Origin of the sequence: Vibrio gigantis, assembly GCF_024347515.1 — a bacterium.
Lineage (GTDB): Bacteria > Pseudomonadota > Gammaproteobacteria > Enterobacterales > Vibrionaceae > Vibrio > Vibrio gigantis.
The window spans coordinates 922,740-980,410 of record NZ_AP025493.1 but is presented as its reverse complement, the minus strand read 5'-3'; the positions used below and the strand labels follow the sequence as shown (position 1 = coordinate 980,410).

51 protein-coding genes, 6 tRNA genes, 3 rRNA genes, 1 pseudogene and 1 riboswitch (2 of these 62 cut by a window edge) are annotated in these 57,671 nt (G+C 44.1%); of the genes and pseudogenes, 37 read left to right on the top strand and 24 right to left on the bottom strand.

Annotated elements, in window-relative coordinates; all coding sequences use genetic code 11:
- From OCV56_RS20515 to phnE (OCV56_RS20445), 15 genes are all read left to right on the top strand, one after another.
- Positions 1–935, top strand: partial view of a TRAP transporter large permease gene (locus OCV56_RS20515; RefSeq protein WP_060981080.1) — the 3' portion only. Its footprint begins 355 nt before the window's first position; 935 of the gene's 1,290 nt are visible here — the last part of the coding sequence; the start codon falls outside the window, past its left edge; the stop codon is at positions 933–935.
- A gap of 103 nt (positions 936–1,038) precedes the next feature.
- Positions 1,039–2,088 carry a TRAP transporter substrate-binding protein gene (locus OCV56_RS20510; RefSeq protein ID WP_086714309.1) on the top strand — a complete coding sequence of 350 codons (1,050 nt, stop codon included), beginning with the start codon at positions 1,039–1,041 and terminating at the stop codon, positions 2,086–2,088.
- A 95-nt stretch (positions 2,089–2,183) separates the two neighbouring features.
- A complete protein-coding gene (locus tag OCV56_RS20505) occupies positions 2,184–2,450 on the top strand; it encodes a PTS transporter subunit EIIB (protein WP_060981082.1) in 267 nt (88 codons plus the stop codon).
- A 130-nt stretch (positions 2,451–2,580) separates the two neighbouring features.
- A complete protein-coding gene (locus OCV56_RS20500; RefSeq protein WP_086714308.1) occupies positions 2,581–3,543 on the top strand; it encodes an aldo/keto reductase in 963 nt (320 codons plus the stop codon).
- A 10-nt stretch (positions 3,544–3,553) separates the two neighbouring features.
- Positions 3,554–4,528: a TauD/TfdA family dioxygenase gene (locus tag OCV56_RS20495; RefSeq protein WP_086714307.1), complete on the top strand. Its 975-nt coding sequence runs from the start codon at positions 3,554–3,556 to the stop codon at positions 4,526–4,528.
- A gap of 154 nt (positions 4,529–4,682) precedes the next feature.
- Positions 4,683–5,588 carry a LysR family transcriptional regulator gene (locus OCV56_RS20490; protein WP_086714306.1) on the top strand — a complete coding sequence of 302 codons (906 nt, stop codon included), beginning with the start codon at positions 4,683–4,685 and terminating at the stop codon, positions 5,586–5,588.
- Between the two features lie 91 nt (positions 5,589–5,679).
- Positions 5,680–6,687: an N-acetyltransferase DgcN gene (gene dgcN, locus OCV56_RS20485; RefSeq protein ID WP_086714305.1), complete on the top strand. Its 1,008-nt coding sequence runs from the start codon at positions 5,680–5,682 to the stop codon at positions 6,685–6,687.
- A gap of 57 nt (positions 6,688–6,744) precedes the next feature.
- Positions 6,745–7,731 (top strand): N-acetyl-D-Glu racemase DgcA, encoded by a 987-nt coding sequence (gene dgcA / locus OCV56_RS20480; RefSeq protein WP_086714304.1) that lies wholly within the window; start codon positions 6,745–6,747, stop codon positions 7,729–7,731.
- Positions 7,732–8,113: 382 nt separating this feature from the next.
- Positions 8,114–10,087, top strand: coding sequence for an ATP-binding protein (locus OCV56_RS20475; protein ID WP_086714303.1), 1,974 nt, complete (start codon positions 8,114–8,116; stop codon positions 10,085–10,087).
- Positions 10,084–11,436 carry a sigma-54-dependent transcriptional regulator gene (locus OCV56_RS20470; RefSeq protein ID WP_086714302.1) on the top strand — a complete coding sequence of 451 codons (1,353 nt, stop codon included), beginning with the start codon at positions 10,084–10,086 and terminating at the stop codon, positions 11,434–11,436. Before OCV56_RS20475 ends, OCV56_RS20470 begins: the two co-directional genes overlap by 4 nt.
- A gap of 263 nt (positions 11,437–11,699) precedes the next feature.
- Entirely contained in the window at positions 11,700–12,920 is a 1,221-nt protein-coding gene (locus OCV56_RS20465) for a glycerophosphodiester phosphodiesterase family protein (protein ID WP_086714301.1), read from the top strand.
- Positions 12,921–13,220: 300 nt separating this feature from the next.
- The gene (gene phnD, locus OCV56_RS20460) at positions 13,221–14,261 is read left to right on the top strand and encodes a phosphate/phosphite/phosphonate ABC transporter substrate-binding protein (RefSeq protein ID WP_008216587.1); all 1,041 of its coding nucleotides are present in this window, start codon (positions 13,221–13,223) and stop codon (positions 14,259–14,261) included.
- Between the two features lie 130 nt (positions 14,262–14,391).
- Positions 14,392–15,162, top strand: coding sequence for a phosphonate ABC transporter ATP-binding protein (gene phnC / locus OCV56_RS20455; RefSeq protein ID WP_086714300.1), 771 nt, complete (start codon positions 14,392–14,394; stop codon positions 15,160–15,162).
- On the top strand, positions 15,150–15,974 hold the full coding sequence (phnE, locus tag OCV56_RS20450) for a phosphonate ABC transporter, permease protein PhnE (RefSeq protein ID WP_086714299.1): 825 nt from the start codon (positions 15,150–15,152) through the stop codon (positions 15,972–15,974). The genes phnC and phnE (OCV56_RS20450) overlap by 13 nt, the downstream gene beginning before the upstream one ends.
- Entirely contained in the window at positions 15,974–16,777 is an 804-nt protein-coding gene (phnE, locus tag OCV56_RS20445; protein WP_086714298.1) for a phosphonate ABC transporter, permease protein PhnE, read from the top strand. Before phnE (OCV56_RS20450) ends, phnE (OCV56_RS20445) begins: the two co-directional genes overlap by 1 nt.
- Before the next feature lie 151 nt (positions 16,778–16,928).
- On the opposite strand, the gene OCV56_RS20440 is transcribed toward phnE (OCV56_RS20445), so the two are convergent.
- The 7 genes from OCV56_RS20440 to OCV56_RS20410 all read right to left on the bottom strand — a co-directional run bounded on the left by OCV56_RS20440 (position 16,929) and on the right by OCV56_RS20410 (position 20,296).
- On the bottom strand, positions 16,929–17,084 hold the full coding sequence (locus OCV56_RS20440; RefSeq protein ID WP_086714297.1) for a DUF3012 domain-containing protein: 156 nt from the start codon (positions 17,082–17,084) through the stop codon (positions 16,929–16,931).
- A 235-nt stretch (positions 17,085–17,319) separates the two neighbouring features.
- Positions 17,320–17,676, bottom strand: a complete 357-nt coding sequence (hpf, locus tag OCV56_RS20435; RefSeq protein WP_086714296.1) for a ribosome hibernation-promoting factor, HPF/YfiA family — start codon at positions 17,674–17,676, stop codon at positions 17,320–17,322.
- 318 nt (positions 17,677–17,994) lie between these two features.
- Positions 17,995–18,462 carry a hypothetical protein gene (locus OCV56_RS20430; protein ID WP_228761168.1) on the bottom strand — a complete coding sequence of 156 codons (468 nt, stop codon included), beginning with the start codon at positions 18,460–18,462 and terminating at the stop codon, positions 17,995–17,997.
- A 1-nt stretch (position 18,463) separates the two neighbouring features.
- Positions 18,464–18,871: a hypothetical protein gene (locus OCV56_RS20425; protein ID WP_086714295.1), complete on the bottom strand. Its 408-nt coding sequence runs from the start codon at positions 18,869–18,871 to the stop codon at positions 18,464–18,466.
- A 59-nt stretch (positions 18,872–18,930) separates the two neighbouring features.
- Positions 18,931–19,437, bottom strand: a complete 507-nt coding sequence (locus OCV56_RS20420; protein ID WP_086714294.1) for a hypothetical protein — start codon at positions 19,435–19,437, stop codon at positions 18,931–18,933.
- A gap of 3 nt (positions 19,438–19,440) precedes the next feature.
- Entirely contained in the window at positions 19,441–19,926 is a 486-nt protein-coding gene (locus OCV56_RS20415) for a hypothetical protein (RefSeq protein ID WP_086714293.1), read from the bottom strand.
- A gap of 22 nt (positions 19,927–19,948) precedes the next feature.
- Positions 19,949–20,296, bottom strand: a complete 348-nt coding sequence (locus tag OCV56_RS20410; protein ID WP_086714292.1) for a hypothetical protein — start codon at positions 20,294–20,296, stop codon at positions 19,949–19,951.
- Positions 20,297–20,543: 247 nt separating this feature from the next.
- Between OCV56_RS20410 and OCV56_RS20405 the strand changes: the two genes are divergently transcribed.
- Positions 20,544–21,128, top strand: a complete 585-nt coding sequence (locus OCV56_RS20405) for a hypothetical protein (RefSeq protein WP_086714291.1) — start codon at positions 20,544–20,546, stop codon at positions 21,126–21,128.
- Positions 21,129–21,551: 423 nt separating this feature from the next.
- Positions 21,552–22,982, top strand: coding sequence for a YfcC family protein (locus OCV56_RS20400; RefSeq protein WP_086714290.1), 1,431 nt, complete (start codon positions 21,552–21,554; stop codon positions 22,980–22,982).
- A 109-nt stretch (positions 22,983–23,091) separates the two neighbouring features.
- On the opposite strand, the gene glgC is transcribed toward OCV56_RS20400, so the two are convergent.
- Positions 23,092–24,312 (bottom strand): glucose-1-phosphate adenylyltransferase, encoded by a 1,221-nt coding sequence (gene glgC, locus OCV56_RS20395; RefSeq protein ID WP_086714289.1) that lies wholly within the window; start codon positions 24,310–24,312, stop codon positions 23,092–23,094.
- A 351-nt stretch (positions 24,313–24,663) separates the two neighbouring features.
- Here glgC and ompW point away from each other — a divergent pair, with 351 nt between their 5' ends.
- The gene (gene ompW, locus OCV56_RS20390; RefSeq protein ID WP_086714288.1) at positions 24,664–25,353 is read left to right on the top strand and encodes an outer membrane protein OmpW; all 690 of its coding nucleotides are present in this window, start codon (positions 24,664–24,666) and stop codon (positions 25,351–25,353) included.
- 201 nt (positions 25,354–25,554) lie between these two features.
- Positions 25,555–27,366 (top strand): choice-of-anchor I family protein, encoded by a 1,812-nt coding sequence (locus tag OCV56_RS20385; protein WP_086714287.1) that lies wholly within the window; start codon positions 25,555–25,557, stop codon positions 27,364–27,366.
- Between the two features lie 110 nt (positions 27,367–27,476).
- On the opposite strand, the gene OCV56_RS20380 is transcribed toward OCV56_RS20385, so the two are convergent.
- Positions 27,477–28,196, bottom strand: a complete 720-nt coding sequence (locus OCV56_RS20380) for an SDR family oxidoreductase (RefSeq protein ID WP_008216572.1) — start codon at positions 28,194–28,196, stop codon at positions 27,477–27,479.
- 226 nt (positions 28,197–28,422) lie between these two features.
- Here OCV56_RS20380 and OCV56_RS20375 point away from each other — a divergent pair, with 226 nt between their 5' ends.
- Positions 28,423–29,328 carry a LysR family transcriptional regulator gene (locus tag OCV56_RS20375; RefSeq protein ID WP_086714286.1) on the top strand — a complete coding sequence of 302 codons (906 nt, stop codon included), beginning with the start codon at positions 28,423–28,425 and terminating at the stop codon, positions 29,326–29,328.
- A gap of 42 nt (positions 29,329–29,370) precedes the next feature.
- On the opposite strand, the gene OCV56_RS20370 is transcribed toward OCV56_RS20375, so the two are convergent.
- Positions 29,371–29,709 carry a winged helix-turn-helix transcriptional regulator gene (locus tag OCV56_RS20370; RefSeq protein ID WP_086714285.1) on the bottom strand — a complete coding sequence of 113 codons (339 nt, stop codon included), beginning with the start codon at positions 29,707–29,709 and terminating at the stop codon, positions 29,371–29,373.
- Between the two features lie 105 nt (positions 29,710–29,814).
- On the opposite strand from OCV56_RS20370, the gene OCV56_RS20365 reads away from it, so the two are divergent.
- Together OCV56_RS20365 and OCV56_RS20360 are read left to right on the top strand one after the other, a co-directional pair.
- Positions 29,815–30,582, top strand: a complete 768-nt coding sequence (locus OCV56_RS20365; RefSeq protein WP_086714284.1) for an SDR family NAD(P)-dependent oxidoreductase — start codon at positions 29,815–29,817, stop codon at positions 30,580–30,582.
- Between the two features lie 132 nt (positions 30,583–30,714).
- Positions 30,715–31,368, top strand: coding sequence for a cupin domain-containing protein (locus OCV56_RS20360; RefSeq protein ID WP_086714283.1), 654 nt, complete (start codon positions 30,715–30,717; stop codon positions 31,366–31,368).
- A 97-nt stretch (positions 31,369–31,465) separates the two neighbouring features.
- On the opposite strand, the gene OCV56_RS20355 is transcribed toward OCV56_RS20360, so the two are convergent.
- Positions 31,466–32,104 (bottom strand): NAD(P)-dependent oxidoreductase, encoded by a 639-nt coding sequence (locus tag OCV56_RS20355; RefSeq protein WP_086714282.1) that lies wholly within the window; start codon positions 32,102–32,104, stop codon positions 31,466–31,468.
- Positions 32,105–32,261: 157 nt separating this feature from the next.
- Here OCV56_RS20355 and OCV56_RS20350 point away from each other — a divergent pair, with 157 nt between their 5' ends.
- Entirely contained in the window at positions 32,262–33,158 is an 897-nt protein-coding gene (locus OCV56_RS20350) for a LysR family transcriptional regulator (RefSeq protein WP_086714281.1), read from the top strand.
- Positions 33,159–33,289: 131 nt separating this feature from the next.
- Here OCV56_RS20350 and OCV56_RS20345 read toward each other — a convergent pair whose 3' ends face one another.
- A complete protein-coding gene (locus tag OCV56_RS20345; protein WP_086714280.1) occupies positions 33,290–34,153 on the bottom strand; it encodes a hypothetical protein in 864 nt (287 codons plus the stop codon).
- A 354-nt stretch (positions 34,154–34,507) separates the two neighbouring features.
- Complete coding sequence (gene ribB / locus OCV56_RS20340; protein WP_008216559.1) at positions 34,508–35,164, bottom strand: 3,4-dihydroxy-2-butanone-4-phosphate synthase; 657 nt, start codon at positions 35,162–35,164, stop codon at positions 34,508–34,510.
- A gap of 186 nt (positions 35,165–35,350) precedes the next feature.
- Positions 35,351–35,501: riboswitch (FMN riboswitch) on the bottom strand.
- A gap of 371 nt (positions 35,502–35,872) precedes the next feature.
- Here ribB and OCV56_RS20335 point away from each other — a divergent pair.
- Positions 35,873–36,616, top strand: a complete 744-nt coding sequence (locus OCV56_RS20335; protein ID WP_086714279.1) for a phosphatase PAP2 family protein — start codon at positions 35,873–35,875, stop codon at positions 36,614–36,616.
- A gap of 92 nt (positions 36,617–36,708) precedes the next feature.
- Here the strand turns inward: OCV56_RS20335 and OCV56_RS20330 are convergent, their stop codons facing one another.
- The 3 genes from OCV56_RS20330 to OCV56_RS20320 form a co-directional block, all read right to left on the bottom strand.
- Positions 36,709–37,071, bottom strand: coding sequence for an MmcQ/YjbR family DNA-binding protein (locus tag OCV56_RS20330; RefSeq protein WP_086714278.1), 363 nt, complete (start codon positions 37,069–37,071; stop codon positions 36,709–36,711).
- 68 nt (positions 37,072–37,139) lie between these two features.
- Positions 37,140–37,865: a sulfite exporter TauE/SafE family protein gene (locus tag OCV56_RS20325; RefSeq protein WP_167373184.1), complete on the bottom strand. Its 726-nt coding sequence runs from the start codon at positions 37,863–37,865 to the stop codon at positions 37,140–37,142.
- Positions 37,866–38,088: 223 nt separating this feature from the next.
- Positions 38,089–39,300 (bottom strand): MFS transporter, encoded by a 1,212-nt coding sequence (locus tag OCV56_RS20320; RefSeq protein ID WP_086714277.1) that lies wholly within the window; start codon positions 39,298–39,300, stop codon positions 38,089–38,091.
- 29 nt (positions 39,301–39,329) lie between these two features.
- On the opposite strand from OCV56_RS20320, the gene OCV56_RS26170 reads away from it, so the two are divergent.
- Entirely contained in the window at positions 39,330–39,479 is a 150-nt protein-coding gene (locus tag OCV56_RS26170) for a hypothetical protein (protein WP_190960444.1), read from the top strand.
- A 461-nt stretch (positions 39,480–39,940) separates the two neighbouring features.
- Complete coding sequence (locus tag OCV56_RS20310; RefSeq protein ID WP_086714276.1) at positions 39,941–40,555, top strand: YitT family protein; 615 nt, start codon at positions 39,941–39,943, stop codon at positions 40,553–40,555.
- 117 nt (positions 40,556–40,672) lie between these two features.
- On the opposite strand, the gene sigZ is transcribed toward OCV56_RS20310, so the two are convergent.
- Together sigZ and OCV56_RS20300 are read right to left on the bottom strand one after the other, a co-directional pair.
- Positions 40,673–41,272, bottom strand: a complete 600-nt coding sequence (gene sigZ, locus OCV56_RS20305) for an RNA polymerase sigma factor SigZ (protein ID WP_086714275.1) — start codon at positions 41,270–41,272, stop codon at positions 40,673–40,675.
- Entirely contained in the window at positions 41,256–41,552 is a 297-nt protein-coding gene (locus OCV56_RS20300) for an ArsR/SmtB family transcription factor (protein ID WP_086714274.1), read from the bottom strand. The genes sigZ and OCV56_RS20300 overlap by 17 nt, the downstream gene beginning before the upstream one ends.
- 234 nt (positions 41,553–41,786) lie before the next feature.
- Here OCV56_RS20300 and OCV56_RS20295 point away from each other — a divergent pair, with 234 nt between their 5' ends.
- Positions 41,787–42,836 (top strand): permease, encoded by a 1,050-nt coding sequence (locus OCV56_RS20295; protein WP_086714273.1) that lies wholly within the window; start codon positions 41,787–41,789, stop codon positions 42,834–42,836.
- 78 nt (positions 42,837–42,914) lie between these two features.
- On the opposite strand, the gene OCV56_RS20290 is transcribed toward OCV56_RS20295, so the two are convergent.
- The 3 genes from OCV56_RS20290 to trmY all read right to left on the bottom strand — a co-directional run bounded on the left by OCV56_RS20290 (position 42,915) and on the right by trmY (position 46,303).
- Positions 42,915–44,119, bottom strand: a protein-coding gene (locus OCV56_RS20290; protein ID WP_102514112.1) for an IS3 family transposase whose coding sequence is annotated in 2 segments (ribosomal slippage) — positions 42,915–43,732 and positions 43,732–44,119 — 1,206 coding nt in all. Because the reading frame shifts where the segments join, the coding sequence is not laid out codon by codon here.
- A gap of 137 nt (positions 44,120–44,256) precedes the next feature.
- A complete protein-coding gene (locus OCV56_RS20285; RefSeq protein ID WP_086715402.1) occupies positions 44,257–45,459 on the bottom strand; it encodes a hypothetical protein in 1,203 nt (400 codons plus the stop codon).
- 244 nt (positions 45,460–45,703) lie between these two features.
- Positions 45,704–46,303 carry a tRNA (pseudouridine(54)-N(1))-methyltransferase TrmY gene (gene trmY / locus OCV56_RS20280; protein WP_086715401.1) on the bottom strand — a complete coding sequence of 200 codons (600 nt, stop codon included), beginning with the start codon at positions 46,301–46,303 and terminating at the stop codon, positions 45,704–45,706.
- 256 nt (positions 46,304–46,559) lie between these two features.
- Here trmY and OCV56_RS20275 point away from each other — a divergent pair, with 256 nt between their 5' ends.
- The 10 genes from OCV56_RS20275 to OCV56_RS20230 all read left to right on the top strand — a co-directional run bounded on the left by OCV56_RS20275 (position 46,560) and on the right by OCV56_RS20230 (position 53,649).
- Positions 46,560–47,084 (top strand): DUF3087 family protein, encoded by a 525-nt coding sequence (locus OCV56_RS20275; RefSeq protein ID WP_086715399.1) that lies wholly within the window; start codon positions 46,560–46,562, stop codon positions 47,082–47,084.
- Between the two features lie 619 nt (positions 47,085–47,703).
- A 16S ribosomal RNA gene (locus OCV56_RS20270) occupies positions 47,704–49,258 on the top strand.
- Positions 49,259–49,347: 89 nt separating this feature from the next.
- Positions 49,348–49,423, top strand: a tRNA-Glu gene (locus OCV56_RS20265).
- 2 nt (positions 49,424–49,425) lie between these two features.
- A tRNA-Lys gene (locus OCV56_RS20260) sits at positions 49,426–49,501 on the top strand.
- Positions 49,502–49,526: 25 nt separating this feature from the next.
- A tRNA-Val gene (locus tag OCV56_RS20255) sits at positions 49,527–49,602 on the top strand.
- A gap of 25 nt (positions 49,603–49,627) precedes the next feature.
- A tRNA-Ala gene (locus tag OCV56_RS20250) sits at positions 49,628–49,703 on the top strand.
- Positions 49,704–49,767: 64 nt separating this feature from the next.
- Positions 49,768–49,843, top strand: a tRNA-Val gene (locus OCV56_RS20245).
- A 442-nt stretch (positions 49,844–50,285) separates the two neighbouring features.
- A 23S ribosomal RNA gene (locus OCV56_RS20240) occupies positions 50,286–53,179 on the top strand.
- Positions 53,180–53,344: 165 nt separating this feature from the next.
- A 5S ribosomal RNA gene (gene rrf, locus OCV56_RS20235) occupies positions 53,345–53,460 on the top strand.
- Together the 16S, 23S and 5S rRNA genes with 6 tRNA genes alongside form the textbook arrangement of a ribosomal RNA operon.
- Positions 53,461–53,558: 98 nt before the next feature.
- Positions 53,559–53,649: transfer RNA gene (locus OCV56_RS20230), tRNA-Ser, on the top strand.
- A 641-nt stretch (positions 53,650–54,290) separates the two neighbouring features.
- Here OCV56_RS20230 and OCV56_RS20225 read toward each other — a convergent pair.
- From OCV56_RS20225 to OCV56_RS20215, 3 genes and pseudogenes are all read right to left on the bottom strand, one after another.
- Positions 54,291–56,324, bottom strand: a complete 2,034-nt coding sequence (locus OCV56_RS20225; RefSeq protein ID WP_086712470.1) for a hypothetical protein — start codon at positions 56,322–56,324, stop codon at positions 54,291–54,293.
- 336 nt (positions 56,325–56,660) lie between these two features.
- A pseudogene (locus OCV56_RS20220) lies at positions 56,661–57,183 on the bottom strand (CoA-disulfide reductase); the annotation flags it as partial.
- Between the two features lie 237 nt (positions 57,184–57,420).
- Positions 57,421–57,671: the 3' end of a sulfatase-like hydrolase/transferase gene (locus OCV56_RS20215; protein ID WP_086712471.1), read on the bottom strand. The gene runs 1,162 nt beyond the window's last position; 251 of the gene's 1,413 nt are visible here — the last part of the coding sequence; its start codon lies beyond the right edge, outside the window; its stop codon occupies positions 57,421–57,423.

The window sequence follows — 57,671 nt, the reverse complement described above, 5'->3', positions numbered from 1 at the left end:
TTGGCGGAATGCTAATTCCAGAAATGAAAAAATATAACTACGACACCGGCTATTCAGCAGCGCTGACTGCGGCAGCAACTGTGTTAGGCAATATCATCCCACCTTCTGGCATCATGCTTATTTACGCGTTTGTGATGAACACATCGGTTGCTGCAATGTTCCTAGCGGGTGTGACTCCAGGCATCATTTTCTGTATTGGTTTGATGCTGATGAATCGCTACCAGATTCGCAAGTACCCGGCGGTACAGCCAATGGAGCGTGCACCGGCAATGGAGCGTCACCAAGCGTTCAAACTCGCGATTCTTCCATTGATGACACCGGTTATTATTTTAGGCGGTATTTATGGAGGCATATTCACTCCAACAGAAGCGGCAGCAGTTGCAGTGGCTTATGCAATCTGTGTGTCTTTGTTTATCATTCGAGTAACCAATGTAAAAGCAACATACGCACTGTTTGCCAAAGTCGCGGTAAACGCAGCGTCTATCTTAATTATTGTTGCGGCCGCGAGTGGCTTTGCTTCACTCATCAGCTTGTCTGGTGTATCGAACATGGTCGCCGATTTTATGAACGGTATTACGGACAATCCGTACTTACTCTTCGCAATTATTAACGTTCTATTGTTCGCTATCGGTATGTTCTTAGATGCGGGCCCTGCAATTCTAATTTTCGCTCCGATATTTGCGCCAATTATGATCAGTGCGGGTATCGACCCAGTTCACTTTGGTGTTGTGATGTGTGCAAACCTGTCAATCGGTTTAGCGACACCACCAATGGGCTTGGTTTTGTTTGTCGCATCTGGCGTTTCAAAAGTTTCAGTTTCTGAAATTTCTAAGAAGATAATTCCATTCCTAGTTGTAGAGATGGCTCTTATTTTTGTTATCTCATGCTTCCCTCAATTAGTAATAGGTCTCCCTCAATTATTTGGGATTATGTGATAGCCGAGAATAGAATAAATATTTTTAATAAAATCACTAACCAATAACAATATAAATGCAGCACTTACTGATGCTGTAAATAAACCCTACACTGGTACATATTATGAAGAAAACAATAATCAACTTAGCAACTGCTGCTGCATTATTAACATCTGGTGCAGTATATTCAGCAACTGAATTTAATGTGGTTCATCTAACTTCACCTGAAAGTTATAACCACCAATCATTATTGGTACTTAAAAATCACCTAGAGACACGTTCAAATGGTGAAATTAAAGTTAAAATTTATGGGTCAGGTCAATTATGTGGTTCAGGTAAAGAGTGTATTGCGGGCGTACAAGCTGGCATGTTTGACTACTTCCCGACGACAGTTTCTGAGATTGCTTATTACTGGAAACCGGCTGAGTCATTTGACCTTCCATACCTACTACCGAATGACCGCGTGGCTGAGTGTGTTTACGGTAATGATAAGTTCATCTCTGACGTTCGCGCTAACGTTCTTAAAAAGGCTCCAAACGTACGCCTAATGATGGTTGCGAACTCTGGTGGCTGGCGTAACTTTGCGACAACGAAGAAGCCAATCAAAACCCCTGAAGATGTAAAAGGCATGAAGATTCGTACGGTTCCTGCAAAAGTACAGCAAGATTTGGTTAAGCAGCTTGACGGCTCACCAACACCAATCGCATGGCCAGAGGTATACACAGCGCTATCTACAGGTGTTGTAGAAGGTACTAAGAATGGTATTGTTGATATTATTCAAAGTCGATTCCATGAAAGCCTAGATTACCTAACATTGGACGGTCACGCCTACATGGGCGGTGCATGGCTAATGTCAGATATGAAGTTTAAATCACTTTCTCCTGAATTAAAGAAAGTTGTACTTGATGGTATTCAAGCACAGCAGCAATACCTGATGTCTTACCCTAAACATAATGAATACACGTCTTACGAAGAGTTCAAGAAAGCGGACGGCGAGATCTATAACCCAACTGCTGCGGAAAAACAGGCGTTCAAAGACGCGACTCAACCGGTTGTTGATAACTGGGCAAACAATGCAGATGCTGAAGGCAAGCAGTGGCTAGAACGTTTCCAATCTGAAATCCAGACTTGTGAAGCTCAGATCAATGCTTCTTATGAAGTTTCGATGAAGTAACCCCAGTTTAATTTAATAAATATCTTATAGAGCGATACTTGGCTTCTATGTGAAGTATTGATCTTAAATCATGTCGTTTTAACTGTGAGATTAATATGATCAGAGATAAAGGTAACCTGACAGCCAAAGCAAATAAGATAATTTCAGGCCTTGGTGGTGTCGATAATATCGTTGAAGGGCATATTGATAATTGTGCTACTCGATTACGTATACAAGTGAAAGATATTGAAACAGTTAATGAAAGCTTATTGCGACGACAAGGTGCTCTCGGTTTTATCCGACTACCAGATAATCATATCCAAGTTGTATTTTTGAATGTTCATGTTATTGCCGATGAAATAAGAAAAATATCAGGGCAGTAACACATTAACTAGTTAATAAAAACAAAACAAATAGACAGGCGGTAGTTTAATGCTTAAGCCTGGCAGTAAAGTCATATCTAAAATAAGCTCAAAAATAAAAATAGAGCGCCATAAGTAAAAAGGAAGAACAATGAGCGACAACTACGGAATCCCTAAAGTAGGTTTAGGGTTGTGGAAGATTGAAAAAGATCAATGTGCCGAAACGGTTTATAACGCGATTAAAATTGGTTATCGATTACTTGATAGCGCATGTGACTATGGTAACGAGAAAGAAGTGGGCCTGGGTATTAAGCGCGCGATTGAAGATGGCATAGTGAAGCGTGAGGATCTTTGGATAACGTCAAAGCTTTGGAATACCTACCATAAGAAAGAACACGTGCGTCCAGCTTTAGAGCGCACACTTCAAGACCTTGGAGTGGATTACTTAGATTCTTATCTTGTGCATTTTCCAATCGCACAGCCCTATGTTCCATTTGAAACTCGTTACCCGCCAGAGTGGATCTTTGATCCTCAAGCGGATGAGCCGAAGATGATGATTGAGCCAGTGCCTTTGTTCGAAACTTGGCAAGCAATGGAAGAACTGGCTGAAGCCGGGCTAGTAAAGAACATTGGCGTATGTAACTACAATTCAGGTTTGCTGAATGACTTAATGGCTTACGCAAAGATTAAGCCTAGTGAATTACAAATTGAGTCTCACCCATACTTAACGCAAGAGCGTTTGATTAAGCTTACGAAAGGCTATGGTATCTCGGTAACAACCTTCTCTCCACTTGGCGCTTTATCGTACCTAGAGCTCAATATGGCAGACAAACTGGAATCTGTTTTGGAGCAAGAAGTTGTAGTAAATGCGGCGAAAGAGCATGGAAAAACACCCGCTCAGGTTGCGTTGCGTTGGGGAGTGCAGCGTGGTTGCACCATCATACCTAAAAGCTCAAAAGTGGAGCGTTTGAAAGAGAATCTTTCTATTTTCGATTTCGAGCTAACAGAGCGCGAAATGGAGTCAATTTCAGCTTTGAACATTAACCGCCGATTCAATGATCCTGGCGATTTCTGCGAAGCTGCGTTCAACCACTTTTCACCAATTTACGATTAAGGGACTAATCATGGGTGTATTAAATAAAATCACAGAAACACTAGAGTTCGAAGTAAGCAATTTTCCAACGATCATTGAAAACGATGGCTCAGTGACAACACTAGCAGAAGCGAAAGCATGGATTGAAGAGCACCGTGAGCACTTGGAAGCAGAGCTACTGTGCACAGGGGCTATTCTGTTTCGTGGTTTCCCTGTTGTTGATGCTGAAAGCTATGATGCATTTTTTGCATCGTTCGGTTATGAGAACTTTACGTATAAAGAGTCATTGTCGAATGCAGTGCGTATCAACTTTACCGAGCTAGTCTTCACAGCCAATGAAGGACCTAAAGAAGTTGCGATTAACTTGCACAACGAAATGGCACAAACACCTATTTATCCAAACCGTATTTCATTATTTTGTGAGAGTCCGGCAGAGCAGGGCGGAGCAACCGTATTATGTCGTTCAGATATGATCTACAACGAGCTAATCAAAGTTGAGCCTGAACTAACAAATAAGCTAGAAGAAGTTGGAATTAAGTACACAACGACTATGCAGGGTGGTGACAGTGCTGAGTCAGCACAAGGTCGTAGTTGGCTAAGTACCCTAAGCGTGGAAAACGAGCAACAAGCTGAAGCTAAATTGAAAGAGCTAGGTTACACGTGGACATGGCAAGACAATGGTGATTTGCTGGCTCAAACGGGGGCTTTAGCTGGGATCAAAACGGTCGCTGACGGTCGTAAAGTGTTCTTCAACCAAATTATCGCCGCATTTGAGGGGTGGGAAGGCGTTAAAGAAAACCCTGTAAAAGCACTGTGCTTTGGAGATGATTCTGAAATTCCTAAATCATTTTTAGAGACGATTTCTAAGATCTCCGAAGAGTTGTCATTCGACCTTAACTGGCAGGCTGGCGATGTAGCGCTAGTTGACAATAACCTTGCTATGCATGGTCGTCGTCCTTTCTCTGGAGATAAAAAACGTAAAGTGATGGTTGTTTTGGGGAAGTAACCCTTACTTTACTGAGAGGATTTTAAATAAAAATCGCATGGGTGGGGGCCTATGCGATTTTTTGTATTTGGTGTCATTCTATCTGGATGCATACTTGCTATATGCTAGTATCTCTAGCTGCTTAATCTAGCTTGTGAATCCAAAGGATACTGATTTGAACCTAAGACAACTGGAAGTCTTTTACGCCATTATGCAGACAGGCACGGTATCTGGTGCTGCACGTAATCTGCATGTTTCTCAGCCCAACGTTACTCGTATTCTAGCTCATACTGAGCAGCAGCTTGGGTTTGGATTATTCGAACGGGTGAAAGGGCGTTTAGTTCCTACCATTGAAGCCAAAGCGCTACTGCCAGAAGCCGAGAAGGTGTATCAGCAATTGGGGCAATTTCGCTCTCTGACCAATAAAGTCAAACAAGGGCAACAGCACTTACGTATTGGCGCGCCTCCTATCCTTGCCACCAAATTGCTGACTCCGGTAGTAGCTCAGATGTCACGGGATCAACAGTCCGGCACACAAAGGCTTTCGTTTGAATTGCTGACCGCAAACCGAGATGAGTTGTGTGAAGGTTTACTCAAGCATGAACTTGATATTGCGATTGCTTTTGGCGATGAAACGCCGCCTGCGATATTAAGTGAAGTGTTGTTGGTTCAATCTCTTAGAGTGTTAATTCCGGCAGGCATGGCTGAATCGTTATCTGAAGCGCCGACCTTCGAAGAGCTTATCGAACACCCTTTACCGATCATTGGACTTGATAGCCGAGACCCTATTGGCTTGCTTCTCCATCAGAATCTTTCTGCTCGTGATAGCCGTTATCATCATCCTATTACAGTTCGTAGCTATAGCGCAGCGGCAGAGCTCGTCAAGCATCAAGCGGGGTTTGCGATTGTCGACCCTTGGACTGCGGAGCACTGTCAAAACGATGAGTCGATTTGTGTGTTGCCATTGCAACCTGATATTCAATTCTCGGTTTCGATGCTTTGCGCAGAGCACACTCCTCAGTCTATTTCTGTTAAGCAGTTCATCACTTCATTGAAGAGCAATATTCACCCTATAACCTAAGGTTATAGGGTGTCGATAAATAGGTATTCGGCAGCCTTTAACTTCTTAATTAAAGTAATTCCATACAAGGACTTATTAATTAGGAATGCTCATGTCTATCGCTCAACCTTACCTTCTTTTTCTTGGGGATGTTACTGACCCATTGGCCGCAAAAACAGCCCGTGGTATTCACCAATGGCGACCAGAAATCTGTCTAGGCCAACTGCGTTTAACAGACGAAACGGTTTCTCTTGGCTTAACCGATATGACTTTGCAAGAGGCACAAACGCAGGGTGCTAAAACTCTAGTGATTGGTACTGCGAACCCTGGCGGTGTTATTCCTGATTCGTGGCAGCCAACCATATTGGCAGCAGCAGAAATGGGATTTGAGATTGCATCTGGAATGCACCAACGGCTGAGTGAATTTTCACCGCTTGCTGACATGCAACAGCGAGGATTGACTAAGCTTCATGATGTACGCCATTTTGATGGTGACCTGAACGTGGGTAATGGTAAACCTCGTCAAGGTAAGCGTCTTCTAACGGTAGGAACGGATTGCTCGGTCGGGAAAATGTTTTCGGCGTTGGCCATTGAGAAGTCGCTTAAAGAAGCGGGCACATCAGCTCAGTTTAAAGCGACAGGCCAGACAGGTATCTTGATTGAAGGCAGCGGAATTTCGATTGATGCTGTGGTTGCGGATTTTATTTCCGGCGCGGTCGAAGCGATTAGCCCCGATTTTGCCGACCACGAGTGGGACATCATTGAAGGGCAAGGCTCTTTGTTTAATCCGTCTTTTGCTGGAGTGAGTTTGGGTTTGTTGCATGGTGCACAAGCTGATGCTTTGGTGTTGTGTCACGAAGTAGGGCGACCACATATTCGCAACCTTCCTCACGCGCAATTGCCAACGATTGAACAGACCATTGAAGCTAACTTACAAGCCGCGAGACTGACAAATCCAGATGTGAAGCTGGTGGGTATCTGCCTGAACACATCGGCGATTAGCATTGAAGAGGCTGAAATATTGTGCCAAGAATGGACCACACTTTATCAAGTACCAGTGACGGATTCTGTTCGTTTTGGTGTACAACATATTACTGATCATTTGCGACATTCACTTTAACGGTTTCATCAATTCTACGTTTCCATTTGTTAAAGCGAACATCAACCGAGTGAAATTATGAAGATTACAGCAGAATCCATTACTATCGCGATGCAAACGCCTTTCCGAATATCTCGAGGCAGCCGTACTGAGTGTCACGTTGTTCGTGTTTACATTGAACATGACGGCAAACAAGCGCAAGGCGAGTGTACGCCTTACCCACGCTATGGCGAGTCATCGGAGTCTGTACTAGCGCAAATCCAACAGGCGTCTAGCGCACTTGAAGCCATGTTTGAGCGAGGCATGACCGATCCCGCAGAGCTAAGAGAGCACCTTCTGTCTTTATTACCTGGAGGGGCGGCGCGTAATGCTGTCGATTGTGCGCTTTGGGAATTTGAAGCGAAGCAAAATGATCAGTTATTCCCAAATAGCTTGTTTGAGTTGCCAGAGCAAATGGTTACCGCAATGACGGTCTCTATTGGCACGCCAGAAGCAATGGCAATACAAGCGCATGACTATGTGGAGAATGGCGCGAAATTACTGAAAGTAAAGCTGGATGGCGAGCAGGTGATTGAACGTGTTCGTGCGGTACGAGAAGCTGCCGAAGGTGTTCAAATTGTACTGGATGCCAATGAAGCGTGGACAGGGCTCAACCTTGAAGAGCTGTTTAATCAACTGGCTGAGTTTGACATTGCGATGATCGAACAGCCTTTACCACAGCAGCATGATGCCTCGCTGGCACACATCAAGCATCCGATTCCACTGTGTGCTGATGAAAGCTGCCATACTACTTCACAACTTTCATCTTTGTTAGGCAAGTATGAAATGGTCAACATCAAACTAGATAAAACCGGTGGTTTAACAGAGGCATTAGCACTCGCCGAAGAAGCGCAAAGGCTCGGATTTACTCTGATGTCGGGTTGTATGCTCGGTACTTCATTGGCGATGCGTGCAGCGCTGCCTATCGCGGTTCAATCTGAAATTGTCGACCTCGACGGTCCTGTATTACTTGGGCAAGATGTTTCGCCAGCACTGACTTATCGAGATGGGATGATCATTCTCTGAGATGGTTTAGCACTGTCTAGTTGGAGCAACAATCTAAATGAAATCGCATGAGTGAAAGCTTGTGCGATTTTTTTTGCGTCAATAAGCCTTAACTGACTAATTACATGAGAGTTTTATTATTTGATCGAGAGTTATTAATTCTCCTCTACTGGTTAGTATTGATAGAGTAATCACGTTTCTGTCGGTGAGGTCACTTTCTATTATCGCAAAACAGGCAGCTCAAGCTTTATAAAATAATTGTTATGGTGTTTTATGTGAAATGTTAATGATTACTCTTGTTTTCATAGTTTCTCTAAAACTATTTGAAGTGGCTTTAAGTCAGGTTGACCACCTAACTGATTGAATCATTGACCTTTCCTGTTGGTTTTTTGATGAGAATAAGGTGGGGCGAGTGAGTAGTCGTGTCTCAGAGGTGATAGATAGTAAGGTTCGTTTTGAACGTCCATTTCCGATCAAAATTCCCCGTCGTAGGTGGTTTGGTTGGAAAGGCATTGAACTGCGCTTGGTGTTGGCATTGGCCATGTTATCGATGACCACCATCTTCCTTTCGGTTGTTTCCAGCTTCACCTTTGACAACCTAAATCAAAGGCTTGTCGAATTAAAAGAGAGTGAAATCCCTGCCTTAGATAACGCTGCACGCTTGAACGACATGGTGCGAGTGATTATCACCACCTCATCACAACTCAGTGACGCAGACTCCAATTTAGAGCGCAAACAGGCGATGCTTAAAATTGAAGAGGCTATATCAGTAATGAATAGTGTTATGGTTCAATTCCCTGATTATCACGCCTACTTTAAAGATCTTATCGCCCAAGTTAATAATAGCCTGAGCCTGTTGTATCAAAGTGAGATTGAGTCAGAACAACTCAATCAAGAACTTCGTAATTTGCTTGAAGGCTTTTATCCTCTATTGCAGCAAGCCAGTGATTCACTCGATAGCTTACCTGAATCAGCCAAAGACCAGATCCAATACACGCAGTTAAAATCCCTGCTGTATTACCAATTAGGCTTGGTCGAAAAGCTGTATAACGACTCTAGCTTTAATGAGTTGGATTACACCAGCTTACGACTAGGGCAGGTTGGAGAAGAGTGGTGGCAGCTTTGGGTAAATGGTGATTTAAGAAGCAAGTTTCCCCAATTAGATCACCAACTCACCGTAATTTACAACCTAGCTTCAAGTGATAGCAGCTTGTATGGGCTGAAAAACAAAGCGCTCGATCATCTTTATCAAGAGCAGTATTTCCTGCAAAACAGCCGTGAGCATCTTAACCAATTAACTGTGCAGATCGAGCGTAATACTAGCCAAGTGAACCGCAATATTGATCAGTCGATTCAGCAGGCTCAGCTGTCGTTACAATCGAACCAACAACTCTCTCTTTTCCTTTCTTTGTTCAGCGTACTGGCTGCAGCGGCTATTTCATGGTTCTACGTGCGTAAGAGCATTTTGGAAAGGCTTTTACAGCTTAAAGACAACATGTTTGCAATTTCTACCGGCCATTTAGATACCGAAGTTTCGATTCGTGGCAAAGACGAAGTGACACAAATGGCCAAGTACCTAAAGGTATTCCAGACAACGGCCAAAGTCGTGAAACAAACCAATCGAAAATTAGAGGCCGAAGTAGAAGAGCGAACCCTAGCCGAAGCCAAACTGCGTGTTACTCAAGATGAGTTAATCCAAGCAGGGAAACTGGCAGCGTTGGGGCAATTAAGTGTTGGAATCACTCACGAGATCAATCAACCACTAACTGCGGTAAACAGCCATGTTCGAAGCGCTCAATTGTGGTTAGGTAAGCAAAGACCAGATAGAGCCGAAGAGAATCTTCAAAAGATTGAAGTGCTGCTAGATAAGGTGGCGGCCATCACCCGTCACTTGAAAGCTTTCTCACGTAAGAGCGACGGCAAGATTGATAACGTAAAACTGGTAAAGGTGATTGGTGATGCTATCGACTTGTTTGAAACTAGGCAAAGTAGGGTCTCGATTCAGTATTCCCCACAGAGTGACCAAATGGTTCGTGCCAACAGCATTCGTTTGGAGCAGGTACTGGTGAATTTGATCAGCAATGCTTTAGACGCCGTTGAACATAGGGAGCAGCCTCTGCTCAGCATCTCCACTCAAGAGCATTCGAACACGATTCAAATTGCAGTGAAGGATAATGGGTTAGGGATACCCGAAGAGGACATCCCTTATCTGTTCGACCCATTTTATACCCGTAAGACAACAGGTAAGGGGCTTGGGCTCGGTTTGTCTATCGCATACAACATAATTAAAGACTTTGGCGGCTCGATTCACGTGGAATCAGTTGAACACCAAGGCACCACCTTTATCGTCACTCTACCAAAAGGCACAGACTCATGACTTCAGAAAAACACATAGTTCTTATCGACGATGAAACAGACGTTGTTGAAGCAGTGAGTGAAATGTTGGAGCTCGAAGGGTTTAGCGTCACTAGCTTTACCGACCCAAACCTTGGTCTTAAATCACTCAAGGCAAACAGTCAGTCGGTGGTGTTGTGTGATGTGAGAATGCCACAAGTAGACGGCTTGACTCTACTTAGCTCAATCCAACATAGGGCAGCTAACGTTCCTGTGTTACTGATGAGTGGGCATGGTGATATCCCCATGGCGATAGAGGCGATGAAGTTGGGTGCTTTCGATTTTCTGGAAAAGCCGCTTAATGCCAGTGAGTTGGTGGAGAAGTTAGATTTGGCGTTGACACAATGTCAGCACAACAGCCCTGCAACGTTAGACGACGATCAGGATACGGAACTACCCATTGAATCTGTGGTTATCGGCCAATCCCAAGCGATGGACACCATACGTAAGCAGGTGCTCGCGCTGTCTCATACTGGGGTTGATACCATTATTAATGGTGAGACTGGAACTGGAAAAGAGGTAATTGCTCGCGCGTTGCATCAATTTAGCCGTCGTAAGGCAAAGCCGTTTGTCGCGATAAACTGCGGTGGCATGACCGAGAGTATTATTGAGAGTGAACTGTTTGGTCACGAAGCGGGTTCGTTTACCAGTGCCAACAAAAAACGCATCGGCAAAATAGAACAAGCCAATGGCGGGACTCTGTTTCTCGATGAAATTGAAAGCATGCCGATTGCCGTGCAAATTAAGCTGTTGCGCGTCATTCAAGAGCGAATGATTGAGCGCGTTGGTGGTAACGAGTTAATCCCGGTTGATATCCTGGTGGTAGCCGCCAGCAAAGCTGATCTCGCGAGCTTGAGTGAATCGGGTGAGTTCAGGGCCGATCTCTTCTATCGCCTTAATATTGCTAGCTTAAACCTTCCCGCATTGCGTCAACGTAAAGAAGACATTCAGGTGTTGTTCCGTCATTTTGTGATTCAAGCGAGCCACAAATACAAGACACGCCCATCAACGATTTACCCTGAGCAGATTCAGCAACTATGTCGACACGAATGGCCCGGTAACGTGCGTGAATTACGTAATGTCGCCGACCGATTTGTACTTGGCATTGTCGGTGATGGCTTCGATCTCCAATCACCAATTTGTGAATCAATAGGAGAAGACTTCGCCTTTGAAAAACAGATGGAGCAGTACGAAAGGAATGTACTGACTGAAGCGTTGATAGAGAGTGCAGGCAATATCAATGAGGTCTCGAGCAAGCTGAATCTACCACGCAAAACGCTTTATCGAAAAATGAAGAAGCATCAATTGGATAAAGAGAGTTTCAAGGCTTAACTCGCGAAGTTGGTTACCAAGTAGCAAACCAAAGCCAAAAGAGAAAACCGAAAAAAAAGCACAAGACAACAATGACCCATTTATCATTTAGTTGAATGACTAACGGTTTCAAGTGATTGTAATAAAAGAGTTTTAATATTTGGCACAAAGCGTGCAATCCCTACATTGTGGCATCAGCCCACATGAGGTCATCTTAGAGAAGATCGGAATGACCGAATTAAGGAAGTTAGAAAAATAATTGCTTGTTGCAAGGAGATACAAACATGAAGCAAATACTGAAAGGCTCGATTGCTCTGATTATTGGCGTTAGCTCAATGACAGCATGGGCAGCTACAGAGTCAGCAAACCTAGGACCTCGTCCCCTCTTTTTAGTCAACAATATGGATGAGAGCCCTTTGAAAACCAAGCTGCTGAGTTGTAGCGAAGGGCCTTTTCATCGTAGCGATTTTTCTATTGGGCACCGCGGAGCTGCAATGCAGTTTCCTGAGCACACTAAGGAATCCTACTTAGCTGCCATTCAGATGGGGGCGGGTGTCGTTGAGTGTGATGTCACTTTTACTAAAGATAAAGCGTTGGTATGCCGTCACTCGCAAAGTGATCTGCACACCACAACAGATGTCTTGGCACACCCTGATCTTGCTAAGAAATGTTCAGTTCCATTTAAACCTGCGAACCCAGCGACAGGTGAAGATGCTCAGGTTGAGTGTCGTACTTCTGATTTCACGTTGGCAGAGTTTAAGACGCTTAAAGGGAAAATGGATGGCGCGAATCCGAAAGCGACTACTGTCGAAGAGTACATGAATGGCACACCGGGTTGGAGAACTGACCTTTACAGCCAAACAGGGACACTGATGACGCACGCAGAAAGTGCAGCACTATTTAAAGAGCACGGCGTGAAGGTAACGCCTGAGCTGAAATCTGCGGCGGTCGAAATGCCTTTCAATGGTTTCAGCCAAGAAATGTACGCGCAAAAGCTGGTGGACGAACTGAAAGAGGCAGGTTTTGAGCCTTCAGAGACTTATCTGCAGTCATTCAACTTGGATGATGTGAAGTATTGGATCAAAGAAACACCGAAGTTCGGAAAACAAGCCGTTTATCTTGATGACCGTGTTTATGAGCTAGCGGACTTTGTTGCGTCTGTGGAGAACATGAAAGAGCTGCACGATGCGGGTGTGAATATCATCGCGCCACCTCTGTTTGCTTTGGTTGAGCTAGACAAGAATAACGAATTGGTTGCGTCAAACTACGCGAAGCTTGCTAAGGATGCAGATCTTGAGATTATCGCATGGACACTTGAGCGTTCAGGCCCACTCGCGCAAGGCGGCGGTTGGTACTACAAGAGTGTGAAAGATGGCATAAACAATGATGGCGATATGATGAAAATGCTCGATGTACTGGCGCAAGATGTGGGTGTAATGGGCGTATTCAGTGACTGGCCTGCAACGGTAACCTACTACGCTAACTGCATGGACAGCGACGCTTAGGCTATTCTGAGAGAACTGTTACATCGCTAATGATAGTGTTTGTATAGATGGCTATTGGCCAAAGAATAATAAGAGAAAAAGCAGTGAACCAAAGAGCCTTCGGGCTCTTTTTTTACCACTGAAATTGGTGGGACATAAATGACCCAAATGCCGACTTCTAGGTTGGACATTAATGACTCAAAACTTATTGTTGAATTTGGTTTTTTATTTAAGTTATTGAAATTATTTGAATAAAAACCTGGCACAAAGACTGCAATAGTGAAGGTGACTTTCAACAATAAGTAAAAGTAAGGTTTGAATATGAAAATCAGTGTTAAAGGACTGTTAATCGCTAGCTCATTACTACTTCCTTCAATGGCTATGGCAAGCGACTGCTCTAGCCGTGGTGTGTTAGACGATCGATACTGTGATGAAAACCAAGATTTGGTGGCAGATTCACCAAAGAACCCAGATGAGTGGAATGATCCAAGCACACTTGTGTTTACCTACACACCGGTAGAAGATCCTGCGTTATACAAAGATGCGTTTGCCGACTTCCAAGCTCACTTAAGCAAGATCACGGGTAAGCGAGTGATCTACTACACCGTGCACTCGAACTCTGCACAAGTAGAAGCGATGCGTTCTGGTCGATTGCATGTTGCTGGTTTCTCTACTGGCCCAACTGGTTACGCAGTTAACCTAGCAGGTTACGTTCCTATTGCTGTGAAGGGCGATGAGTCTGGCTTCCAAGGCTACAACCTGATCACCATTGTGCGCAAAGACAGCGGTATCAATACTATGGCTGATCTAAAAGGCAAAAAGGTTGCACACACTTCTGCATCATCAAACTCTGGTAACCTAGCTCCTCGTGCACTATTCCCTGCTAAAGGGTTAGTGCCAGATGAAGACTACAAAGTACTTTACTCAGGTAAGCATGACCAGTCGATTCTCGGTGTATTCAACGGAGACTATGATGCAGCACCTGTGGCATCTGATGTATACGATCGTATGGTGGCTGCTGGCCGTGTCGACGATTCTGAACTGAAGATCATCTACCGTAGCCCACGTTTCCCAACGTCTGCTTTCGGTTACGCTTATAATTTAAAGCCAGAGCTAGTAGAGAAGATCAACGAAGCCTTCTTTAGCTACCGCTTTACTCCAGAGATGAGTGCATCATTCAAAGGTGCAGACCGTTTCTCGCCAATCAGCTACAAAGAAGAGTGGGACGTGATTCGTGACATTGCCCATGCGACAGGTACGGCTTATACCAAAGCAGGTCTGAAAAAACTGGCTGAAAAAGACGCCGCTAAACGCGCAAAGAAAAAAGCCGCTGAGCTAGCGAAGCAAGCAAACAACGGTTAATTCTTAGCTCCAAAGAAGACTTAGGCTTCATATTAAGCCTAGGTCTCCCAGAACACTTACTTCAATTAAATATCTATGCCCTCGCGGGTAGGGCATAGATCATTCTAAAATTCGCACAAGGAAATGCAGTATGGCCGTAGCAAGCTATGACGGAATAAAGATAAACAACCTTTTCCACGAGTATGTGGCAGGCAAGCCAATCCTTAAAGGCATTAATATAGATATCGATGAGCCGGGTATTATCGCGATTATTGGCCCATCGGGTACCGGTAAAAGCACACTTCTACGCTGTATTAATCGCCTTAACGACCCAAGCCAAGGGGAGATTATTTTTGATGGCGCAGACCTGACTCAACTAAAAGGCCAAGCACTTCGTAAACAGCGCCGTCATATTGGCATGGTATTTCAAGAGTACAACTTGGTAGAGCGTTTAACGGTTATCGAGAACGTGTTAAGTGGCCGTTTAGGGTATATGACCGCTTGGAATGCGTGGCGCCGTAACTACTCCGCTGAGGACTTAGCGAAGGCTTTTGAGTTACTGGAATTTGTTGGACTGCAAGACTTTGCAAACCAACGTGCAGACAGCTTGTCGGGCGGTCAAAGACAGCGTGTTGGCATTGCGCGCGCAGTTATGCAAGACCCTTATATTTTATTGGCAGATGAACCAACGTCTTCTTTAGATCCAAAAACTGCTGTGGAAATCATGGAGTTGATGGAGACATTCGCAGAACAGAAAAACATTCCTGTATTGGTGAATATCCACGATGTGAACCTAGCCAAGCGTTATGCTAAACGTATCATTGGCATGTGTAATGGTAAGGTACATTATGACGGTAGCCCTGAAGGTATTTCTGAGGAAGATCTAAAAATTATCTATGGGGGTGAGTCATGGCTGGATTAAACCCAAGTTCATCGCCAAGCGTACCGTCAAACCAGTCGCCAGCGAAGCACGAAAACCCATTTAAGGTGTCATGGGCCAATCGAGCGATCATCGCCGGGATCGTGGCTTATCTGTTTTACAGCTTCTCAACGCTAGGACTGACGTTTGATCGTCTAATTATAGGTTTCGGTGAAAGTGAGCGGTTACTTTCAAGAATGTTCCCGCCTGATTTCTCCCGGACGAGCCTGCTATTGAGTGGCTTAGCAGAAAGCTTACAGATTGCGATTATTTCGAGCTTTTTTGGCATCGTCATCTCACTGTTTTTAGGCCTACTTGCCGCTAGAAATATGATGCCTTCTATTGTATCAACCCCGATTCGTGGCTTTATCGCATTGTGCCGTTCTTTTCATCCGGTGATCATCGCAATCCTATTCGTGAAAGCGGTAGGCTTTGGTGCTCTGGCTGGGATCTTGACCTTGGTATTCGCATCAATCGGCTTCATTGCCAAGTTGTTTGCAGAAGCGATTGAAGAGATCTCTTTTAAACCGGTTGAAGCAATTAAAGCGACCGGTGCTAGCTTCATCAGTGTGATTCTGTATGCGGTAATGCCGCAGGTGTTTACTCGTTTTATTGGCTTCGCTAGCTACCAGTTGGACTCGAATTTACGTAACTCAACCATGGTGGGCATCGTTGGTGCGGGCGGCCTTGGTGGAACGTTATTCTCTGCATTCCAACGCTTCGACTACGACTTTGTCGCTGCTATTTTGATAACGATCATCGCACTGATTCTTGTCGGCGAATTCCTTTCCAACATTGTTAGGAGAATCTTCTAATGACAACTGCATCTATTGATAGAGAGTGGCAGCGTTTTACACCCAACGAACGTGTGGCTCGATTTGCCGTTTACCTTAGCCTTGTATGCGCCATCGTGTGGTCTTGGCAGACGGTGGAAGTGATCCCTGAGTTCCTATATGACGCACCAGCTCAGTTTGCGGACATGTTTGAACGCATGGTGCCAATGGATTACGGATTCTATCCAGAGTCGATCCATGCGGCGATGATTGAGACGCTGCACATCGCTACATTAGGTACCTTATTTACCTTGGTGTTTGCGATTCCTTTGGCGTTATTGAATGCGCCAAATATTACCCCGAATAAAGCGTTGAACTGGGTTGCTCAATTCTTTCTGGTGTCTTCTCGTTCAGTGAATTCATTGGTTTGGGCACTGCTGTTTATCGCACTGTTTGGCCCCGGTGTTCTCGCAGGCATCATGGCGATTGCTATCCGTAGTATCGGCTTTGTAGGGAAGCTGTTAGCGGAAGCCATTGCCGAAGTGAACATGGGGCCTATTGAAGCACTGCGCGCAACCGGTGCTTCATGGATGAGCATCTTGCTTAAAGGTTATTGGCCACAAGTGATGCCAGCATTTTACTCAATTGTATTGTTCCGTTGGGACATCAACGTTCGTGAATCTGCGGTATTGGGTTTGGTGGGTGCTGGTGGTATTGGTGTGGTGCTAAACGATGCACAGAACCTTTTTGAGTGGCAAAAAGTTTCGATGGTATTGGTGAGTATTTTTGCTGTGGTTATCGTTGCAGAAGCTGTGGTGATCCACATCCGTAACAAACTGATCTAATGAGAGTGTTGCGAGCACTATGTTTTTTTGTGACATGTGTTTTGTGTGAAAGTTGAGAGCTTATCTAGCACTTTGAAGCTCAAACGACCCTAGGTACTTCGGTCTACCTAGCGGTCGTTTTTTTATGCTGTCTAAATTAGCAATGGAGTACTTAGAATATACAGTGTTTAGCAAAATCACCGGCTTCATTAGCCGTCCAGTCGCCTTTAGGCTTATCTTTCATATCCGCACACCAAGCTTCACTGCCAACTTCGGTACAAGCCATTAACTGAGTGGCTAGGAATAGGATCAACGCGACTTTCTTCATAATAAACATTCCGTTGTGGTCTAAATTTCTGCCTATAACTGTATCAAATACAACAGGTGATTGTTATAGCTGCTAGGAACTTAAAGGAGTTAAAAATGATGTGGGTTTGAGCTGAGTTCGAGAGGCGGTTAAAGAAGGAAGGGCGGCTTTTAGATCGAAAAAGCCAGCAACATGTACTGGCTTTGAAATTCTTAATAAGCTTCTATTAGTTAGTTCGCTTCAACTATTTGAGGAATTATACCAGTTTCATCTCTTGGATGATGTCCGAAGCAATTTCTGGCTTCGTGCTTGTTGGTTTCTCGTGTAGATCGGCTTTCAGTTGTCCCTTACGGTTACTTAGGCCTGCTTCAAGTTTCTTAAGTGCTGAAGCGATAGCTGGATACATAACGTCATCTGTAGCTTTTGCGTTTACTCGTACACCTTCGTAGTTAGTGAATACTTCAACCTGATGTTGACCGTGCTCTTTAGTAATGATGATGTCGCAGCTAATCAGTGATGGGAAATGGTTAGATATCTTCTCGAATTTACCTTCGATGTCTTTACGTGAGTCGTCGTTAATTGATACGTGATGTGTTTGAACGTTTATTTTCATAAATCATACCTTTCCAATGACTGTGTCATTTAAACGTAGCAAACATCGGATAGATTCACCAATAGAGAAAGTACACATGTGTGATTCACTTCAGTGTTATCAAATAATCTCTTGTTCCTCCCTTGAAAGTCCGAATAACTGATCGCATATTATGTTTCGTGTTTTCGATAGATGTCCAAAAAAACTCCATCCCTGATGATTTGCTCTAGTCTAGAGTTAAATTCTAGTGAATCTCTCTTTCTCCGTTTTATAATTCCGAACTTGTCACTTGGTTAACTTCTTTCGTTTTTGATAAATAAGTTACCGCTAGACTTTAATTTATAGACACTCAACAGCCCATTCCATATTGAAGTGAAACTCACCGGCCGTGAGTTGTGACTCCGGGATGGTAATGCGCGCCTTAATTGAAATTTCACTATTGGACGCGAGTTGCTCACTAGGAAATTCCACGCCTTGGCGCCAGTAATTAATATCTCCTTCGTACCTAACGGGCGTTTCAACTTTGAACCTTACAAGTTCTGAAATGCGAGATTCATCGATTGACCCTAAGTCAATGTGCTGCAACTTGAGCAACAATCGTGAATCTTTTCGATTGGATTCCAGCTTTAGTGTGATCGCTCGGCCATCGTAGTCTTGGCCAAAACTCATCTCACCTTGGTAATTAATCACTTCTAGCCCACAGCGCTCTCTCACGTGTTTCTTAAAGCTCAATGTAGAGTGATTATTAGATGCAAATGTGCAGCTAGAGAGGCTCAGTAAAATAAACGCGACAATAAAGCGTAGCATGTTAGTTCACCATAACGCGGACTATAAAATCCGTGACCGCTTGTTCTGTAATGGCTACATTGCTGATGGTTTGCTTGTCTTTGAGGGATACCTGATAACTTGAGCTCAGTACGATATCGGTATGGTGATATTTGTACTCAACAATCAGATCACAGGTGACACGATCGGCCTGTTTCACTGCTGTGGTGGTATCGGTGTAGTTAACACGACTTTCAGTGTCGATGAGTTCGATACTCGACCAGTCGATGTATTCTGAATTTGAAAGTGCATCAAAAATTCGACGCTCATGATTCTCAGAGCCATCGACACATATTTGATTGAACTGCTCAACCTCTTGTCTATCGAAGCCAGTGCTCACAGCGTAGGGCGCGATAAATAAGATCGATAAGAATAATAGTAAGGTTTTCATAAAGCCTCTGAGTCAGTAAGCCCTCTCGAGTAGAGGGCTTTCTGTGGGAGAGATGATGGTTAGTTACACTCGACTGTCCATGTGGTTTTGACTTGATAGTCGATGCCGGACTGTAGGTCACCTTCATCAACATCCACTCGAGCATATAAATTCAAATTGTCTTCGTTTTCTATTTCGCTACGCTTGATATCAACACCTCTCTCCCAATGGTCTAAGCTCTTGTCTTCATCAATGGTACCGGCAGATTGTATATGGATATCCTTATTATCTATTTGCTCTCCAAATGATGAGATATCAATGTCTGTGGCAGAAAGCTTAACTTTTTCATCTGTGTTGCTTATGAGTTTCACAGTTGCGTGGGATTCGTTGTAGTCTTCCCCAAAAGCTAGGTCGGCTCTATCTTGTGTCGCATAAACACCGCATTGAGAATCAACACTGCCTGAAAATATGACTTCTCCAGTAACGGGTTGATGGCTCACTTCATCATCATTTGCGGACGCCACGCTGATATTGGTCGCCAAAATCGACATGGCAGCAAGGCCAAGTAATGGTTTTTTATTAAGCATTTTTTACTCCGAAAAAGTGGTATTGCTTTGTTTCATCTTCAGCAGGCGATATTTCTCTGCTTCGATTTGTAATAGCTTTAGCTCATGTTCCGCTTGAGCCAGCTCTTCTAAACGTTCTCGCTCACGGAGCTCGAACTCATAGAGTCGACGACAGTCAACTCTATCCTCACCACCAAATTGCAGTGTGACAGCCGCGTATATGCCGGCCTCATCCTGATTCTGGTAGTAATAATTGTTGTAATAGCTGTCGCTATCTTCATTACCCGTTGAGCCATAGGTTCCGAACTGAACGGTTTTGCCCGTAGAAATCGCTTGTTCGCAAGAAGCCCCCTCAGACGTACGAATTCGGTCAGTTCCCGATGGGTTAGATACACTCGGTATCGGGTTTGCCAATGCAGGGCTTGTTAGAGAAAGACTGGTCAATGAAGCGATAGCCAGTGCTACGACAGTCAATAAAGCCCTGCGCAGCGTTGTTATGATTTTTTGCATCGTTAGTACCGTTTGAATTGGGTTAATAGCGCTTGAATTTAAGATTGGTGCACACTTCGTAGCTGTTTGGAGAATCCGTCACCATGCGCGTGCAGATCTTCTTCTTGGTTGTTTGAGCTGCCGGTGTTTTTACGTTGATATCGAGCTCGATCTCTTGATTCGCATCGAGTTGGATTTTGTTTGGGAATTCTTTGTCATCAATCCGCAGGTAATAATCTGCTTGTTTGGTGTAACGATTTACCAGTAAAAACCTCACCTGAGTCTTGTCGGAGTAGGTCTGAAATTCGGTATTTTTCCATTTGTGCACGTTTGCATGTGCTAAAGAACTGCTCAGCAATAACGCAGCAGTAATGATGTAAATAGCCTTCATGAAAGCCTCAAAATGATGATCAAAGTCTCATTTTATTTGGCTTCTAAGCTCAGGCTTACCATTTTACGCCACTGACATAAGGCTGACAGTACGGTAAAGTTGGGGGGAGTTTGGAGAGTTTAAAAAACGACTAATTTATGATTTCGTCACTCAATATCACAATTACTAATATAGGCTGCAGTGGTTAATTGAGGTATCTGTTAGTACGGGATACTCTAACGCATTCGTTAAACTTGGATTCGTTACCATGAAAATGCCTGTTAAATTTGCTGCGTTCGCGGCTTCACTTTCTTTTGCCTTTAATGCTTTTGCTGCACCTGTTGAGTTTCAGAAAATTCCGGAAATCATGCAGCAATTCGATACCGCAGAACTGTACGTTAAGAAGTCTGTGACTCTAGGTCGTTTGCCTGCTGAATCTGAAATCGGTACTGACTTTCCTACCTACGTTTCTGACGGAAAGGGCGGTTATAGCTTAGAAACTAACAACGTAATGACGGGCGATGTGGTTATTGCAAGCATGCCTAAAGCGATTGTTGATGATGTTTTCAACCAATGGTTGGTTCCAAAAGAGACGTGGATCAGTAGCTATGGTTCACTACCAACGTCGACCACTGAATTCAAGCCGTTTAAGCGAATTAAAACCATCAAAGCCATTAAGATTGATGCTGAAATGCTAGAGCTAATGGGGAGTGAAGATGGCAAAACCGCGGTAATTAAAGTGAGCTGGGATGAGAAAGGAATGAAGGTTTATAAGGACGGTTACTTAGCGGATTATGAGTATGGGATTGCCCCTCATGAGATGCAAGAGAACTACGAGCTAGCGCCTAAGTAAGCTGCTGGTTCTGTCTTTCTGTATATTTTACAAAGCGCTCTGTTTTGCAGGGCGCTTTTTTGTTGTCCATCAAAATATGACATAACTCACACTTTTCTGACATTTTACCGCTCGTTGTGCTAGTATGCGCCGCTTGTCTTTGTAATTGATAAAAAACGCATTACCAAAACAGAGTTTCCTGTTTATCTGCTTGTAATGACCTCATTCAGTTTTGCCTGATTTGGCTGAACATCTGCATTTTGCTCGGACGCAAAGAGAGTAGTTCTCACTACTTCACTATGTACATTTGAGAGCACCATCTATCAAAGGCCTTTTAGAAACTGCCTAGTTAGCGCGAACTTAGTTCTGCGTGAAGGGTTTCGTTTTTCCGAAAATCCCCCCAGCGCCAAGTATTGCTTGGTTGCTGACAAGTAAGGAGTCTATATGACGTCTACGGTATCTACATCCGTACCTACATCTCCAGCTGGTAATACAGCTTCGACAGAGAAAGAAGTAAACCATCCATTTCTTTCTTTGGTCATCATGGTAATCGTTGCAGCAATCGCAACCTACTTTATCCCTGCAGGTGAGTTTGAGCGAGTGGTTATGAATGGCCGCACGGTGATCGACCCAGACAGCTATACACTATTGGCTAGCAACCCAACAACATTAGCCTCTTTTTTCGAATCATTTTTTAAAGGCTTCAAATCCGCTTCTGGCGTGATGGGTGTTGTGGTGTTTGTTGGTGGTGCTTTCGGTATCATCAAACACATGGGGCTGCTAGACGCTTCGGTCGTCGCGCTTACCACTAAGCTAAAAAAACAAGGCTTGTATGTGATCGCGCCAGTGATCATGACGGCTATCTTCTTTAACGTGACCTTCACCGGTATGCGTGAACTGGATGTTATTTTCATCTCGTTGATGATCCCTATCTGTATCAAGCTTGGATACGATGCAATCACAGCACTTGGCGTTGTTTTACTGGCTAGTTGTGCGGGCTTCGCCGCTGCATTAGCAAACCCATTCTTCACGGGTATCGCACACACTATCGCTGAATTGCCAATGTATTCGGGTATGTGGTACCGCTTTATTGTTGGTATGTTCATGCTGTTGACGGGTGCTTGGTATGTGTTGAGTTACGCACGCAAAGTAAAGCAAGACCCAACCAAAGGCTTGTTACACGGCACGGGTTACCACTACGAATCTAATGTTGAAGCGAAAACACTGACAACACGTGAGAAGCTAGCGGGCATAGCGTTCTTGGGCGTATTTGCCTACATGATTTTTGGTACGCTGACGATGGGCTTCGGTTTCACCGAGATCGCTGGTGCATTCGTTGCTATGGCGATCATTCCGGGTTTGGTTGCAGGTTTATCTCCGAACAAGATTTGTGAATATTGGACCAAAGGTGTCAGCGATGTATTGGTTGCAGTGTTGATCATCTTCTTTGCGCGCTCAGTGTTGACCATTATGGAAGATGCCAAGATTGTCGATTCGATCATCTACTATCTTGCGCAAATCATTTCTGGAAGTTCTAAGCTTGTTGCTGCGGCGGGTATCTACTTCTCGCAAGCGGCAATTAACCTGTTTATCCCGTCGGGCAGTGGTCAAGCGGTTATCACCATGCCAATCATTATTCCGTTAGCGGATATTGGTGAAGTCACTCGTCAAGTTGCAGCGTTGGCATCTCAACTGGGTGATGGTATCTCGAATTACATTTATCCAACCAATGGTGGTTTACTGGCGGTACTGGCTATCGCAAAAGTGCCTTATACAAAGTGGGTTCGTTTCTTCTTACCGCTATTCTTGTTCTGGTCGGTCGGCGCTCTGATTTCAGTCGTGATTGCTCAAATGATTGAGTTAGGTCCATTCTAAGGCTTGGGCTTTTAATCGGATAAGCTTTGCTTGAAACCATCCAACTAAATACAAAGGCAGCGAATTCGCTGCCTTTTTCGTTCAGGGAGAAGCTACGCTAGGTGGAGTATCATTCTTCAAACTGATAAGAAGAGGGCACCACAATCACGCCTTGTTTTGATATGTGGAAGCGTTTTGCGTCAGCTAGTCTATCAAGACCAATCTGGGTTCCGTCTGGCACTTTCACGTTCTTATCTATGATGCAGTTTTGAATGTGGCAGTTTCGTCCAATCTCAACATCTTCAAATAAGATACTATCAATCACGATCGCCGCGTTGCTCACTTTTACTTTAGGGAAGAAGATAGAGTTTTGCGCCGAGCCCCCTTCTATCACTACACCATTAGCAATCATCGAGTTAATGAATATCCCTTGATTTCCCTCTACCGAAGCAATGGTGCGTGCTGGTGGTAGTTGCGGTTCATAGGTACGAATTGCCCAATCTGGCTGATACAAATCGATTGGCGAAGTTGGCTTTAGCAAATCCATGTTCGATTGGTAATAAGAGTCGATGGTACCCACGTCTCTCCAATAGGCGTCTTGGGTTACGCGCCCCTCTTCGTCGCCAAACTTGTATGCGTAAACACTGTTGTTCTCGACTAGCTTAGGAATGATGTCTTTACCAAAATCATGGCTTGAATCTGGATCTTCTGCGTCTGTCAATAATGCCTGTGTCAGTACTTCTTTATCAAAGATGTAAATCCCCATTGAAGCCATGCTTCGTGTTGGCCTACCAGGTACACATGCAGGGTAACGTGGTTTTTCGGTAAAGTTATTAATCTGATGCGATTCGTTAATTTCCATCACACCAAACTCTTTGGCTTCATCAATCGACACCTCCATACACGCAACAGTTAGGTCGGATTCATTCTTCTTGTGCTGCTTTAGCATTGGGGCGTAATCCATGCGATAGATATGATCGCCCGATAACACCACGACATGCTTCGCTTCACTGCGTGACAATAGATATAAGTTTTGATAAATCGCGTCAGCAGTGCCGCTATACCAACTGTCACCTGTGCGCATTTGTGGGGGAACATTGGTGATGTATTCGCCGAGCTCGGGGTTAAGCACCGACCAACCGTCACGTAAGTGTTTTTGCAAAGAGTGAGACTTGTACTGAGTTAACACCAGAATTTGGCGAAGCCCCGAGTGCAGGCAGTTCGCGAGCGTGAAATCGATGATTCGATATTTGCCACCAAAGGGAACCGCAGGTTTTGCACGGTTATCAGTGAGGGGAGAAAGCCGAGAGCCAACACCGCCGGCTAGAACGATTGTTAGAGTGTCTTGCATAGTCAGAACCTCAATGTATTTATGATTATGAACATAGACTTGCAAGCACCACGCCAAATGTAACTCATTGAATATTAACCGAGGTGACAATGAACTCTGCGAGACTGCACCAAATTGATGCGTACGGGATGTTGGATTGCTCTATTTTGATCCAAAGAGATCCGAGCAAAGTGAAAAGGCAGAGTTAACAAAATGATGCACGGAAAAGTTGCATTACAAAACTGTCAATAAAATGAAAGAATAAAGTGATCGGGTCGATATAAATTTACACAAATAATCATAACCTTTCACAAATTGATTTCCATCAATAAAGTAGGGTTATTGTATGTTACCTTGCACGCAAAATAAGAAATGATTACTCATTCACCAATAAAGAATAAGCCCTCAAAAGGAAATAATAATGAAAAAACAGTATGTGGTATTGCGGTTATTGCGGCTCTTATGTCAACAAATGTTCTTGCTCATAAAGAAGGTGATTTCATCATCCGTGCAGGCGCAGCAACGGTATCTCCAAATGATAGTAGCGGTGCTGTGTTAAATGATCCGAATACAGAGTTTTCTGTAGACTCAAACACTCAGCTTGGTTTGACTTTCGGTTACATGTTTACTGACAACATCAGCCTTGAAGTACTAGCGGCAAGCCCATTTTCTCACAACATTTCTGCTACTGGCCTAGGTGAAATTGCTGATACAAAACACCTACCACCAACGTTCATGGTTCAGTACTATTTTGGTCAAGCAAATAGTGACTTCCGCCCTTACGTAGGCGCAGGTATCAACTACACTGTTTTCTTCGATGAGTCACTAAACCAAGGAGCGAAAGATCTAGGCTTAAGTGATTTATCTCTTGATGATTCTTGGGGCTTAGCGGCAAACATTGGTATGGACTACATGATCAATGAAGACTGGTTCCTAAACGCATCAGTTTGGTATGCAGACATTGGAACGACAGCAAAATATAAGTTTAATGGTCAACAGTTCTCAACAGACGTTGATATCGACCCATGGGTATTCATGATCGGTGGTGGTTACAACTTCTAACCCACCTATTCAGTTTACTAAAGGCGCTCAAGCACCAGCCAGCTTGGGTGCTTTTTTTGCTTGCTTGTTAATGAAACGCTCACTCCAACTTGCTGTTGTTATAGGTAAGTGGAACCGATTGTCGTCACCTATTGTTAACAAAAGGGAAAGATAACTGTCATAAGCGGCCTCTATGATCGCGATTCAAATTATGGAGGATATATGAATCGTAAATTTAATAAGCTGACTTTATTACTACCTATCGCAGTGAGTTCTGCTCTGGCCGGGTGTTCTCAGTCAACATCATCTACCGCTAGTACGCTATCTCAAACCTCACTTGATGCTTTGAGCCTCCAATGCCAATCCAGCCAACAGCCAATCGCAAGTGATGCTGAAGTTACCGAGCTTACTCTGGTTGGCCGTTCCATTGCCGAAGCTCCCTTTGCAACTTCCGCAGCAGAAATTGTCAGCTACGATTCATGTACCGATAAATTGTATGTCGTAAACGCTCAAGCAAAGAAAGTTGATGTGCTATCGATGAATGTCGATAGCTCGCCAAACTCGGAAGGCTCTATTGTTCTTCAATCTGCCGCTTTAGCTTCTGGTATTAATATCGGCGCTGCAAATAGCGTTTCGACACATCAAGGATTAGTCGCTGTCGCGATTGAAAACGCCGACAAACAACAAAATGGCATTATTGCGCTTTATCGTTCAGACACATTAGAGCTGATCACTACATACGAAGCCGGTGCACTGCCAGACATGGTGAGCTTTTCTAAAGACGGCCGTTACATCGCTTCGGCAAATGAAGGTGAGCCGAATTCGGATTACAGCATTGACCCTGAAGGCTCTGTGACATTGGTAGATTTAGCGAATGGGCCGATGCAAGCGAAAGTCACGCAGATTGATTTCAAGGCATTCAATCAAGGTCAGCCTCGTCATAAAGAACTGACCGGCAAGGTTCGAATCTCAGCTCCGAATGCGACCGTTGCTCAAGACTTAGAGCCTGAATACCTAACGTTTGCAGATAACGGCAAACTCTATGTGGCCTTGCAAGAGAACAATGCATTGGCAGCAATTGACGTGGCAACTGCACAAGTCGATGCGATTCTCGGATTAGGCGGTAAACCTTGGGATACCGCTCAGTTGGATGCATCGAACAAAGACAAAAACATCGGCAACCTACAAAGCTACGCAATGTTAGAAGGGCTTTACATGCCTGATAGCATTACTAGCTACAGTGTCGATGGCAATACCTACATCGTAACTGCGAACGAAGGTGATGGCCGCGAGTATGGCATCAAGACAACGCAAAAAGTGTGTGATGATAAAGGCTTTGAGTGGGATGGTGATGACTATAAAGGCACCGAAAACTACACCACAGAAAAAGACTTTTGTATCGCTTATGTTGATGAAGTACGTGGCAAGAAGCTAGATGTTGATGCTAACCACCCATTGGCTGGTGCATTGAAAGACAACAAACAACTGGCTCGTCTTAAGGTGATTAAGCCACAAGGAACACTTGCTGCTGACCAAAAAGTTCAAGCATTCGGTAGCCGTTCTTTCTCTATTTGGGATGAATCTGGCGAGTTAGTGTTTGATAGCGGCGATGATTTCGCTCGAATCGTTCTTGATCAAGATCCTGCAAACTTCAACAGCACCAATGATAACAACCAAAGTGGTGACGCTCGCAGCGATGACAAAGGGGTTGAACCTGAGGCTATCGAAGTGGCTGAGATTAACGGTAAGCAGTATGCCTTTATTGGTCTTGAGCGCCAAGGTGGCATCATGGTTTACGACGTAACACAGCCTAAAAACGCGAGTTTCATCAGTTACTTGAACAACCGAGACTTTACACAACCAGTGTGTACCAAAGTTGATGAAGACGGTGATTGCGACAACGATACTTACAACTCAAAAGCGGGTGACCTAGGCCCAGAGTCAATCAAGTATTTCACTCGCTCTGGTAACCACTTTATTGCGGTTGGCAACGAAGTGAGTGGTAGCACATCAGTTTACCGCGTTGAGTTCTAATCTCGCTTATTGCAAGCAATTAGATTGAATCAAAACAAAAGCGCCACTACTGAATCAGTAGTGGCGCTTTCTATTTAATATTCACGAATATATGCGTGATAGATTAGCTTCTATGGCTGTTGCTTAGTTGGAGCTAGAGCGATCTCACGGATACATACGTTCTGTGGTTGTTGGTAAGCGAATGATACAGCGCGAGCAATATCGTCAGCTGCCAATACACCGCCCATGTCTTCTTTCCAAGAATCGTAACCGTCTTTGATCTCTTGAGATGTTGTGTGAGACAGAAGTTCAGTCTCTACAGCACCCGGTGCGATAGTGGTAACACGAACATTTGAAGCCGCAACTTCTTCACGAACGTTTTCAGAGATAGCGTGTACCGCGAACTTAGTACCACAGTAAGCAGCATGGCTTGGGAATGTTTTCTTACCCGCAATTGAGCTGATGTTGATGATAGTACCTGTGTTGCGTTCCATCATCGGTGCAAGTACAGATTGCATGCCGTTTAGAAGACCGATTACGTTTACATCGAACATTGTCTTCCACTCTTGAGCGTCTTGAGTATCGATTTGACCAAGAAGCATTGCACCAGCGTTATTGATAAGCGCATCTACAGGGCCGAATTTCTCTTCACCTTGTGCGATAGCTGCATCAAAAGATGCTTTGTCTGTTACGTCTACTTTCACAGATAGTGAGTTTGGTAGGTTAAGAGCTTCAAGGCGATCAATACGACGAGCTAGAAGTAGCAGAGGGTGACCTTCATCGCTAAGACGACGAGCGATTGCTTCACCAATACCAGAGCTTGCACCTGTAATTACGATTAGTTTTTTCATTTTATTTCCTCTGTACTTTAATTGCGTCGGTTGGCTACGACGTATTGTTTAAGTGCATTCGAATCAAGTGCTTGTTGCCTTGCTTCGTTGCGATGGAGGTATATTAAGGAAAATAGCATTGTTGATATATAGCGCTTTACTTGAAACACTGTTGCTGTAGTGCAACAATAAGTGAGTTCACTTTATTACGTCATTATCTTTAAATTTCACAAGTAAGCTGGCGGCCATGCTCAATCAAATTAACCTATCTGATATTCGTTCTTTCGTGCTTATCGCTCGTTTAGGTAACTTCACTAAAGCGGCGGAGGAGCTTGATGTGTCGCGCTCCCACGTTTCACGCCAAGTAAGTAGCTTAGAAAAACAGATGGGCGTGACATTGTTTATCCGCACCACACGAACCTTGAGGCTGACTCACGCAGGGCAAGATCTGTACGCGAGATGTGAACAAGCTTTAGATAATATAGACCAAGCACTGATTGCTGCCGTCGATGATGTCGAAGAAGTACGCGGTGACATCAAAGTCAACTGTGTCGGTGGTTATTTGGGGGAGGTGATCATTGCTGATCTGGTCAATGAGTTTATGCAGCTCTATCCTGATATCAGCATAAGCCTGGATTTCAGTAGTAACCGAGTCGACTTGATTGAAGACGCTTTCGATATCGCTTTTCGCATGGGAAGCCTTGAAGACGCGGGCTTTATTGCAAGGAAGCTATTGGACATAGAGATGGGAACACTCGCGAGCCCTGAGTATTTTGCTCGTAAAGGAAAGCCCAATCACCCTAAAGAGTTGATCCATCATGACTGCTTAACCGGTTCGGTGCGTAAATGGAGTTTTCAAGCGTTGGATGACACCAAGAAAACGCTCGATGTGCATGTGACTGGCAGATTGCAATGCAAAAATGGTCGAGTGCTAGTACAAGGCGCGAAGTCGGGTAACGGGATTATTCGTGTACCTACTATCTATTGCTTACAAGAACTGAATGATGGGCAATTAGTGCAGGTGTTTGATGACTGGGTGGTGCCTAAAGTGGACTTTTCAGCGATCTACCATCGAGACCGCTATCAACCAAGCCGAATTCGAACCTTCATTGATTTCGTAAAAGGTCGCTTTGAACAAATGCCAGTCAGCTAAGTATGTCTTCCGTCTTTTGACAATAGTTAGGCTGGTTTGTGCTTACATCTCGTCGATTTCGTTTTGCAGGCTTTCCAGTTGATCCAGAATCAGTAAAAACTTCTCACCAAAAGGCGTTACTTGATACTCAACTCTAGGTGGCAGTTCGTTGAACATTTGCTTGTTTAAAATCCCGAACTCAACATTTCGCTTCAAACACTCATTCAGTACCTTGGTCGATAACCCTTCGACCGAGCGCACCATCTCACCGGGGCGATTAATGCCATTTGCCAATAATTGGTAAACCGTTAGCGACCATTTACAGCCGTAGATGGTTTCGACCATACGAGCGGAACGCTCCGGTGCTGATTTTCTTGAAAAAAAGTTTTCCTGATTTTTCATAAAGATGTACCAATAAGTACCTACCTAACCGATTTGTACTTACTATTCATAGTGTTAGTTCAAAGCCTAAGATTACCACGTTCACATGACTTAGGAGATAACAAAATGAACTTCACTAAAAATGGTATTGCAGTCGTAATCGGTGGCACAAGCGGCATGGGCTTTGAAACAGCGAAGCAGTTAGTCGCTCAAAACATCCATGTGTTGGTTGTCGGCAATAACCCAGCTAAGTTAGATAAAGCGGTGTCAGAACTTCAATCACTAGGCCACGCTTCTGGTTGGCAAGCTAACCTTTATGATGATGCTAGTGTGTCGAACCTTATTGCGCATCTAGAGTCGCTTGAAGAGGGTATTGGTTACCTTGTTAATGCGGCTGGCTACTTCAACCCTAAAGCGTTTATTGAGCACCAAGAATCTGATTACGAGCAATACATGCAGCTTAATAAAGCAACCTTCTTCATCACTCAAGCGATAAGCAAGTTGATGATTAAGAACGGCGGCGGCAGTGTGGTTAACGTTGGTTCTATGTGGGGTAAGCAAGCAATCAAAGCGACACCATCTTCTGCGTACTCAATGGCTAAAGCTGGACTACACGCTTTAACACAGCATATGGCGATGGAGCTTGCGGATCACAACATTCGTGTGAATGCGGTGTCTCCAGCCGTAGTTAAAACGCCAATTTACGAATCTTTCATTAAGCCGGAAGAAGTAGATCAAGCGCTAGAAGGCTTCAATGCTTTCCATCCAATTGGTCGAGTAGGTTTGCCGAAAGACATCGCAAACAGCATCTCTTTCTTACTATCAGACAGTGCCGATTGGGTAACGGGCGCAATCTGGGATGTTGATGGTGGCGTGATCGCTGGCCGCAATTAATCAGGATTTTTGTTAGGTGGCTGTCGCGCAGGCAAAATGACAGCGAGATGGCCTCCTTGATGAGTATTCGCGTAGAATAGACATTAGCAAGACAATAATAATTAAAACAATAGTTAGAGTAAGGTCGTCATTATGTTCAACATGGACTTTTCAAAGAGACTGGTTATCGAAACCGATAAACTAGATTGGGTGGCAAGCCCTGCCAAAGGGGTATGGCGTAAGCCCCTAGAAAGAGAAGAGAGAGAATCGGGTCACACGACTAGCGTGGTGAAATACGATCCTCAATCTTCATTCTCCGAACACCCACACCCCCAAGGAGAAGAGATCTTCGTATTAGACGGTGTGTTCTCAGATGAAACCGGCGATTTTCCTGCAGGTACCTATATTCGAAACCCACCTGGCAGTGCGCACTCTCCATCTAGTCGAGATGGTTGCACGATCTTAGTTAAGCTAAACCAGTTTGATGCAAGAGACTTAACTCAAGTTCGAATCAATACGCTAGAAACGGAATGGCTCCCGGGCATTGGTGGCTTACAAGTGATGCCACTGCATGAGTTTGAGCACGAACACGTTGCTTTAGTTAAGTGGCCAGTTGGCGAGCGTTTTCAGCCACATCGTCACTTTGGTGGTGAAGAGATCTTTGTGTTGTCGGGCACTTTCAAAGATGAACATGGCGTGTACCCGAAACACACATGGATGCGCAGCCCTCACATGAGTGAGCATTTCCCGTTTGTGGAAGAAGAGACCGTTATCCTTGTGAAAACGGGTCACTTGCCACTGATATGATGATTATCTCGATGAACAAAACAGAAAGCCGTTTACCAAAAGTCAGCGGCTTTTAATTTTCTAATTCTATCGAGCTTACTTATGACACATCAAAGCATTAGTAAGCGACACCGATACGTTGGCGGGGGAACTTACCGGCTTCGAGTTCATCAATCATCGCGATAGCGTAATCGCTCACCGAAATTTTGCTGTTGCCATCTTCGTCGGTAAGCAGTTGATCGCCACCTGTTCGGTAGGTTGATAGTTTCTCGCCCGGGAAGATTTCTGCTGCCGGGCTAACGAACGTCCAATTAACTTCGCTATTAGATTGCTTGAACACTTCAAGCGCTTCGCCTTGTGCTAGCGCTTCGTTTTTGTAATCCGCAGGGAAGTCAGGAACGCTAACTAACGATACATTTGGTGCTACTTCTAATGAGCCTGCACCGCCAACCCACAACAAGCGCTCGATACCGATACTTGGTAATGTGGCTAGCAATTTAGTCGCAGTGTTTTTTACGATGTCGTGATTACCTAGAGCACGTCCGCCAATGGAAGCGATGACCGCATCAACGCCTGTTAGCGCGGCCGCTAAGCTTGCTGCTTCATCTTGTAAATCAAATGAACGAACTTCAACATCATTGGCTTCTACACGGCTTTCATCTCTTACGACAGCAACCACGTCGTGACCACGAGATTGAGCTTCTTGAGCGATGTGACTACCAATCCAACCTGATGCGCCTAATACTGCAATTTTCATAATGTCTCTCCAATTATCTAATTTATTGAGTCGTTTTCTCGACAGCCATTGCAGTCTAATAGCTCACTAGGTTGCGATAAATATCGCAAAATGATGTAGATTGTATCTATATAGTGATCTAATAAGGTTAGCAGCTAAACAGTTAAAGGAGAGTGTGATGGATAGGTTGACGGCAATGCGTAGCTTTGTCGAAGTCGCAAATTGTGCCAGCTTCACTCAAGCGGCTGAGCATTTGGATATGAGCAGATTGCAGGTGTCACGTCATGTTCAAGAGATAGAAGGGTGGTTGAAGCAGAGGCTATTGCATAGGACGACTCGAAAGGTGAGCTTAACGGCGGCAGGGGAAATCGCTCTGCAGCGCTGCGAGAAAATCCTCCATGAAACTGCTGAGCTAGAAGTTACTTCACTTAATCAAACCGATGATCTTTCTGGAACCATTCGAATTGCAGCTCCCATTGGTTTAACTCAGCACATGCTGTTGGATGTGGTCGAACAATTTATGGAGCGCCACCCTAATATCACGGTCGAGCTGTTTGCTTCAGACCGTTTTACCCAGCTGGTGGATGAAAGGATCGATATTGCACTTCGCTATACTGATCAACCTGACGATAGTTTGATTGCACGAAAGCTAATGGTAATTGATTCAGTGGTGTGTGCTTCACAAGCCTACTTGGACAAACATGGTGAGCCTGAAACGGTCGAAGCGCTTCGACAACATAATTGCTTTCGTCATTTGAATGTCTCGAAGTGGGATTTCGTTAAGGATAATCAGCACTATTCGGTTGAGGTGTCTGGCACCATTAAGGCTAACGATGTTGGGGTATTAACTCGCGCCGCACAGCATGGGAAAGGGGTAGTTCGTTTACCTTGTGACTTAGCCAACCCACTGATTGCGAATGGCAAACTGATACGAATATTGGATGACTTTGTTTCGCCTAGCAGCGTGCTTTGGGCGGTGTATCTATCTCGCAGCTATCAGCTTCCGGTTGTTCGTCAGTTTATTGATTTTGCGGCACAAGCTTGGGCTAGCGATATCAAGTCTGGGGATGTTTGAAACTTTATAGGTCACGAGACGTAGCGATAGAAATTTAAAAGTCCATAAATACAAAAATCCGATATCGATGGTGATATCGGATTTGAACTCAATAATTCAGAGTTCCAGCACGCTCTCCTCTCACGAAGTCTTTACATATAATGATGTACGGATAATCGAGTGTTTATCACCTTTTCGTTGATGTTTGGTAAAGGCTGATACAAGCTTCTCGTAATGTCGGATAATACTTGGTCGTAGACTTGCGACACGACGCTAGAGATATCACTGGTTAATTCGTACATGCTATCTGCCGGTTGGGTCGCTTCGTTACTTGATGCAATCTCTGTAAGTGCATGCATCGCTCGTGTACAAACCGGTGACCCACTGCTAATCGGGCAGATAATCGATAATTGGTTGAGTTTTCTGTGTGTCTGAGACGCGTAGTATTTGAATCTTAAATACTCCTCAGGCTTCTCCATATCCGCCTTCTCTATTCCAGGGATAGACATTCGTAACTTGGTCAGGATTTCCATGCAATCCAAGATCTGTTGCCAGTTCATGTGGTACTCACGGCTCATGTCTTCACGCTCAGATTGAATTAACCATACGATCATCACCTCATCCATCAAGAACATGCAGTGACGAATGGTTTTTCCATGAATCGATTGGTTGCGAACTAAGCTGCGGTTTTGCCAATCACTATGCATGGCGATGAGCTTGAGATGGTAGATGCGATACATAGGTCGGCTATCAAATGAGACGTGCGATTGAAGCAGCTCAGATACCTCAAGAATGTTGTCGTAAATCTCGTTTACTTTGCGAATCGAGTCGCTAGACAACTTATACGCCAGGGCATAATGCGTTGCCGCACGATGTTTGCGTGATAACGACAATAACTCTCTAAGTAAAACTAACGTTTCGAACCTGTGTGATAGCGCTGTTTGTCTCTTCCTTGAGAAATGAAACAGGGCGGCAAGGACTAATAGGGATAAACCCATTGAAATAACCACAAACATATTCTACTCCTAATATCTGAATACCTATTTAGTGGTAGTGCAGGCACTGTGCCAGAATAAATAAATGTTATGTTTCAGTGCCTTATGTTTTGTTGGTGATTGTGAATGATCAACATTGGTGCATAGCTTCACTGTTTGAGTGAGTGTTTCTCATATTTTGCAGGTTTTTTTGAGAGGTTATCCATCAGAAGTGGAATGTATCTTTGACTTCAGAGCTGACTTTTCTTGCCATAAGGAAATTAAAAAGGCCTCACTCTTTAATGCCGCTCACTAGAAACAGCATTAAAGAATGAGGCCTTTCAATATTTATCCGGCGCTCAATGACTTACAAAGCGAGTCATTAAGCACTAAGCCTTATGCAAGCTTAAGATCGAACTCGTTGCGGTACATCACCATATCTTCAATGGTCAGTACTGGCATGTTGTGCAGTTTACCGAAAGCAACGATCTCTGGTGCTTTTGCCATCGTACCGTCTGGGTTGGTTACTTCACACAGTACACCTGCTGATTGAAGACCTGCCATTTGCATCAGATCCACAGTGCCTTCTGTGTGACCGCGGCGAGCAAGTACGCCACCTTTACGAGCGCGCAGTGGGAATACGTGACCAGGGCGAGCAAGGTCAGTCGGCTTAGCTGTTGGATTTGCAGCTGTCTTGATCGTTGTTACACGGTCAGCGGCAGAAACACCTGTTGTAACGCCCACTTTTGCTTCGATGGTTACGGTAAACGCAGTTTGGTTTGCGCTGTTGTTATCAACAACCATAGGTGGAAGTTCAAGTTGGTTCGCTTGCTCGTCTGTGAGACACAGACACACAATACCGCTGCATTCGCGGATCATAAGTGCCATTTGAGCATTAGTTAGGTGTTCTACTGAGTAGATGATGTCGCCTTCGTTCTCGCGATCTTCATCATCGAGTAAAAGTACGCCACGACCTTCGCGTAGGGCTTGCAGTGCGTTTTCAACGCGAGTGATTGGTTCGCCAAATTCGGCAAGTAGTGAAGACTGATTCATGGTTAAACTCCTAAAATATCACCAGAATCAGGGCTGTATGAGGGATCTCAACCGAGCACAACAAAGCCGACTCATTACAAGTTGGCCTTAGCTCATTATGGTTTTATCCAAAACGAAATGCACCCGCCTAAGTTGGAGGCATGAACCCAATAAATAGGTACGCCTTTCCAACTTAAACGAGTGTGTTTTCATTCTCTCTCATCCGGACTATGACCGTCGGCTCTGGCATCTCACCAGATCTGCTGACCTCGACGAATCGAGCGCTCGCGGGCTTATCTTTAGATTTTGCTAAGGACATACCGCCGGTGGGGAATTTCGCCCCGCCCTGAGAATAAAAATTAATAATCTGTTTTGCTTGAAAGCAGACCAGATGGTAATGCTTTCAATAGTGGATTTAAAGGACTGACAGCAAAGTTTTTCAGATTCTGGCCTGATAACCCGGTGAGTGTTCACTTTATCGGCAGAATACAGCACCGCATTGTTTAGTAAGGTACAGCTGGTCTTTGGTCGGTTTTACTGTCGGTATGCGTATGAGTGAGGTAAAGATTATTGGTGATGGGGTGAGGGTTCATCGAATCAATACTCAAGCACCGCATTAATCGAATATTGTTACACCACGACGGCTGACTGACCGTTTTGACATAAAATTGATATTGGCGATGCTAAGCTGCGATAGCATCCGACCACTTTATCCAAAAGATCTTAGCCATGACTTCTCTGCTCTCTAACAAATCCAAAGGCTTATTACTGCTCGTTTTAAGTTTGTATTCTCTCGTACCCTTTTTGATCTTTGGATCTGATTTCGACCTTGGAAGTGCGGTTTTGCCTTTCTATGGCGCCTTCATGACTTTCGTGACTTACTCAGCAGGCAACCAAGGATTCTTGGTAACGCTCGCTGTTTTGTCTTTAGTAGTGCTCACGATGAAGTATTCCAAAGCTAAGCTGGTCAGCCTTTGTTTGCAGCTAGGCATTTTGTTGGTGCTTAGCTTTGCTGCGAAGACCTTCTTAAAGCATTCAACAGAGAGCCCGCGTCCTTATTCTGAGTATTTGGTTACGCAAGAAGTAGTTGAAATGCCAGAGCTCTTTTATGAGTTGCCATTGGTAGAAAAGAACGTAGCGATTGAATCTGTGCAAGATAAGGTCAGTGATTGGCGAACGCGTCATTGGTTGGGTGAGACGGATTATTCTTTCCCATCTGGGCACATGATTTTCGTTGGCGTGTGTCTGGCGTTTTTTGGTGGTTTGTTTCTTGAAGCGAAGCGTTTTTACTTAGTGGGCGGCTTGCTGATTTGGGCTGGTGGCGTTGCCTATAGTCGTGTTTGGCTTGGCATGCATCGCCCCGAAGACTTAGCGGCGTCTATTGCTTTTTCGGGTTTAATCTATTTATTGGTGCCACTGGTGCCAACGCAAAAAATCGAACCTCTGTTGCCCAAGTTTCTTAGAACGGCCTAAGTTTTTTAAGAGCGACTTAAGCTTTTAATAGCCGCCAAAGTTTTGAAAGGTTATCTAGTATTAGGTGGCCTATTAACAAGCAGAAATTCTAGCTACTGATTGAGCCCGAGTTCTGCTTGTTTCTTTTTGGTTAGACCTAAAGAGACAATTCGGTGTGATTCAGTGAGGTAGTATCTCAATTCCTCATCCCTTTCTGGTGTGCTCTCAAACAGCTGAATCCACTTCATTCCGCGTGAAGCAAAGTAGGGTGCAGGTTTATAACCGGGCTCTTCTTTTAGAAAGTCGAAATTCTGGTCGGACGCTTTGAAGATAAATGCAGGCTCGTCGTTCGGCCCCCAACCTCCAATCGCAAACACTTTCCCTCCCACTTTCCAAACGTGAGAGCTATTCCATTGCATCACATAGCTGGTGGCTGCTTGCGACTCACAGAATGCATTGAACTCATCGTATGTCATAGAACGCCCTTTCAATAGTTTGGTGTTGGACCTAGTGCTTGTTGCTTTATCGATGTTTCTGCTTCGCGCTAGCCAGCTAAGCCTTGCCAAATGGCAGTAAAGCCACTGATAGAACATAGCAACAAAGAGCCGATACGTATCTTCTCTTTAGGAATGCTTTGCGTCGTCAATAACGCCACCTTGTAACCCAACCAAGCGGCAGGAAGCAGCGGGATTGTGATGATCAAATGATGCATTGTGAAGAAGCCAATTGGGATCTGTACCAGTAATGAAATGATAGAACTAAACACAAAGAATGCAGAAAGGTTGCCACGAAGCTGATTCGCATCATGGTGTTGAAGAAGGAGTGCCATAGGTGGACCACCAATGCCTGAACTGGTACCGAAGAAGCCTGAGAAGAACCCAGCGATGCCCATTTTTGCAGGTGTCGGTTCTAACCTAAACGGAAGCAAACTAACAATCACCGCGAATACAACCAACAAGCCTAACCACAGTGACAAAACGCTTGTTGATACCATCACCAACAAAGCACCGCCTGCCAGTGAACCGGGAATTCGGCCTAATAGTGCGATTTTCAATCCACCAATAGAGATATTTGCTCGGTGTTTAAACGCGTTGAATACAGAAATGAACAGACCAACGAGACAGATAGGCGCGGGTACATAGTCAGGTGAGACCAAAAACAACAACGGGGCAGCCACAATAGCCAGGCCAAAGCCGATTGCTGTTTGTACAAACGAGCCGGCAAAAATGAGCGCCATCGCGATAAGAGCGGTCTGATCTAGGTATTCCATAAGCCTGCGAATAAGTTCAAAAGGGGAGAACGAATACTATAAAGTAAAACGGCAGGAATAGTCTTATTATTCAGTGAGGTTTATGCAAGTTTCGCTAGTTATAATTTCGATTTCAACGCCCAATAAAAAAGAGAGCGAATATCTTAGGATGTGTTCCTTTCGATATCCACTTCTTATTGGTTTGCTTATCAATTTTCGCTGCTGGGGGAGTCAGTGTTAAATGTTAAGCCATTGCCAATTTGATGCGCTCAATCGGCTTGTCATTGATTGGTAAATGGATAAGCGCTGCTGCAAATGCCAATACCACCGTTGACCACCAAATTGGCTCGTAAGATCCATAGTAATCGTAAATACGACCACCAACCCAAGCGCCTAAGAAACTACCCACTTGGTGAGTGAAGAAAACCAAGCCATACAAAGTCGATAGGTAACGTGCACCGAAGATCTGACGAACTAAGCCAGAAGTTAGCGGTACTGTACCTAACCAACAGAATCCAATTGCCCCGCCGAAGATAGCTGCGGTTGATTCCGTTACTGGTAGAGTCACAAACGCACCAATAACCACTGTACGCACTAAATACAGTGCCGACATTACATGACGCTTACTAAACTTATCGCCCATTACACCCCAGAAGTAAGATCCGAAGATGTTAAAGATACCGACATAAGCCAGTGCCATCGCTGCGCTGCTCGCAGGTAAATTCTTGTCTGCTAAGTAACTTGGCAAGTGTGTCGCAATAAACATCACGTGGAAACCACACACAAAGAAGCCAGCGTGAATCAACCAGTAACTTTTGTTAGAGAACGCTTCAGACAACGCTTCTTTCAATGTTTGATTGTCTTCTGCTTGAGCCTGTTTGTTTGATGCCGCTTTGGGCGCACGCATGAACAGTGCAAAAGAGATCATCAAACAACACAATACTCCAAACACTTGCATCGCACTTTGCCAATCGAATTCGTTCAACATGTATTGCGCGCCCGGAATCACCGCGAACATACCAAATGAACCGGCAGCCGTGGTTAAACCGAATGCTTTAGCTGCGTGTTCTGCGGGTACTACTTTCGCGACAGCACCCAACACGATCACATAGCTCGTAGCACTTAATCCAAGGCCAACCAGTGCGCCCAATGAAACGTAAAGCATGCTTGATTCGGTAGAAATAGAGGTAAGAAGTAAACCCAAACCGTAAGCACATGCGCCAGCAATAATGATGCGTCTTGCTCCCCATTTGTCAGCAGCCATACCAACAAAAGGTTGGAACACACCGAACAACAGGTTTTGTAGAGCAATAGCGAAGCTGAAAAACTCTCGACCCGTGCCGAAATGCTCTGAAATTGGCATCATGAAAATGCCGAATGATTGTCTGATCCCTAGACTGATAATAAGTGTGCCGATCCCAAGCCATACCAGTAAAGGAAAACGGAAAATGCTCATTCTAATACTCTTAAATTAATGGTGATGATGTGAGTGCTCTTGCGCAGACATGTGTTGGTCAGTCATTTCGTGGTGGTGTTCGTGCCCAGAATGATCATGGCCTGACTGCTGGTGGCACCCACTGCTTACGGCATGCTGAGCCAGAAGATCAATCAATGGCTGACTGTGATGCACAATAACCAAACTAATGACGAGGAATAACGTCATTCTTGCCAGTTGGGCAAAAAGAGATTGTGAAAACATAAGGTGTTTACATGCGCTCTATGTTGTAAGAAGTCGCGCATCATAATGACGAGTGAGATATGTATCAAATGACCATTTGTGATTTAGTCTATGCGTTTTATGCATAGATCTATGCGTCGCTGGAATTGGGATGAAACATGACCAATAAATAGGAAAACGCTAAGCTCACTGATTCAACGGTAGAAGCGTGTAATTCAGAATAGATACTTGATTTCATGTTCATAACTGATTGCTTTATTGAGATATTTCACAAAACTGTAAAAACTAATATACAAACTAATCACCTCACAAGATCGGCTACTCGCTCGACTTATCTGCTAAACATCGTAAATTTGGGCGTAAATCGTTTCAACATGACTGAAACGCGATGTTAAAAGATTCAGGGAGAGTCATTCATATGGATAAAGATCATAACCTTCGCGAAAACTTGCTGGCACTGATCTTAGGTAGCGCATTGGTATCACTCGGCGTTATCTTTTTCAATCAGGTCGGTTTGCTCACCGGAGGCACCGCTGGTCTAGCAATCTTCATCACCAAAATAACAGACCTAAGCTTTGGCCAAGTGTTCTTCGCACTAAACTTACCTTTCTATATTTTATCCGTCGCTCGTATGGGGTGGCGTTTCACAATCAATACTTTTATTGCAGTTTCGATAGTTTCGTTCGCAGTGGATCACTTATATCACGTGATTCAGATCGCCGAGATTCATGCACTGTATGCAGCATTACTTGGCGGCGGGTTAATTGGTACTGGTATGTTGGTGATTTTCCGTCACAAGATGAGCTTGGGCGGCTTTAATATTCTGGCGCTGTTCCTACAAGAACGTTTTGGAATTCGTGCGGGTAAGGTTCAGATGGCACTAGACTGCACGATTGTTGTGCTGTCACTGTTTATCGTTGATGTGTCATTGGTTCTGTTGTCTGTACTGGGCGCAATAGTCACCAACTTGATTTTGGCGATGAACCATAAACCGGGGCGCTATCAACCGGTCGTAAAAGCGGAAGCGGCATAGTTCGGTTCGATCAAGCACTAGGTTAGCTTAAACAAAGTGATTTACAGATTATGAAAACAACAAAGCCAGCACTAATTGCTGGCTTTGTTGTGTTTATTTAAATAACTAATATTACGATTAGCACTTACTGCAATCAGCGTCAGGTTTGAGATCGCAATCAATCACATTACCTTGCTGATCAAGTGACAGGTTACAGCACTCTTCAAACAGATTTTTAAGATCCCCTCGGCTTTTTTGAACGCGGGATTTTACCGTTGAGTAGCTGATGTTTTGTGCCTCTGCGATATCTTTTTGGCTTTGACCTTTGATGTCAACAGCAAGCAGTAATGATGAACTTTGCTCTGGCAGTGCTTGAATAAAGGGCTCGATACACAATGATAGCTTCTGTTTGAATTCTGAATCGTGGTCTAAATCGGTAAACCACAGATCTTCGGCATCAATCTGGCTGTCACGTTGCTGGCGAGCGTGTTTACGGTAGAAGTCGATGATCGTGTGATTGGCTAATTGGAACAGCCAAGCCTTAACACTGCTCGCATCTTGTACCTTGTCTAGATTTTGATAAGTCTTAATCAAGATCTCTTGAAGCAAGTCTTCTACATCGGCTGCATTGTTGACCTTAGAGTGCAGAAACGACTTCAACGCTTGTTGATACTCGGCCCAAACTTGTTCTAAGTTTAAAGATGCCCTATTCAAAGATGCCTTAGTTGCACTGTTCATTCGCGCAACACTCGTCTTGTAAGAAACCAATCACGCCTTCTAGGCATTCATACTCTGCCACGCAGAATAAGGTTCTTCCCTCACGTCTTTGGCTGATTAGTCCTGCAGATGCAAGGCTTGATATATGGTGAGACAAGGTAGAACCAGGGATATTTAGCTCTTCTTGTAGGCCGCCAACTGCAATGCCTTGGTAGCCAGCTTTTACAACACTCTTATAGATACTTAGGCGGATAGGGTGCCCCAACTCTTTAAGTGCTTTTGCAACGACTTCTAAGTCCATATTAACTCCTCAAGATTTGATTTCGATATTAGTCGAAATGTGGCCTGAATTCAAATTTTAAAGTGATGAATGTTTAAGTTATTGAAAAATAATATCTTTGAAAATTATTTCGATTTTTATCGAAATAATTCTTGATCTACGACGGTTTATTTCTATAATTCGAGAATATTCGAAATTAAAGGTTTGGTTACTTTTCTCATAGAGTCCGGCCTTCAATCCAGTTTGGAGTTAATTATGAGCAATGAAATGTTAACAATGCTAAAAGACGCACTTGATATGTTCGCTTTCTTAGCAGTAGAGCTAATCATCCTTTTCTTGGCGATCAGCTACATTGTTGGGATTCTGCAAGAGTTTCTTACACCAGAAAAGATTCAGTCTATCTTGAGTTCACGTAACGGTAAGGGTTATGTAGTAGCAGCGTTACTAGGTGCGATTACGCCTTTCTGTTCATGTTCGACCATTCCTTTCTTAAAAGGGTTGCTGCGTGCACGAGCGGGCTTTGGTCCAATGATGGTGTTCCTATTCGGTAGCCCACTATTGAACCCAGTGATCATTGGTTTGTTCGTGATTACGTTCGGCTGGCAAGTGGCTGTGTTCTACTTCCTAGTAGCAATGACGGTATCGGTAGTGGCAGGTTATGCACTAGAGAAACTAGGTTTTGAGCGTTACGTAAAAGCAGAAGCGTATGAATCAACAGGTTCTTCTTCAAGCTGTGGTACTAGTTGTGGTGACTCGGCTCCTAATAAAGCTGTACCAGTAATGGCGAAAGAGACTTCTTGCTGCGATTCTAAAAAGGAAGAGCCACAAGTGACTGTTTCATGCTGCTCAGCGGATGGAAGCGCGACGGTGGAAATCGTAGAGAAGAAAGAGCCTAGCCGTTGGATGAGAATTTGGCTCTCAACTTGGAAAGACTTCAAACAAGTTTTCCCTTACTTGATGATGGGTATCGCAATTGGTTCATTCATCTACGGCTTCATTCCTACAGACCTAATTGCACAATACGCTGGAGAAGGTATGTGGTATGCGATTCCTGTAGCAGCTGTAATTGGTATTCCCCTATACATTCGTGCTGAAGCGGTAATCCCACTAAGTGCAGCTTTAGTACAAAAAGGTATGGCGCTAGGTTCGGTAATGGCATTGATCATTGGTAGTGCAGGTGCAAGTTTGACTGAAGTTATCCTGCTTAAATCAATCTTCAAAAACCAAATGATTGCAGCATTCTTATTCGTTATCTTAAGCATGGCGATGGGTGCAGGTTTCCTATACAGCTTCATCTTTGGTTAATCAGGTCTGATTCCTAGATAACCCGATTGATAACAAGATTTAGATGACCCGTCCTGATATGGGTTGACACTTGATTGACTAAAACGCTCGATGTATTTCATCGGGCGTTTTGTATTTTAGAGCCGTGTGAGGCCTATATTCATTATAGATTTTTACTGATTCAGCGACCATTTTCTTTGCTTCATCTAAATCATTAGGTTTATTCAACAGATACTCCATCTTCAGTATTCCGTTGATCCTCTCTGCCAACGCATTCTGATAACAGTCATAGCCATCAGTCATTGAGCAAGATACACCATACTGTCGATGCAACTCTTGGTATTCAACAGAGCAGTACTGAACACCTCGATCTGAGTGATGGACAAGCTCACCTGTATTCTTCCGCTCTTTCAACGCGTTTAAAAAGGCCTGCTTGACCGTGCGAGCTTTCATATCATCACTTATGTGATAGCCCACGATTTTTCTTGAGTAAGCGTCCGTCACTAAACTGAGATACGTACTACCACGCCGCGTTGCTAGATAAGTAATATCGGCAACCCATAATTGCTCTGGTCCTTCCGGTATTAAGCCTTCTTTGATTCGATTTGGATGGCAGTAAAAGCGATGATTACTGTTTGTGGTTCGATGGTAAGCCCTTCGATTCTGTACTAATAATCGATTCATTCTTAGCAGAGAGAATAAGCGGTCTCGCCCGATTTCAATATCGTTCTGAGCAAGTAAATACTTGATCTTACGAGTCCCTATACGAGGGTGCATCATCCTTTGCTCCTTCACAAAACCGAGTACAGATTCATCTTTCTTTGTCTGATGAATTTCGGCAACACAGCGTTTGTAGAAAGCTTGTCTTGTAATACCTATGAAGTGACAAGCTTTAGTAACGGTCAACTTTCTGACCGTTTTTTCCTTAATAACTCGGCCTTGCGCTTCTTTGAGATTCGGACTCCGAAATCTCGATCCATGACTTTTACAACCGCTTCAAAGAACTCAGCTTTGAGCTGAGTTTCTTCTAATTGCTGCTCGAGTTCTTTGATTCGTTGCTCTGGGGTTTGAGTTGAGGAAGAGTTTGACATAGTCGCTCCTAACGCTCTCGATTGTTCTATTCCTTTAGACCAATCTAGTTGACCATGTTTGCGAAGCCAAACTAAAACGGTAGAGCGCCCTTGGATCCCATAACGTTCTTGAGCTTGCTTATAAGTCATTTCGCCTTTTTCAACTTGGCTTACGACTGCCAATTTAAAGGCAAGAGAATAATCTCGTTGAGTACGTCTACTTGTTGTTTTCATGACACTCTCCAATTTCATGTTGGAAATGTGTCAACCATATTTAGGACGGAACAAGATGATAAAAAAGAGCTCACTTAGTTGAGCTCTTTTTTTGCTTAGGTTTTCCGTCCTGAAATGAGTTTAACAAACCATACGTATCAGACTGGGTTTGGTATTGCCGCCGAAGTACCGTGTGCTGCGAAAGCATTAGTGGCTAACACATCACAATGGTGACGATTAATTGCATCGCCATAATTGTTAGTGATGCCGGGGAACTGAAAGCGATACATTGGAATACCGTAGCGACGCTCTCTCTGCTGACCTATTCGGTCTTTGCTTGTCCATAGCAGTCGGTTTTTCGCGGTGTAAGTCATGCCGTGCATTTTATTGAAGTACTCTTCGTGACTGCGCATCTGCTCGTATAACTCGATGATGCGTTGTCGGGAGAAGTTTAATGTTGTGCTCGCTTTAAGTTGCGTTCCCCAACCAGTTAATACCTTTTCCATGAAGTCTCGTGTGACAAGGCCGGGGCCTGTAAGTAATCCTGCACCTTTGCTTCCGCCAGACGTATTGGCATTACCTACCAAAGTGCCGTGTCGACCAGGCATGTAGGTTGTGTAGTATTTAGTTGAGGGGGACAAGCGAGGCATTCTTGCTTTAAAAGCCAGTGAGCGTTCGTCTTCCGCGAAAACACACACGATCTGTTTAACGTTTTTACCGAGTGATTTGTAATCCTTGAATGCGTTCATCCCGCCGGGTACGGGATCACACGCAAAGATGTTGACGGGAATATGGCTAAGTTCGGGATCTTTGAGCATACGGTTCGCCAATTCAAAGCAACTTACACCACCTCGGCTCCAGCCCACGATGTTAACTTGGCTAATCGGTTTACTTTGGCGCTCAATCGCGATGTTCTGCTGGCGTGCTGCCATGCCGTGTTTCAGGTCAGCCGCTAATTCTTGCGAATCTTTCAACCAATCTTGATATTTCTGGTTGGTTGCAAAAGGCCAAGCCGATTTTGCAGGGCGAGATTCACTGAGCAGTCCTTTCGCTCGCTTCATGTAGTCATTCTTATCTTGTTGGTTTCCACGCAAGATATTCAGAACATGGCGCATATTGCTATCAATGCCTTTGCCCAACAATGTTCCCTTAACTCCAGAATAGGTGTCGTCCTTACCTTGCTTCAACCACTCGTTCTGATTGCCACTACCAACCCCATCCACTTGAATGTAGTCAATCATGTCTCTGCCCGTTGCATTCTTTGCTAACGTCGAAATCAATTCGCCAGACACATAGTTTTTGTGATTGTTGTCTTCTGAGTTGGATCCTGTTCCACAGAAGAATACGGTTAATACGCTCATCCTTTGCCTTTAACACGATTAATTAAGATTGGAATCAGTATAGAAGTGATATGAGAAATTTATAAGATTGAATGAGTTAGAGAGAGGCATTGCTCCGAGGTTTAATGCAATAAAGCTGAAAATAGCGAAATGATTACAGGTTACAATGTGTTAAAAAAGATTGTCATGCAGAGGATAAGGCAATAAAAAACCCAACGGAAGGCTGGGTTTTAAGGGATGTAGCTTAATAAGTGGTGGCAGAGAATCAGAAGTCTCTTAAATCAAGCTCATTGTTGATTAACACAACGCACTGAGAAGCGAACAACATGTTTGGGCCTAAACTGATTTTCTCTGTTCCCAGACGCTTTAAGCTGTTGTAGCTCTTCTTCGGCATAGGGATGTGGTCAGTTAGAAGGAAACATGGGTTTTCAGCAATCTCTGCATCACGGATAAAGTCGCCTTTCTTATCCATCATGTACAGCTGGTGGTCTTCTGCTAGCTCTTTAACGAGCTTCTCAAAACTCATAGTACGAACAGTGATGCCCGGTTCAACCTGACGCATCTGTTCTTTTGTCATACCTTGAGAAGCGTCAACCGCTCTTACTACCGCTGATAACAATGCAGACTCATGGAAGCCACCAATGTTGGTGATTTCGTTTGAATCGAATGTAATCGTGCGTGAAAAGTCTTTAGTACTTTCTAATACAAGGTGTACGGTGACATTCTCACGGTGAGATTGAGCAACGAAGATCGTGTTCATCAGAGTATGAGCCAGAATCTCAGTATGAGCATCTTGCCCAACACCTTCTAAGATAAGTTTGCTCTCTGTAGGGGCTGCGCGAGCGCGTAATACAAATGAACGCATGGAATGTACCTTGTCAGTATTTGATAAAGCGAAGCGGGCTTTATCAACATGAATTGATGAATAACCAAAATTGTGGCGGTATGTAACTCTTTTCTATTAATGAAGTCAAATAGAGTTGCGTATAGCGCCAATCAGAAGAACTCTGCGTATTAAATAGAGAATGACCACATTACAAGATGGTAAGGGTTGAAGCGACCCAATGTTTACGTAGATAGTATGCGCAAATTATTAGGTGACTTGCAGAAGGAAGTAGTCGATGAAGTTACAGAAGATCAATAAAGAAGAATACAGAAAGAAGATGAACCTGTTATTGGTTTCGTTGGTTGGTTCTCTCGCCGTGTTCGCCATTGTATTCGGAACCATACTGATTGACCTATTCGGTTCAGGGCAATCAATCGTTGGCGAATCGACAGGTAATTTTCACTTGAACGTATTAGGTGTGATCTTATCAGTCGCATTGAATGCATTTATCGCGAGTCGTGTAAAAGGGCATGATTACTTCAAAGAAGCACTTTATGTATGGAACCTTAAGCAAATCCATAATCAAATCTATCGTAAGCTAAAGCGTATTCAACCCAAAGCTGAGCAAGGCGACCGAGACGCGCTGACCATCCTTTACTTCTACTACACCACGCAAAAACAGGTATACGACCTAGACAACAACACATTGACGATAAAAACAGTTCAGCAATCGCTAGATAACATCCTAGAACTGAGTGAGAAATGGAGTATTGAGCTAGATATAGAGGCTTTTTCGAAAGATCTAGTCGCAAAGTTTTAAGCAATATGCCCATTATTGTATGAGCTTTGAGCGACGAAAGAACCTTTTGACGTAAAAGTATCCACTTAAGCAAGTTTTTTGAATTTTTATCAAAAAAGGGGTTGCCATGTTTTCGATGATCTCTATAATGCCGCCTCACTGACACGGCAGACGCCGCAAGGCTTCAGCAGTAATCAGTAAGACGGAAAGTTCGAAAGAAATTAATTTTAAAAAGTGTTTGACACTTAAGATTAAATCGCTAGAATTCACGTCCGCTTTCAAGGGTTTCTTTGTAAAAAGAAAGTTTCGATAAGCAAAGCTCTTTAACAATTTAAACCTATCAATCTGTGTGGGCACTCGTTGATGAATATCAAAACGTTATTGGTTCTTTTTCGAAAGAGCGTAATAGCAGTTACTTCGGTAACAAAATGATTTCAATGAACTGAGTGACCAATACGAATAATTACTTTCTTTATGGAAAGGGGTTATTTGGCACAGTCAATTCATTATCATTCTGTTGGAATGGTAATAGCTTTAGAATTACATGTTCACGTTCCTTTTTCGAAAAGAGCGAATGAATATTAGTTTTGAAGTCAGTATTCGTTGAGTCACACCTATTAGTTTAGGTAATCAAAACTTTAAATTGAAGAGTTTGATCATGGCTCAGATTGAACGCTGGCGGCAGGCCTAACACATGCAAGTCGAGCGGAAACGACACTAACAATCCTTCGGGTGCGTTAATGGGCGTCGAGCGGCGGACGGGTGAGTAATGCCTAGGAAATTGCCTTGATGTGGGGGATAACCATTGGAAACGATGGCTAATACCGCATAATGCCTACGGGCCAAAGAGGGGGACCTTCGGGCCTCTCGCGTCAAGATATGCCTAGGTGGGATTAGCTAGTTGGTGAGGTAATGGCTCACCAAGGCGACGATCCCTAGCTGGTCTGAGAGGATGATCAGCCACACTGGAACTGAGACACGGTCCAGACTCCTACGGGAGGCAGCAGTGGGGAATATTGCACAATGGGCGAAAGCCTGATGCAGCCATGCCGCGTGTATGAAGAAGGCCTTCGGGTTGTAAAGTACTTTCAGTTGTGAGGAAGGGGGTAGCGTTAATAGCGCTATCTCTTGACGTTAGCAACAGAAGAAGCACCGGCTAACTCCGTGCCAGCAGCCGCGGTAATACGGAGGGTGCGAGCGTTAATCGGAATTACTGGGCGTAAAGCGCATGCAGGTGGTTCATTAAGTCAGATGTGAAAGCCCGGGGCTCAACCTCGGAACTGCATTTGAAACTGGTGAACTAGAGTACTGTAGAGGGGGGTAGAATTTCAGGTGTAGCGGTGAAATGCGTAGAGATCTGAAGGAATACCAGTGGCGAAGGCGGCCCCCTGGACAGATACTGACACTCAGATGCGAAAGCGTGGGGAGCAAACAGGATTAGATACCCTGGTAGTCCACGCCGTAAACGATGTCTACTTGGAGGTTGTGGCCTTGAGCCGTGGCTTTCGGAGCTAACGCGTTAAGTAGACCGCCTGGGGAGTACGGTCGCAAGATTAAAACTCAAATGAATTGACGGGGGCCCGCACAAGCGGTGGAGCATGTGGTTTAATTCGATGCAACGCGAAGAACCTTACCTACTCTTGACATCCAGAGAAGCCAGCGGAGACGCAGGTGTGCCTTCGGGAGCTCTGAGACAGGTGCTGCATGGCTGTCGTCAGCTCGTGTTGTGAAATGTTGGGTTAAGTCCCGCAACGAGCGCAACCCTTATCCTTGTTTGCCAGCGAGTAATGTCGGGAACTCCAGGGAGACTGCCGGTGATAAACCGGAGGAAGGTGGGGACGACGTCAAGTCATCATGGCCCTTACGAGTAGGGCTACACACGTGCTACAATGGCGCATACAGAGGGCAGCAAGCTAGCGATAGTGAGCGAATCCCAAAAAGTGCGTCGTAGTCCGGATTGGAGTCTGCAACTCGACTCCATGAAGTCGGAATCGCTAGTAATCGTGAATCAGAATGTCACGGTGAATACGTTCCCGGGCCTTGTACACACCGCCCGTCACACCATGGGAGTGGGCTGCAAAAGAAGTGGGTAGTTTAACCTTTCGGGGAGGACGCTCACCACTTTGTGGTTCATGACTGGGGTGAAGTCGTAACAAGGTAGCCCTAGGGGAACCTGGGGCTGGATCACCTCCTTATACGAAGATATTTACGATGAGTGTCCACACAGATTGATTAGGTTTAGAAAGTAAAAGAGACGAAGAACTCCCAAGTTCTTCAATCCAGTGTCCCGTTCGTCTAGAGGCCTAGGACACCGCCCTTTCACGGCGGTAACAGGGGTTCGACTCCCCTACGGGATACCATTGGGTCGTTAGCTCAGTTGGTAGAGCAGTTGACTTTTAATCAATTGGTCGCAGGTTCGAATCCTGCACGACCCACCATTTCCTCCCAAGGAAATAAAATTTGGGGCGATTAGCTCAGTTGGGAGAGCACCTGCCTTACAAGCAGGGGGTCACTGGTTCGAGCCCGGTATCGCCCACCATTTCCTCCCAAGGAAATAAAAATATGGGGCTATAGCTCAGCTGGGAGAGCGCCTGCCTTGCACGCAGGAGGTCTGCGGTTCGATCCCGCATAGCTCCACCATTCCTTCCATAAGAATGGCTTTTATTTTCACTTTTTAAAAAGTGAAGACAAAAGGAAACTTTATGGGCGATTAGCTCAGTTGGGAGAGCACCTGCCTTACAAGCAGGGGGTCACTGGTTCGAGCCCGGTATCGCCCACCATCTTTAAGCATTCTCTTCGGAGAGTTTTTAAAAATGGTTTTGAAAGTTTACGCTTTAAAAACTCTTGCTCTTTAACAATTTGGAAAGCTGACTGATTACTTAATTGGTTTTCACTTTAAAAAGTGAAATCAAACAGCTCAAGGCTGTGATTAAGTTAATCAAATTTAAAAGTTCTCAATGTTTATCTGCTCTTATTTAATAAGAACAGCATAAGCACAACAAACACATTCAAGTGTCTTGTATTCGAACGATCAGAAATGATTGTTCATTTTTTGATTCTACTTTTTATTAAAAAGTGGAAACAAAAAGTAAATTGAGTCCGGCAAACAGTTATCAAGAATTAACCCTTCTTGATGACAACCAAAACCTTGGTTAGTTGCCATACTAGTTTGTTTTCACTTTTCAAAAGTGAAAGTAAAACAGAGACCCTTTCGGGTTGTATGGTTAAGTGACTAAGCGTACACGGTGGATGCCTTGGCAGTCAGAGGCGATGAAAGGCGTAATAACTTGCGATAAGCCCAGATTAGGTAGTAATAACCTTTTGAGTCTGGGATTCCTGAATGGGGAAACCCACTTACATAAGTAAGTATCCTGTTGTGAATACATAGCAACAGGAGGCAAACCGGGGGAACTGAAACATCTAAGTACCCCGAGGAAGAGAAATCAACCGAGATTCCGAAAGTAGCGGCGAGCGAAATTGGATTAGCCCTTAAGCTTTTAATGATGCAGGTGAAGAGTCTGGAAAGTCTCGCAATAAAGGGTGATAGCCCCGTAACCGACACATCATAATCAGTGAAAACGAGTAGGGCGGGACACGTGATATCCTGTCTGAATATGGGGGGACCATCCTCCAAGGCTAAATACTACTGACTGACCGATAGTGAACCAGTACCGTGAGGGAAAGGCGAAAAGAACCCCTGTGAGGGGAGTGAAATAGAACCTGAAACCGTGTACGTACAAGCAGTAGGAGCACCTTCGTGGTGTGACTGCGTACCTTTTGTATAATGGGTCAGCGACTTAATTTTAGTAGCAAGGTTAACCGTTTAGGGGAGCCGTAGGGAAACCGAGTCTTAACTGGGCGTACAGTTGCTAGGATTAGACCCGAAACCAGGTGATCTAGCCATGGGCAGGTTGAAGGTTGAGTAACATCAACTGGAGGACCGAACCGACTAATGTTGAAAAATTAGCGGATGACTTGTGGCTAGGGGTGAAAGGCCAATCAAACCTGGAGATAGCTGGTTCTCCCCGAAAGCTATTTAGGTAGCGCCTCGGACGAATACTACTGGGGGTAGAGCACTGTTAAGGCTAGGGGGTCATCCCGACTTACCAACCCTTTGCAAACTCCGAATACCAGTAAGTACTATCCGGGAGACACACGGCGGGTGCTAACGTCCGTCGTGGAGAGGGAAACAACCCAGACCGCCAGCTAAGGTCCCAAAGTATAGCTAAGTGGGAAACGATGTGGGAAGGCTCAGACAGCCAGGATGTTGGCTTAGAAGCAGCCATCATTTAAAGAAAGCGTAATAGCTCACTGGTCGAGTCGGCCTGCGCGGAAGATGTAACGGGGCTAAGCTATACACCGAAGCTGCGGCTACGTACCTTAGGGTATGTGGGGTAGGGGAGCGTTCTGTAAGCCGTTGAAGGTGGTCTGTAAGGGCTGCTGGAGGTATCAGAAGTGCGAATGCTGACATGAGTAACGATAAAGGGAGTGAAAAACTCCCTCGCCGGAAGACCAAGGGTTCCTGTCCAACGTTAATCGGGGCAGGGTAAGTCGACTCCTAAGGCGAGGCCGAAAGGCGTAGTCGATGGGAAACGGGTTAATATTCCCGTACTTCTTACAATTGCGATGGGGGGACGGAGAAGGCTAGGTGGGCCTGGCGACGGTTGTCCAGGTTCAAGTACGTAGGCGGGTGGTTTAGGTAAATCCGGACCGCTACTAACGCTGAGATACGATGTCGAGCTACTACGGTAGTGAAGTCATTGATGCCATGCTTCCAGGAAAAGCCTCTAAGCTTCAGATTGTAAGGAATCGTACCCCAAACCGACACAGGTGGTCGGGTAGAGAATACCAAGGCGCTTGAGAGAACTCGGGTGAAGGAACTAGGCAAAATGGTACCGTAACTTCGGGAGAAGGTACGCTCTTATCAGTGAAGTCCCTTGCGGATGGAGCAGACGAGAGTCGCAGATACCAGGTGGCTGCAACTGTTTATTAAAAACACAGCACTGTGCAAAATCGTAAGATGACGTATACGGTGTGACGCCTGCCCGGTGCCGGAAGGTTAATTGATGGGGTTAGACTTCGGTCGAAGCTCTTGATCGAAGCCCCGGTAAACGGCGGCCGTAACTATAACGGTCCTAAGGTAGCGAAATTCCTTGTCGGGTAAGTTCCGACCTGCACGAATGGCGTAATGATGGCCACGCTGTCTCCACCCGAGACTCAGTGAAATTGAAATCGCTGTGAAGATGCAGTGTACCCGCGGCTAGACGGAAAGACCCCGTGAACCTTTACTACAGCTTGGCACTGAACATTGAACCTACATGTGTAGGATAGGTGGGAGACTTTGAAACCGCGTCGCTAGATGTGGTGGAGTCGTCCTTGAAATACCACCCTTGTAGTTTTGATGTTCTAACGTTGGTCCCTGAATCGGGATTACGGACAGTGCCTGGTGGGTAGTTTGACTGGGGCGGTCTCCTCCCAAAGAGTAACGGAGGAGCACGAAGGTGGGCTAAACACGGTTGGACATCGTGTGGTTAGTGCAATGGCATAAGCCCGCTTGACTGCGAGAATGACAATTCGAGCAGGTGCGAAAGCAGGTCATAGTGATCCGGTGGTTCTGAATGGAAGGGCCATCGCTCAACGGATAAAAGGTACTCCGGGGATAACAGGCTGATACCGCCCAAGAGTTCATATCGACGGCGGTGTTTGGCACCTCGATGTCGGCTCATCACATCCTGGGGCTGAAGTCGGTCCCAAGGGTATGGCTGTTCGCCATTTAAAGTGGTACGCGAGCTGGGTTTAGAACGTCGTGAGACAGTTCGGTCCCTATCTGCCGTGGGCGTTGGAAAATTGAAAGGGGCTGCTCCTAGTACGAGAGGACCGGAGTGGACGAACCTCTGGTGTTCGGGTTGTCATGCCAATGGCATTGCCCGGTAGCTAAGTTCGGAATCGATAACCGCTGAAAGCATCTAAGCGGGAAGCGAGCCTTGAGATGAGTTTTCCCTGACACTTTAAGTGTCCTAAAGGGTTGTCGTAGACTACGACGTTGATAGGCAGGGTGTGTAAGTGCTGCGAGGCATTGAGCTAACCTGTACTAATTGCCCGTGAGGCTTAACCATACAACACCCAAGGGGTTTTGTGGACTCAAAACTATTTGTCTCCGCTTTTTAAAAGCAGAAACAAAGTACAAACGCTTGAATGAGTTTGAAGAGACACTTTTAAATACAGTTTTCCAGATTATTTTGCCTTCAGTTTTTAAAAACTGAAAGTAAAAGCAAAATTTGCTTGGCGACCATAGCATTGTGGACCCACCTGATTCCATGCCGAACTCAGAAGTGAAACACAATAGCGCCGATGGTAGTGTGGGGCTTCCCCATGTGAGAGTAGGACATCGCCAGGCTTTAAATTACGTTTTCAGTTAGCTTATCGTTTAGAGAAATACTGAAAGCAAAACTAGAAACAGCATACAATTAAGACTGGTTTTAGTAACAATTTGTTGGAGGGATGGCTGAGTGGTCGAAAGCACCGGTCTTGAAAACCGGCAACCGTTAATAGCGGTTCTAGGGTTCAAATCCCTATCCCTCCACCACCATTGAAAAGCCCGCTGAGAAATCAGCGGGCTTTTTTGTATCTAAAATTTGTATTATTCAAAGCTCTATTGGCGTACGGGCTGCAGTGTTTATGGTTCAGCCTAACTACTCTGTGAGCTTGTAAGTTGCGCTGTAGGCTCATGTAATGGAACACTTACAAACACGTACATTATGCGCTGGACGCACCGTAATAAGTCGTACCGGCATCATAGCGTTGAAAAGGTTCTATGGTTGGCTTTCGGTTCTGCAGAGATGCTTGGTGTATCAAGGGCGATATGATTGCGGACGGTTATCGTGATACATATGAGACGTAAATGAGCGTTTAGAATAGAGCTTTTTGTATGCTTTCTACCAAAGCTGCCTAACACGCTTTCAACGTCTTTGTATGTGCACGTAAGTACCAACGAGAAACCTACGCATTCGTTGGGAGGTGAGAAGACGCTACCGTGAGATTGATGAGATTTCTGCTAATAGGGTACATTTGCTTTCTGATTTAGGAGTTACAGTTACCGTTTTCTACACTTACTCACCACCCTTACGTGACTGATAGACATCGAAAAGAAGCATGCTGCTAAGAACAAATAAAGCCAGTTGGTAGATACCAACTGGCTTTTCATTACTTACAGATTAAGATATCTTTTTAATCAATATCTGATACACAAATACTCGCATTTTCTATCCAGTCCTCTTCGATATAACTTCCACCCAAAATATTCATATTTTTACTTATATGACTTTTAGGTGTGCCTCCCGAATTACTTGTCCAATATTCAAGTTCACCATTACCGACTGGCCAGCCAAAAGCATTGCCAACATCACCTATAGTCGCCTGAATAGTCTGCAATTCTTCTTCTGAAGCTAGACTCTTACCCGAATCTTTACAACTAGTAACCGAATCCTGCCATGTACTTATACCCCACGCAAAACCATTTTCATAATGATAGCGGAATCCAATCCTACTTGTCATGAACTCAGATAAGCTGTATTCATGGGTTCCTAAGGTAAATGCTTTATTAAAATCGATGTTAGTTAGCTTTATAAGGTTACTGGTTACTTTTGTTTTATTGTCGCCGATGGCAAATATAGCTGCTGAGCTCTGGTTATGTGAAACAGCAAGTACAGTACTGCCTGATAAACGAAAAGCTTCCTCTTCTGCATCTTGATCTAACTGCCATTTGACATTATCTGTGATATCTAACGAAACAGTATCACTGGAATTATTGATAGTGTACTCTCCGATAGCCTTATAAGTTCGACTTTTATTGTATGGAACGGTATTTGTAACTGGATGATTAGGATAGTTATGTATTTCAGAAATTGTAATACTTTTTAGTTTTCCCGCAACAACGTTAAATTTTTTCGATACCTTATAACCTTTACCATTAATTTCTGCAGTGACGGATATGTTGTTAGACTCTTTTATTGGTATGAAAGTATTATGCCCCGTCTGTTTTAGCACTTTATCATCTGAGCTTGACCAGTTCACAAAAGAGGTAATGTCAGCTGTAATATCCTCGTCATCTAATGTATTACTTTTATAATGACCGACTGCGGAAAGTGAAAATTCAATATTGTTAACCAAATTATTAAAGTTATCTTCACCAATAATTTCAACAGATTCCAATTTGGCATCAGCAATTGTCATTTCTTGTGCATTACTTTCAACATCAAACATTCTTGCAGATATTATAGCTTTGCTTGTTCCAGCTTCACTACTAGCGGTAAAAATATTGTTACCCTCAGCATTATTGAATATATCAGGTGCACTTGAGGCCCACTTTACATCTTTTGTGATATCGATTTTACTTTCCTGAGTATCTCTTGGGCCTTGATAGACACCCATTGCAGTAAATTCTCGGCTTGTCCCATATAAAGCGTTATTTAGTTTAGTCGTATTCTCATAGTTGGAAACTGGTCTAATAATGATTTTTTTTAGCTGTGCATCACTGATACTTAGAGAAATTTCATTGCTTGAAAACCCATCAAAGTTAGCCGTTAAACTTGTGATCTCACCAATGTCTCCTGTGGCTCTGAAACAATTTTTTTCGGAGAAATTTTGAGCAAAACTGTCACCTGTTTGTATCCACAAAACATAATTTGCACCATCACGTTTCGAACCATCATTCCATTCAACAATACTATCTAGTGATATTGAGGTTTCCTTTGGAACATAAAGTATTTGGTTATTCTCAAAGTCAAATGGTTTGACTCGAGATGAAATTGTAATCGCAACGGGCTCTAATATAGAGAGTGACCAAGTGGCACTAATATTTTTTGCTTTTGCTTTTGCTTTTGCTATAATGCTTGTTTTCCCTACTTGATATGTCCTTAATTGTGCAGGTTGATAAAAACTAGCGATATTAGATTGACTACTGCTCCACTCTACTGATGATGTGATATCACTTGTACTCTCATCGCTATAATGTCCGATTGCTCTAAATATTAGCATTTTATTTGACATAGCTTCGTGAGATTCTAGGATATTTTTATGATGTACCTCTTCGATCGTGATCTTTTCTAATTTCTTTGTAAGAAATTCATTCTTGTTATCACCACCACCACCGCCACCGCCACCGCCACCACCACATGCAGTTAATGATGGTATTATAATGAATAATATAAACATTAATGAAATCGAGTTCTTAATATTATTTTTTATGTGCTGTGAAAACATATGACAAATAACACCTCATTGATAAATTAGAGGTGTAAATTATATAGTGCTCAACTTTTGACAAGTAACAAGATAGAGACAATAAATAGCAAGAAGAGGACATATTTCGTATCAATGTGAAATATTGTTAATGGAGCTAAGAGGGGGGGGATTTGGATCCATTGTATGGAAAACATAATTTTCGCTGATATCTTGTCACTAAGAACAATTTGTATTTGTTATGCAAAATCAAGCAGTATCGTTCTCGATAAGGGGAGCTCTAGGCTTAAGGTATTAAAAAGCAGAGCGTTTAGGCTCTGCTTTAGTGTTTTGGGAATGTAGCTAACTAGTCATCGCTTATTTTGCTACGTTACCTGCAACATTTAACGCATCCCAAGTCCGTGCGAATGGGGGGGCGTAGCAGAAGTCCATATAGCCTAACTGCTGGGTGGTCATTTTCGCCGTGATAGCAACAGCTAGTGCGTTGATTCGACCAACGGCTCCTTTCTTACCTACGATTTCACCACCTAAAAGAACGTTAGTCTCTGGGTTATAAACCAGTTTAACCTTGATGTCTTCTTGGCCTGGGTAGTAATCGGTTTGGTTCTTATCTGAAATAGTTGATACTTTCACATCTAAGTTATGTTCTTTCGCCAGAAGTTCATTCACTAACGATGCACCATTTTTAGCTTTTGGTAGTTCGAATACTTCAGTATTTGGTTTAAAGCTGAGTGACAGGAGTACGACATCAGCTTCTACACAACCGTTATCGGTTAGCCACCTTGCTCTGCATCATGAATAGCAGACACGCTGCAACCTGTTTTTAACTCTTCACTTGATTTTCTAATAGCCCTTCAACTACTTCAATAATCTTCGGGCTTTTCGTTTCTACAGTTTCAAATTACTAATGTAGTTCTCCAAAGAATAACCTTTGTAGTTGATTTGAGTACGACTATTGGCAGAGCTCTATAATCGTCTCACAAGGTTCTCTACTATCAAGGTTACCGCTATTTTGTGTAAGTAGAATCAAGCTGGTATGAGCTTATAGAGCGCTAGACAGAGTTAATTTGGTGTGAGGAGAATGTTGGTATTCGGATTTTTTGTACTAGTTGTTCGCTTAGTCGATTTTTCTTACCTTAAACTCACTTGTTAACACGGAATCATACTCCTTTCCGACGTACTTGGTATTGAAGATACTTTTATTTTGCTCTGTCTGTTTTGAAGATATTCCTGCCCATTGTGCAAATGTGTCTGAAAAATCTCTCAGATTATATTTGACCGAATGCATTTTCGTTTCTTGTTGATCGTCACTCATTGTTATGAAAGGTACTTCTACTGCTTGCCTTGAAAAGTGTGAGCCTGTTCCGT

What these genes read in the sequence shown, in the direction of transcription:
- OCV56_RS20510 (WP_086714309.1), top strand. Translation starts at nt 1,039, where the DNA reads ATGAAGAAAACAATAATCAACTTAGCAACTGCTGCTGCATTATTAACA.
- OCV56_RS20505 (WP_060981082.1), top strand. Translation starts at nt 2,184, where the DNA reads ATGATCAGAGATAAAGGTAACCTGACAGCCAAAGCAAATAAGATAATT.
- OCV56_RS20500 (WP_086714308.1), top strand. Translation starts at nt 2,581, where the DNA reads ATGAGCGACAACTACGGAATCCCTAAAGTAGGTTTAGGGTTGTGGAAG.
- OCV56_RS20495 (WP_086714307.1), top strand. Translation starts at nt 3,554, where the DNA reads ATGGGTGTATTAAATAAAATCACAGAAACACTAGAGTTCGAAGTAAGC.
- dgcN (WP_086714305.1), top strand. Translation starts at nt 5,680, where the DNA reads ATGTCTATCGCTCAACCTTACCTTCTTTTTCTTGGGGATGTTACTGAC.
- dgcA (WP_086714304.1), top strand. Translation starts at nt 6,745, where the DNA reads ATGAAGATTACAGCAGAATCCATTACTATCGCGATGCAAACGCCTTTC.
- OCV56_RS20470 (WP_086714302.1), top strand. Translation starts at nt 10,084, where the DNA reads ATGACTTCAGAAAAACACATAGTTCTTATCGACGATGAAACAGACGTT.
- OCV56_RS20465 (WP_086714301.1), top strand. Translation starts at nt 11,700, where the DNA reads ATGAAGCAAATACTGAAAGGCTCGATTGCTCTGATTATTGGCGTTAGC.
- phnD (WP_008216587.1), top strand. Translation starts at nt 13,221, where the DNA reads ATGAAAATCAGTGTTAAAGGACTGTTAATCGCTAGCTCATTACTACTT.
- phnC (WP_086714300.1), top strand. Translation starts at nt 14,392, where the DNA reads ATGGCCGTAGCAAGCTATGACGGAATAAAGATAAACAACCTTTTCCAC.
- phnE (WP_086714299.1), top strand. Translation starts at nt 15,150, where the DNA reads ATGGCTGGATTAAACCCAAGTTCATCGCCAAGCGTACCGTCAAACCAG.
- phnE (WP_086714298.1), top strand. Translation starts at nt 15,974, where the DNA reads ATGACAACTGCATCTATTGATAGAGAGTGGCAGCGTTTTACACCCAAC.
- OCV56_RS20440 (WP_086714297.1), bottom strand. Translation starts at nt 17,084, where the DNA reads ATGAAGAAAGTCGCGTTGATCCTATTCCTAGCCACTCAGTTAATGGCT.
- hpf (WP_086714296.1), bottom strand. Translation starts at nt 17,676, where the DNA reads ATGAAAATAAACGTTCAAACACATCACGTATCAATTAACGACGACTCA.
- OCV56_RS20430 (WP_228761168.1), bottom strand. Translation starts at nt 18,462, where the DNA reads ATGCTACGCTTTATTGTCGCGTTTATTTTACTGAGCCTCTCTAGCTGC.
- OCV56_RS20425 (WP_086714295.1), bottom strand. Translation starts at nt 18,871, where the DNA reads ATGAAAACCTTACTATTATTCTTATCGATCTTATTTATCGCGCCCTAC.
- OCV56_RS20420 (WP_086714294.1), bottom strand. Translation starts at nt 19,437, where the DNA reads ATGCTTAATAAAAAACCATTACTTGGCCTTGCTGCCATGTCGATTTTG.
- OCV56_RS20415 (WP_086714293.1), bottom strand. Translation starts at nt 19,926, where the DNA reads ATGCAAAAAATCATAACAACGCTGCGCAGGGCTTTATTGACTGTCGTA.
- OCV56_RS20410 (WP_086714292.1), bottom strand. Translation starts at nt 20,296, where the DNA reads ATGAAGGCTATTTACATCATTACTGCTGCGTTATTGCTGAGCAGTTCT.
- OCV56_RS20405 (WP_086714291.1), top strand. Translation starts at nt 20,544, where the DNA reads ATGAAAATGCCTGTTAAATTTGCTGCGTTCGCGGCTTCACTTTCTTTT.
- OCV56_RS20400 (WP_086714290.1), top strand. Translation starts at nt 21,552, where the DNA reads ATGACGTCTACGGTATCTACATCCGTACCTACATCTCCAGCTGGTAAT.
- glgC (WP_086714289.1), bottom strand. Translation starts at nt 24,312, where the DNA reads ATGCAAGACACTCTAACAATCGTTCTAGCCGGCGGTGTTGGCTCTCGG.
- ompW (WP_086714288.1), top strand. Translation starts at nt 24,664, where the DNA reads ATGATTACTCATTCACCAATAAAGAATAAGCCCTCAAAAGGAAATAAT.
- OCV56_RS20385 (WP_086714287.1), top strand. Translation starts at nt 25,555, where the DNA reads ATGAATCGTAAATTTAATAAGCTGACTTTATTACTACCTATCGCAGTG.
- OCV56_RS20380 (WP_008216572.1), bottom strand. Translation starts at nt 28,196, where the DNA reads ATGAAAAAACTAATCGTAATTACAGGTGCAAGCTCTGGTATTGGTGAA.
- OCV56_RS20375 (WP_086714286.1), top strand. Translation starts at nt 28,423, where the DNA reads ATGCTCAATCAAATTAACCTATCTGATATTCGTTCTTTCGTGCTTATC.
- OCV56_RS20370 (WP_086714285.1), bottom strand. Translation starts at nt 29,709, where the DNA reads ATGAAAAATCAGGAAAACTTTTTTTCAAGAAAATCAGCACCGGAGCGT.
- OCV56_RS20365 (WP_086714284.1), top strand. Translation starts at nt 29,815, where the DNA reads ATGAACTTCACTAAAAATGGTATTGCAGTCGTAATCGGTGGCACAAGC.
- OCV56_RS20360 (WP_086714283.1), top strand. Translation starts at nt 30,715, where the DNA reads ATGTTCAACATGGACTTTTCAAAGAGACTGGTTATCGAAACCGATAAA.
- OCV56_RS20355 (WP_086714282.1), bottom strand. Translation starts at nt 32,104, where the DNA reads ATGAAAATTGCAGTATTAGGCGCATCAGGTTGGATTGGTAGTCACATC.
- OCV56_RS20350 (WP_086714281.1), top strand. Translation starts at nt 32,262, where the DNA reads ATGGATAGGTTGACGGCAATGCGTAGCTTTGTCGAAGTCGCAAATTGT.
- OCV56_RS20345 (WP_086714280.1), bottom strand. Translation starts at nt 34,153, where the DNA reads ATGTTTGTGGTTATTTCAATGGGTTTATCCCTATTAGTCCTTGCCGCC.
- ribB (WP_008216559.1), bottom strand. Translation starts at nt 35,164, where the DNA reads ATGAATCAGTCTTCACTACTTGCCGAATTTGGCGAACCAATCACTCGC.
- OCV56_RS20335 (WP_086714279.1), top strand. Translation starts at nt 35,873, where the DNA reads ATGACTTCTCTGCTCTCTAACAAATCCAAAGGCTTATTACTGCTCGTT.
- OCV56_RS20330 (WP_086714278.1), bottom strand. Translation starts at nt 37,071, where the DNA reads ATGACATACGATGAGTTCAATGCATTCTGTGAGTCGCAAGCAGCCACC.
- OCV56_RS20325 (WP_167373184.1), bottom strand. Translation starts at nt 37,865, where the DNA reads ATGGAATACCTAGATCAGACCGCTCTTATCGCGATGGCGCTCATTTTT.
- OCV56_RS20320 (WP_086714277.1), bottom strand. Translation starts at nt 39,300, where the DNA reads ATGAGCATTTTCCGTTTTCCTTTACTGGTATGGCTTGGGATCGGCACA.
- OCV56_RS20310 (WP_086714276.1), top strand. Translation starts at nt 39,941, where the DNA reads ATGGATAAAGATCATAACCTTCGCGAAAACTTGCTGGCACTGATCTTA.
- sigZ (WP_086714275.1), bottom strand. Translation starts at nt 41,272, where the DNA reads ATGAACAGTGCAACTAAGGCATCTTTGAATAGGGCATCTTTAAACTTA.
- OCV56_RS20300 (WP_086714274.1), bottom strand. Translation starts at nt 41,552, where the DNA reads ATGGACTTAGAAGTCGTTGCAAAAGCACTTAAAGAGTTGGGGCACCCT.
- OCV56_RS20295 (WP_086714273.1), top strand. Translation starts at nt 41,787, where the DNA reads ATGAGCAATGAAATGTTAACAATGCTAAAAGACGCACTTGATATGTTC.
- OCV56_RS20285 (WP_086715402.1), bottom strand. Translation starts at nt 45,459, where the DNA reads ATGAGCGTATTAACCGTATTCTTCTGTGGAACAGGATCCAACTCAGAA.
- trmY (WP_086715401.1), bottom strand. Translation starts at nt 46,303, where the DNA reads ATGCGTTCATTTGTATTACGCGCTCGCGCAGCCCCTACAGAGAGCAAA.
- OCV56_RS20275 (WP_086715399.1), top strand. Translation starts at nt 46,560, where the DNA reads ATGAAGTTACAGAAGATCAATAAAGAAGAATACAGAAAGAAGATGAAC.
- OCV56_RS20225 (WP_086712470.1), bottom strand. Translation starts at nt 56,324, where the DNA reads ATGTTTTCACAGCACATAAAAAATAATATTAAGAACTCGATTTCATTA.